The following is a 57,671-nucleotide window of genomic DNA, read 5'->3' on the forward strand; positions in this document are numbered from 1 at the left end:
GGGAAAAGCTGCGAGGACTCCTGGCTGGTGGCCTCGGCGCTGGCGCCGCTGACCCGTCGCCTGCGCTATCTGGTGGCCGTTCGTCCGGGCCTGCAGCCGCCGACGCTGGCGGCGAGGATGGCGACGACGCTCGACCGTCTGTCGGGCGGTCGGCTGCTGATTAACGTCGTCACCGGCGGCGATCCGGTGGAAAACAAAGGCGACGGTATTTTCCTCAGCCACGGCGAACGCTATCAGGTCACCCGCGAATTTCTCGACGTCTACTCGCGCCTGCTGAAAGGTGAAAAGGTGGATTATCACGGCGAGCATATCCACGTGGAAGGCGCGGAAGTGCTGTTTCCGCCGGTACAGGAAAACGGCCCGCCGCTGTTTTTTGGCGGCTCCTCTGAGGAAGCCATCGACGTTGCCGCCGATCAAATCGATACCTACCTGACCTGGGGGGAGCCGCCGGCGCTGGTGGCCGAAAAGCTGGCGGTAGTGCGCGAGCGCGCCGCCGCCCGGGGCCGCACGTTGCAGTACGGGATTCGTCTGCATGTGATTGTTCGCGAAACCGAAGAGGAGGCGTGGGCCGCCGCCGATCGGCTGATTTCTCACCTTGATGACGAGACCATCGCCCAGGCGCAGAAAATTTTTGCCCGTATGGACTCCACCGGCCAGGCGCGCATGAGCTCGCTGCATAAAGGATCGCGCGACAATCTGCGCATTGCGCCGAACCTGTGGGCGGGCGTAGGGCTGGTGCGCGGCGGGGCGGGAACGGCGCTGGTCGGCAATCCGCAGCAGGTGGCAGAACGCATTCGCGAATATCAGGCGCTCGGTATCACCAATTTTATCTTCTCCGGCTATCCGCATCTGGAAGAAGCCCATCGTTTCGCTGACCTGGTCATGCCGCTATTGCCGCTGGCAGGCCACGATCAGCCGAAGGCGCGTAGCGTCAATACCGGCCCGTTCGGCGAAACCATCGGCGGCGATAAGCGTCCGGTGAAACAGGTCAGCGCAAGCTGAGGAGGCGCGTATGTTACACCGGTTTCTGAAGGCGGTGGGCTATGCAAACTGAACCGCACGTGGTGATCGTCGGCGGCGGATTTAGCGGTGCGGCGGTGGCTATTCATCTCCTGCGCCTGGCGCCGACTGGCGTGCGGGTCACGCTGCTGGAGCCGCGCGAGGTGCCCGGTGCGGGCGTGGCCTACTCCACGACCGAACCGAGCCATCGGATTAACGTTCCCGCCGCACGGATGCAGCTTGCCGGGGAAGAGGAGGGCGAATTCGACCGCTGGTACCGCAGCCAGCCTGCTTTTGCTGATGATCCGCAGGCTCTGTTGGAAGACGGCGCGGTCTATCCGCAGCGTGGCCAGTTTGGCCGCTACGTCGCCCAGCGTTTCGCCGAGAAGGCGCGCGCCAGCGGCGGGCGGCTGACGCATCTGCGCGAGCAGGCGCTAAGGTTTGAAGATGGCGAGATTATCACCGATGGCGGGCATCGGCTGCGGGCCGATCTGCTGGTGCTGGCCATCAGCCATCCGCCGCCCTCTCTGCCGTCGCTGGCGACGCCGTTCGCGACCCATCCGGCGCTCATCGCTAACCCCTGGCGAACGGGCGTGCTGGACGCTATCGCGCCGGAGGCGAGCGTCGCGGTCATGGGCACCGGCCTGACGATGGCGGATACCGTCGCGACGCTGACGCGGCTGGGACATCGGGGGCCGATAACGGCATTTTCACGCCGCGGGCTACTCTCCCGCAGCAACCTGAGCGGCAGCGCTGACCCCTGGGAAGGCGAGTATACCTACGGATCGCTGCGCCAGCGGCTGCGGCAAATCCGCCGGGATATCGACCGCGCCGCAGAGCGGGGGCAGGCCTGGCAGGTGGTGCTGGACGCGGTGCGTAATCAGGGGCAGGAGATCTGGCAGGCGCTGTCGGTGGCCGATCGTCAGCGCTTCCTGCGTCATTTACGCAGCTACTGGGACGTTCACCGCTACCGTATCGCTCCCCAGGTCGCCGGGATTCTTGAGCAGCGCCAGCGCGACGGCAGCCTGCGAGTGCTGGCGGCCAGGCTTACTGCGCTGGCAGGCGACGCGCAAAAATTGACGCTCACCCTCTCGCCCCGGGGCGGTGAAGGGCAGCGTGTGAGCGTTGACCATTTTATTTTAACCACCGGCCCGGCGCACGGGGCCCTCACCGACAGCCAGCCGCTGCTGCGCCAACTGAGCCAGGATGGGCTGATTCGCGCCGACGCGTTTGGCCTCGGACTGGACGTTGATCGCCGCTCGCGGGCGATTGGCCGGGAAGGGCGGGTCGCGCCCAATCTGCTGGTCTCCGGGCCCGCCGCGCGGGCCCATTTCGGTGAACTGATGGGGCTACCGCAGGTAGCTGACCATGCCGCCGCCGTAGCTGCCGAAGCATTACTGGCGCTGGGCATTAAGCAATCCGCCCGATGTCCGGCGTTCTGAACGCCTTTTATCCCCTGATTCCTTTAATGATTATGCGCGCGTCCCGACAGCGGGGCACGTCGTGGAGAGCGCTATGTCATCACAACGTGAAATTCGTCTGAACGCTTTTGATATGAACTGCGTCGGCCATCAGTCGCCGGGGCTGTGGGCCCATCCTCGCGACCGCTCCTGGCAGTATAAAGACCTTGAGTATTGGGTCGACCTGGCGCGTTTGCTGGAGCGCGGCAAGTTTGACGGGCTGTTTATCGCCGACGTGCTGGGCGTCTATGACGTGCTGAACGGCAACGGCGATGCGGCGCTCCGCCAGGCGGCGCAGGTGCCGGTCAACGATCCGCTGGCGCTGATTACGCCGATGGCGCTGGTGACGGAGCATCTCGGATTCGGTCTGACCGCTTCGCTCTCTTTTGAGCATCCCTATCCGTTCGCCCGCCGCCTGTCGACGCTCGACCATCTGACGAAGGGGCGAGTGGGCTGGAATATCGTGACCTCCTATCTGGAGAGCGGGGCGCGTAATATTGGCCAGAAAGCGCAGACCGACCACGATGCCCGCTACGACTACGCCGATGAGTATCTGGAGGTGGTCTATAAGCTGCTGGAAGGGAGCTGGGAGGATGGCGCGGTGCTACGCGACAGGGAACGTAAGATCTTCAGCGATCCGCGAAAAATTCATCCGATTAACCATCAGGGCAACTTCTTTTCGGTGCCGGGGATCCACCTCTGCGAGCCATCGCCGCAGCGTACGCCGGTGCTCTATCAGGCGGGCGCTTCCAGCCGCGGCAAGCAGTTCGCCGCCGGCCACGCGGAGTGCGTATTTGTCGGCGCGCCGTCGAAAGTGCTGCTGAAAAAGACGGTGGCGGATATTCGCCGTCGCGCCGAGGAGGCCGGGCGCGATCCGCGCAGCATCCTGATCTTCAATATGCAGACGGTCATTGTCGGCGAAACCGACCGTGAAGCTCAGGCGAAATGGCAGGAGTATAAACCGTACGTTAGCTACGAAGGGGCGCTGGCGCTGCTCTCCGGCTGGACCGGCATCGACCTTGGTCAGTATCAGCCGGATCAGGTGCTGGAGTATCTGCATACCAACGCGATTCAGTCGATGGTAGAGGCGTTTTCCACCGCCGATCCGAATAGCCAGTGGACCGTACAGAAGCTGGCGGACTGGGCGGGGATCGGCGGCTTCGGGCCACTGGTGGTCGGCAGCCCGCAGACGGTCGCCGATGAGCTGCAGTCCTGGGTCGAGGAGACCGACGTCGATGGCTTTAACCTCGCCTATGCAGTGACCCACGAAACCTTCCGCGACGTGGTGGATTTGCTGGTCCCGGAGCTGCAAAAGCGCGGCGTGTTTAAGCAGGAGTATCGCGAGGGAACCCTGCGCGAGAAGCTGTTTGGCGCCGGCCCGCGGCTGGCTGCGCCGCATCCGGGCGCAGGCTATCGCTACGGCGCGCAGGTCGTGGTCGGACGTGAAGAGAAGGTGAGTTAATTTTGCCGGTCCCCCTCTCCCCGAAGGGTGAGGGGCTGAACTGTGGGGCGGAAGGTTTTTCCCGGAGGCGGCGCTTGACAAGCCTGTCCGGGCTAAGGGTCTATCACCATCTGCGGGCCGGTAGCCCGGGTAAGGCGCTGGCGCCGCGACCCGGGAAGGAAGGGAAGGCTTACTGTTTATCCAGCGACCAGGTTGCGCTACGCACATCGACTTTCACCGGCAGCAGGCCGATACGGGTGAAGGTATCCGCCAGCGCCTGCTGTTCGTTATAGACCGCAGGCGTCATACGCTCTGCGCCATAAGGCAGACGCGCCAGCGTCTTCAGCCAGATAGCTTTATCCAGCCCGGTAGAGGTGGAGAGGATCCCGGCGGCATCGTCCTGATGACCGTTGGCCCATTCGCTCAGTTTACCCAGCTCATCCACCACCTGCTTTGCGGTATCCGGATACGTGTCGGCAAATTTGCGGCTGGCCAGGTAGAAAGTGTAGTGCGGCACCAGCCCTTCGGCATTGCGAATCTGCCGCGCTTTGGCGTTCGTTTCCACTTCGGCGAGGAACGGATCCCAGATAACCCAGGCGTCAATGGCGCCGCGCTGGAAGGCGGCGCGGGCGTCAGCAGGCGGCAGATAGACCGGCGTGATATCTTTATAACTCAGCCCGGCTTTCTCCAGCGCGGTCACCAGCAGATAGTTCACGTCGGAGCCTTTGTTGAGCCCCACGCGCTTGCCTTTAAGGTCGGCGACACTCTTAATCGTCGAGTTTTCCGCCACCACGATGGCTTCGGTTTTTGGGTTCGCCGGAGAGTGGGCTAAATAGACCAGATCCGCCTGCGCCGCCTGGGCAAAGGCCGGGGGCGCATCGCCGGTGGCGGCAAGATCGATGCTGCCGACGTTCAGTCCTTCCAGCATCTGCGGCCCGGCGGGAAATTCAATCCAGCGTACGGCGATACCCTGCTTTTTGAAGCTTTCATCGAGGGTGCCGCGATATTTAAGCAGCGCGAAGATATTCGCTTTCTGATAACCGATGTTCACGGTCTCCGGCGCCTTCGCCAGCGCGGAAGTGGATAAGCCTGCAAGCAGGAGTAGCAGCGTCGGGCGGGATAATCTGAGCATGATTTGTTCTCCTTGAGCGGTTTTCCGTAAGGTAACAAATCGTCTTTATAACTAATAAATAACTAAATTATCATTTATATAACATAAATGAAGGGTGAGGGCAGGGAAAAGACAGCCCGGCATACCGCAGCATACCGGGAGAGGGGTTAATCGCAGGCGACAATCTTCATTGCCAGGCCGCCGCGCGAGGTTTCACGATATTTGGCGTTCATATCTTTGCCTGTTTCGTACATGGTCTCGATGACTTTATCGAGGCACACCCGCGGCTCGCTGGTGCGGCGCAGGGCCATACGCGCGGCGTTGACCGCCTTGACCGCCGCGATAGCGTTACGCTCGATGCACGGCACCTGCACCTGGCCGGCAACCGGATCGCAGGTGAGACCGAGGTTGTGTTCCATACCAATTTCCGCAGCGATGCATACCTGACCCGGACTGCCGCCCAGCAGTTCAGCCAGACCGGCCGCCGCCATTGAACAGGCTACGCCGACTTCTCCCTGGCAGCCCACTTCGGCGCCGGAAATTGAGGCGTTCATCTTATAGAGCGAGCCAATGGCGCTGGTGACCAGCATATAGCGCGCCAGCGAGTTGGCGTTCACTTTGCGGATGAACTTGTCATAGTAGGCCAGCACCGCAGGTACGATACCGCAGGCGCCGTTGGTCGGCGCGGTCACCACGCGCCCGCCGGCGGCGTTCTCTTCGTTAACCGCCAGGGCGAACATATTAATCCAGTCAACGACCGCCATCGGGTCGCTGTTGGTATTGTCCTGGCTTACCAGCATCCGGCGCAGCGCGGCGGCGCGACGGGGAACCCGCAGCTTGCCCGGCAAAACCCCCTCGGTGGTAATGCCGCGCTCAATTCCGCTGCTCATCACCTCCCAGACCGCGGCAAAGTGCTGCTCCAGCGCTTCTTTACTGTGCAGCGCCAGCTCGTTTTGCATCATCAGGCCGGAGAGCGATAGCCCGCTTTCGCGGCAGTGGCGCTGCAGGTCGGCGGCGCTTTTATACGGATAAGGGACGGCGACAGGCGCTTCGGCGGTCACGCCGAAATGGTCTTCGTCGACGATAAACCCGCCGCCGATGGAGTAGTACGTCTGGCTGTAGAGAACCTTCTCGCCGCCGAGGGCGGTAATACGCATGCCGTTCTCATGCCGCGACAGGTTGTCGGCGTGGAAATTCATGCACTGATCGACCGGGAACGCCACTTCCTGCTGGCCGTTCGCCAGCATCAGGCGGCCATGGGTGTTGACGTCCTGGATAAAGCCGGGAATCGCGTCGATATCGACGGTATCCGGCAGGTTGCCCGCCAGGCCCATAATAATCGCGATGTCGGTATGGTGGCCTTTACCGGTCAGGGAAAGGGAGCCGTAGACATCGACGACGACTTTGGTTACCTCGGGAAGCAGCCCGCGCTCAATAAGATCGTCCGTGAATTGTTTGCCCGCTTTCATCGGTCCAACGGTGTGGGAGCTGGAAGGGCCAATGCCGATTTTAAAAATATCGAATACGCTGATCATGATGCATCCAGTGCTGTCGGGAGGCGCGCCGCCGTTAAGCGGCGCGGGGGATATTAGCTAAACAGAGAGTAGAAAATCGCGGAGATAGCAATCAGGCCCATAATCACTACGAATACGTTGCTGACGTGGCCGCTGTATTTGCGCATCGCCGGGACTTTCTGAATCGCGTACATCGGCATCAGGAACAGAATCATCGCGATAATCGGGCCGCCCAGAGTTTCGATCATCCCAAGGATGCTGGGGTTCAGCGTCGCCACAATCCAGGTGGTGACCAGCATGAACAGGGCGGTGATTTTGTTCAGTTTGTTGATTTCGATGGACTTGCCTTTACCGCGCAGGGATTTAATCACCATGCCGTTAAAGCCTTCGCGAGCGCCCAGGTAGTGGCCAAGGAAGGATTTGGTGATGGCGATCATCGCAATGATCGGCGCCATCCAGGCGATGATCGGCGCGTTAAAGTGGTTCGCCAGGTAAGACAGAATCGAGATGTTCTGATCTTTCGCCGCCGCCAGATCCGCCGGGGAGAGGCTCAGTACGCAACTGAAGACGAAGAACATCACGGTAAGCACCATCATAATGTGCGCGCGGGCCAGAATGCTGGAACATTTTTTCTCTGCGCCCTGGCCGTACTCTTCGCGTTTCGCCACGGCGAAGGAGGAGATGATCGGCGAGTGGTTAAAGGAGAACACCATGACCGGAATCGCCAGCCATAGGGTCATCCACAGGCCGTTGCCGGTCGCGGTCGCGCTGCTCAGGGAGAGTGTCTCCAGCGCCGCGCCGTTCCACTGCGGGATCAGATAAAAGGCCAGGATCATCAGCGCGACCACGAACGGGAACACCAGCACGCTCATCGCTTTCACAATCATCTGCTCGCCGAAGCGCACGATGGTCATCATGCCGACAATCAGAATCAGGGAAAGAATCGCGCGCGGCGGCGGCGTGATATGCAGCTGGTGCAGCATAAAGCTTTCGACGGTATTGGTGATCGCCACGCTGTAAACCAACAGAATCGGGTAGATGGCGAAGAAGTAGAGCAGGGTAATCAGCTTACCTGCGCCGACGCCGAAATGCTCTTCGACCACTTCGGTGATGTCTTCACCTGGATTCTTACCGGACAGCACGAAACGGGTCATCCCGCGGTGGGCGAAGAAGGTCATCGGGAAGGCCAGAATCGCCATGATGATCAGCGGGATCATACCGCCGACGCCGGCGTTGATCGGCAGGAACAGGACGCCCGCGCCGATAGCCGTGCCGTACAGGCCCAGCATCCACATGGTGTCCGTCTTACGCCAACCGCTACGGGTAGCATCCGAAACGATGGTGCTGGTTTGAGTGGTTTCCATCTGTATCTCCTGGAGGAAGCAACAAAATCTATTGAATAAAAAAGACCAAATAATATGAAATTCGTTTGTTTACGGTTTTTTAGGCATTTTCTCCGTAACAATTGGTGCGGGAAGATACATTTATATGGTGAATGCATCAGTGATCGCGATCTCAAATGCAATAATCCACTTTAAATGTAAGCAATTTTAGTCCAACAGCCTGTTTCTGGTGATCAGCCAGAGATTTGTGGCGCGGAGGCTATCATTTTCAGCATATGAGAGAATAGTGGCGGGACGTAATAACGAGGTTTTTACTGTAAAAATGCGATGTTCTCGACGTTTTTACGTTAAAAGTCATCTTTCCTGGTGATATTTATTGCCATTTTTGGAAACGCAAACGATTGGCTTTTGTGGAAATGGCGCTAAAAATTCATAAAAGGAATGATTTATTTGGAAAGCATTCGGGCGTATTGAGAACTGAAGACGCGGGGAAATATTGCGGCAAGGGCGGGGAGAAATGCCCGGGGGGCGTAAGCCGCCGCCCGGGAGAAGAGCACAAGAGAACTCAGGAACAGATTTCGTAGCAGGGGATGTAGGCGGTGCCGCCCGGCAGCTTCATACGATGCTGCGCCACAAAGCCCTGCAGCAAGTCATCCATGCGGCGCATCATCGCCGGATCGCCGTGAATCTTATACGGGCCGAATTTCTCGATAGCCTGGATACCCACCTCTTTAACGTTACCGGCGACGATACCGGAGAAGGCGCGGCGGAGATCCGCTGCCAGCACTTCCACCGGCTGGTCCGGATAGAGTTTAAGGTTGGCCATATTGTCGTGGGTGGGGTCGAACGGCATCTGCAGGTCCGGCGCAATACGCATCGACCAGTTGAAGCTGTAGGCGTCTCCGGTTTCGCGGCGGTTCTCTTTGACCATCGGCATCGCTTTTTTCATCTGACGGGCAACTTCTGCGGCGTCGTCGATGATGATGCGATAGTGACGACGGGCGGATTCGCCCAGCGTATGGACGATAAACTCATCCAGTACGCGGAAATAATCGGCGCTCTCTTTTGGCCCGGTGAGGATCAGCGGCAGAACCTGCGACTTGTTCGACGGGTGCATCAAAATGCCCAGCAGATAGAGCAGCTCTTCCGCCGTGCCCACGCCGCCCGGGAAGATGATGATGCCGTGGGCGATGCGCACGAACGCCTCCAGACGTTTTTCGATATCCGGCATGATGATCAGTTCGTTCACCAGCGGATTCGGCGGCTCGGCGGCGATAATTGACGGCTCGGTCATCCCGATAAAGCGGCTGTCTCTGTAACGCTGCTGCGCGTGGCCGACGGCGGCGCCTTTCATTGGCGCTTCCATCGCGCCCGGTCCACAGCCGGTGCAGATGTTAAGTTCGCGCAGACCCAACTGGGTGCCTACGCGGCGGGCGTACAGATACTCATTTTCGTTAATCGAGTGGCCGCCCCAGCAGACAATCATATTTGGCGCTTCGCCAACGTGCAGGGCGCGGGCGTTACGCAAAATGGAGAAGACCAGGTTGGTGATATGCACCGAGCTTTCAAGATCGAGGTTCGGGAAGCGGACGGTGTTGTGGATCTGGCCGTAGACGAACAGGATATCGCGCAGTACGGCAAACAGGTTGGCCTGCAGGGAACGGATAATACGCCCGTCAACGAAAGCGTCTTCCGGCGGGTTGATCAGTTCCAGCTTCACGCCGCGTTCGCGACGCAGCACGTTAATATCGAAGTTTTCAAAACGAGACAGAAGCTCCTTGCTGTTATCGGTCAGGCTCCCCGAGTTGAGCACAGCAAGCGAGCAGTTGCGAAAGAGTTGATACAGGTCACTGCTGGCGGTGCGTTTAAGCATATCCACTTCCAGCTGCGACAGCATATCCATTGAACCAAGCGGGCTAACATGTGTAATCAAGTGAACTCCTTACAGGACGATTATCGTCTTCCTGTGATTACAATAGCCCTGCTGATGGCGTTTTCACAACCTTGCGCGCGGGTTAACGCACGCAAATTGTGAAAATGTTGATTATTGACGGGCGAGGCGACCGGTGGCCGGCACAAAATCGGTATTGCTGCGCCACGGGTTGATGTCCAGACCGCCGCGTCGCGTGTAGCGCGCATAAACCGAAAGGGCTTCCGGCTGGCAGAAACGCTGAATATCGTTAAAGATGCGCTCTACGCACTGCTCGTGGAATTCGTTGTGATGGCGGAATGACACCAGATAGCGCAGCAGTTTTTCGCGATCGATTTTCGCCCCGCGATACTGAATCTGCACCGAGCCCCAGTCAGGCTGATGGGTAATCAGGCAGTTGGACTTCAACAGATGGCTGACCAGGGTCTCTTCGACCACTTTGCCGGCAGCGGCGTCCTGCAGGTAATCGGCGCTAAACTGGTAGTTATCGATTTCAATATCCTGGTCGTCGATGCAGGTGCCGTGCAGATGGGCCACCGGCTGGCCTTCGAGCTCATCAAGGCGATACAGCGACACCTTCACTTCCCCTTCGGCGCAGGCGCTGAGATCGCGCGCCAGCGTCGCCTCGACCGCCTGCCAGTCGGCAAAACGCGTCTGGTTAAAGCTGTTGAGATAGAGCTTAAAGCTTTTTGATTCCACCAGATTTACGGTGGTGTCGCTGAGCTCAACGTGGCCCACGGCGACCTGCGGCAGACCTTTGGCGTTCAGCCAGGAGAGCTCGTACAGCGTCCAGATATCGGCGCCGTGAAACGGCAGATTATCGGCGTGCAGATCCAGCGGGTCGCGGTTCAGGCTGCGCGGGACGCCCTGAAGCAGGCTGGCGTCGTAGGTATCGCGGTAATCGGTTGATTTTCCGAGCGTGAGGCCGGCCAGCGCCTGATGATTATCGTAAGAAGACATGTTTCACCATAGTTAAAGCGGTTACACTATATGCCAAGTGTATCCTGTCTAACGTGAAGAGAGAAACCGGTGGATCAGCAAACCGCAGAAGCGCTACAAGCATTTACCCAACGTTACTGTGAGGCGTGGCAGCAGCAGCGCTCCAGCCTGCCGCGTAGCGAAGAGCTTTACGGTATTCCGTCGCCGTGCGTCAACGGCACGGATGATGACGGTGTTTTCTGGCAGCCGCAGCCGTTTTCATTAGAACAAAACATTCACGCAGTTGAACGGGCGCTGGAGATTGTGGTACAACAACCGCTTCATGCTTATTATACCACTCAGTTTGCCGGTGATATGCAGGCGCGTTTCGCCGATGAAACCATGACGCTGCTGCAAACCTGGAGCCCGGATGATTTCCAGCGGGTGCAGGAAAATCTGATCGGTCATCTGCTGGTGCAAAAGCGTTTGAAGCTGTCGCCGACCCTGTTTATCGCCACCCTCGACAGCGAACTGGATGTCATTTCGGTCTGTAATATGAGCGGTGAAGTGATCAAAGAGACCCTTGGCACCCGAAAACGCGCGACCCTTTCCCCCTCGCTTGCGAGTTTCCTCAATTCCCTTAAGCCTGTTCTGTAATCCAGACTACTCAAATTTTTGTGAGAGATCTCTTACAAGACCTGTAAGAGATCGTCATCATTTAAGCCGATCCTTCAGGGACTATATTTTAAGAAATTTAAGATTTTTCAAGTGATTAATGATTTTCTTATTAAGGATACTGACGAATAATCTTAAGATATTGTCTTAACAAGGGTTGTAAGACAGGGCGGAATCAGGGATTCTATACACATCGACAGGGAGTTGATAAACGAAGTGAACATCAGGATGATGACGCTTCTGCAGGACCCGCCAGGACGGCGTTGCAAGGACAGGCTTCAGGATGAAGCACAGGATAACGCAGGATTGCGTAAAAGGACACCTCCAGGAAGGAGAACGAGAGCCGAGCGGGACGTTCGGTGGATCAGGAAGATCAGGATAGACTTAAGGATGAGTTATTTCGCATCGGGGTGGTGTGAAAGCAGGATGCAACTGTTTATGGATGAACATGGTCAGGAGACCTCAGGAAAAGTTTTCAAGGACGAGCAGGGAGCACCAATGTAGCTGGATTGCTGCAAAACGAACCGGGAGCACTGTTTTATACAGTGCTCCCTTTTTTTATTTCTCGTCTGAATTTGCTATTCTGCGCCGGTTTTCAACTCACCGAGGTTTCCCATGACTCTTGACCATCGCGTGCGCGAGCGCCTGCTCGCCATTGAAGCGCTGCTGCGCGAAACGGAACACTGGCAGGATAGTGCCCCCGATAGCCGCGCGTTTGCCAGCGAACAGCCGTTTTGCCTCGACACCATGGAGCCGATTGAATGGCTGCAGTGGGTATTGATTCCGCGTATGCGCCAGCTGCTGGAAAGCGGAATGCCGCTACCGCAGAACTTCGCCGTTGCCCCCTATTATGAGATGGCCCTCGATAACGCTCACCCCGTACGCGAGCGGTTGCTGGCCGAACTGGTCCTGCTGGATGCGCTGTTTGCCGGCGGCGAAGCCTGATGCTGGAAATTTTATATCAGGACCGTTGGCTGGTCGCGGTAAACAAACCTTCGGGCTGGCTGGTGCACCGTAGCTGGCTGGATCGTGATGAAAAAGTGGTGGTAATGCAGACCGTGCGCGACCAGATAGGCCAGCACGTGTTCACCGCCCATCGTCTCGACAGGCCGACGTCCGGCGTGTTGTTGATGGGGCTATCGAGCGAAGCAGGAAGATTGCTGTCGCAGCAGTTCGAGCAGCATCAAATGCAGAAACGCTATCATGCGATCGCCCGCGGCTGGCTCAACGACGAAGCGGTGCTTGATTATCCGCTGGTTGAGGAGCTGGATAAAATCGCCGATAAGTTCGCTCGCGAAAATAAAGACCCGCAACCGGCGGTGACGCATTATCGCGGCCTGGCGACGGTAGAGATGCCGGTGGCGACCGGACGTTACCCCACGACCCGCTATAGCCTGGTGGAACTGGAACCGAAAACCGGACGTAAACATCAGCTGCGTCGCCATCTTGCCCATCTTCGCCATCCGATTATCGGCGATAGCAAACACGGCGATTTGCGGCAGAATCGCAGCGCGGCGGAACATTTTGGCTGCGATCGGCTGATGCTGCACGCCAGCCAGCTCTCGTTAACGCATCCCTTTACCGGCGAACCGCTGGTCATTCGCGCCGGTCTTGACGACGTCTGGATGCGCGCGCTGTCGCAGTTTGGCTGGCGCGGCCTTCTCCCGCTAAATGAAAGGGTTGAGTTTGCCGACGACTGCGGTCAGGATGAAGAGATACAGGTCAATTCAGGGAGTTAGTCATGGCGGAAGTCGGAATTTTTGTCGGTACGATGTATGGAAATTCGCTCCTGGTCGCCGAAGAGGCGCAGGCTATTTTGAGCGGGCTGGGTCATCAGGCGAAAGTCTTTGAAGATCCTGAAGTCAAAGACTGGGAGTCATATACCGGGAAATATGCGCTAGTGGTGACTTCGACCACCGGGCAGGGCGATTTACCGGACAGCATTGTGCCCTTGTACGAAGGCATCAAAGATATGTACCAGCCGCATTTACGCTATGGCATTATCGCCCTGGGCGATAGCACCTACGCCAACTTCTGCGGCGGCGGTTTGAAGTTTGATGCGTTATTGCAGGAGCAGGGCGGCACGCGCGTGGGCGATATGCTGATGATTGACGCCAGCGAAGATCCGGAACCCGAAAGCGTCTCTAACCCATGGGTAACGCAGTGGGCGACGCTGCTTGATTAAAAAGTTTCGCCCTCTCCCTACAATAGAGGGCGCCCCTTTTATTACTGATGTTCAATGCCAGTGCCAGATTAACGGTCAAAAAGATCGTACCAATTCTCCGCGCGGCTGGCTTCGGGCATTTGCCTTAAAACCTGTGTTATGCCAGGGTCTTTACCGGGCTATTTCACGGGGTCAAGAGAGTTGATTCACACTCCTGTCTTTTGTACCGCCCTCTCCACCTCTCAACGGGCGCGGTTTTTCATTTCCGTGAACCATCCCCCATCTCGTTAGGCATACGCCATAAATCAGATTTGCTCAGCCGGTGAAAGCTGTGTATTTGCACGGTGAGCCCGGCAGCCCCTCTTTTTATACTTTCCCTGCCAGTTCCCAATGCAGTGCCAGATATAACGAAAACAATGAAAAACACTAACACGTCATTCTGAGTACCCTACAGGTTGTGCTGTTCAGAATGAACGTAGCTAACGCTATGATTCAGGAGTGCAACAATGAGTTCATTAAGTCAGGCGGCGAGCGGCGCTGAAAAGCGCACCAATGCTCGCTACTGGATAGTGGTGATGCTGTTTATCGTCACATCCTTCAACTACGGCGACCGCGCCACCTTATCCATTGCCGGATCGGAGATGGCCAAAGATATTGGTCTTGACGCCGTTGGCATGGGTTATGTTTTCTCCGCCTTCTCATGGGCCTACGTTATCGGTCAGATCCCAGGCGGCTGGCTGCTTGACCGATTCGGTTCAAAACGCGTCTATTTCTGGTCCATTTTTATCTGGTCCATGTTTACCCTACTGCAGGGCTTCGTCGATATCTTTAGCGGCTTCGGCATTATCGTCGCGTTGTTTACCCTGCGTTTCCTTGTCGGCCTGGCCGAAGCGCCATCTTTCCCCGGAAACAGCCGTATCGTCGCGGCCTGGTTCCCCGCCCAGGAGAGGGGCACGGCGGTGGCTATTTTTAACTCCGCGCAATACTTTGCCACCGTTATTTTTGCGCCAATCATGGGTTGGCTGACCCATGAGGTGGGCTGGTCGCACGTGTTCTTCTTTATGGGCGGCCTCGGGATTATCATCAGCTTTGTCTGGCTGAAGGTGATTCATGAACCGAACCAGCATCCGGGTGTGAACCAAAAAGAGCTGGATTACATTGCCGCAGGCGGCGCGCTGATCAACATGGATCAGGCGGCAGCCAAAGCCAAAGTGCCATTTAGCGTAAAATGGGGGCAAATCAAGCAGCTGCTGGGTTCCCGCATGATGATCGGCGTCTATATCGGTCAATACTGCATCAACGCTTTAACCTATTTCTTCATCACCTGGTTCCCGGTTTATCTGGTGCAGGCGCGCGGCATGTCCATTCTGAAAGCCGGTTTTGTCGCGTCGGTGCCGGCAATTTGCGGCTTCGCGGGCGGCGTGCTCGGCGGGATTATTTCCGACTGGCTGATGCGGCGTACCGGCTCGCTGAACATCGCGCGTAAAACGCCGATCGTGATGGGAATGCTGCTGTCGATGGTGATGGTGTTCTGTAACTACGTCAACGTGGAGTGGATGATCATCGGTTTTATGGCGCTGGCCTTCTTCGGTAAAGGCATCGGCGCGCTGGGCTGGGCGGTGATGGCGGATACGGCGCCGAAAGAGATCAGCGGCCTGAGCGGCGGTCTGTTCAATATGTTCGGCAATATCTCCGGCATCGTGACGCCAATTGCCATCGGCTATATCGTCGGAACCACCGGTTCGTTTAACGGTGCGCTGATTTATGTGGGTGTCCATGCGCTGGTGGCGGTGCTGAGCTATCTGGTGCTGGTCGGTGATATTAAGCGTATTGAACTGAAACCAGTGGCAGGACAATCATCATGACAACGCAATCGAGTCCCGTTATCACGGACATGAAGGTTATCCCGGTGGCCGGGCAGGACAGTATGCTGCTCAACATCGGCGGCGCCCATAACGCGTATTTCACCCGCAATATCGTGGTGCTGACCGACAACGCCGGCAATACAGGCGTCGGCGAAGCGCCAGGCGGCGAGGTGATTTATCAGACGCTGGTTGACGCTATCCCGCAGGTGTTGGGCCAGGAAGTCGCCCGCCTGAATAAAGTGGTTCAGCAGGTGCATAAAGGCAACCAGGCCGCGGATTTTGACACCTTCGGTAAAGGCGCCTGGACGTTCGAACTACGGGTGAACGCGGTGGCGGCGCTGGAAGCAGCGCTGCTGGATCTGCTGGGCAAAGCGCTCAACGTGCCGGTTTGCGAACTGCTCGGGCCGGGCAAGCAGCGTGATGCGGTGACCGTGCTGGGCTATCTGTTCTATGTAGGCGATCGTACGAAAACCGATCTGCCCTACCTGGAAAGCACGCCGGGCAGCCACGCGTGGTATCGCCTGCGCCATCAGGAAGCGCTGAACAGCGAGGCGGTGGTGCGCCTGGCGGAAGCCGCGCAGGATCGCTACGGCTTTAAAGATTTTAAACTGAAAGGCGGCGTGCTGCCCGGCGAGCAGGAGATCGAAACCGCCCGCGCGCTGAAGAAGCGTTTCCCGGATGCGCGCATTACGGTCGACCCTAACGGCGCCTGGCTGCTGGACGAAGCCATCGCTCTGTGTAAAGGGCTGAACGATGTGCTGACCTACGCCGAAGACCCCTGCGGCGCCGAGCAGGGCTTTTCCGGCCGCGAAGTGATGGCGGAATTCCGCCGCGCTACCGGTCTGCCGGTAGCAACTAACATGATCGCCACCAACTGGCGCGAAATGGGCCATGCGGTGATGCTGAACGCCGTGGATATTCCGCTGGCCGATCCGCACTTCTGGACCCTGTCCGGCGCGGTGCGCATGGCGCAGCTGTGCGATGACTGGGGCCTGACCTGGGGCTGCCATTCCAATAACCACTTTGATATTTCACTGGCCATGTTTACCCACGTCGGCGCGGCGGCGCCGGGTAACCCCACGGCCATTGATACCCACTGGATTTGGCAGGAGGGAGATTGCCGCCTGACCAAAAATCCGCTGGAGATTAAGCGCGGAAAAATCGCGGTTCCGGACGCGCCAGGACTTGGCGTTGAGCTGGACTGGGAGCAGGTACAGAAGGCACATGAGGCCTATAAAAGGCTGCCCGGCGGCGCGCGTAATGACGCAGGCCCAATGCAGTACCTGATCCCCGGATGGACTTTTGACCGTAAACGCCCCGTTTTCGGTCGTCACTGATTTGAATAAGGATTGAACTATGAGCGCACAATTTTCGACCCCCGTTGTTTCTTCTATGCAGGTCATTCCGGTCGCGGGCCACGACAGCATGCTGATGAACCTGAGCGGCGCGCACGCCCCGTTCTTCACGCGTAATATTGTGGTAATTAAAGATAATTCCGGCCATACCGGCGTCGGCGAAATCCCCGGTGGAGAGAAAATCCGCAAGACTCTCGAAGATGCGATCCCGCTGGTGGTTGGTAAGACGTTGGGTGAGTATAAAAACGTGCTGACCGCCGTGCGCAATACTTTCGCCGACCGCGACGCCGGTGGGCGCGGTTTGCAGACCTTCGATCTGCGTACCACAATTCACGTAGTGACCGGGATCGAAGCGGCGATGCTGGATCTGCTGGGCCAGCATCTGGGCGTGAACGTGGCGTCTCTTCTGGGCGATGGTCAACAGCGCAACGAAGTGGAAATGCTCGGCTATCTGTTCTTCGTCGGTAACCGTAAAGCCACGCCGCTGCCGTATCAGAGCCAGCCGGATGACAAATGCGACTGGTATCGCCTGCGTCATGATGAAGCGATGACCCCGGATGCGGTGGTGCGCCTGGCGGAAGCGGCGTATGAGAAATATGGCTTTAACGACTTTAAACTGAAAGGCGGCGTGCTGGCCGGGGAAGAGGAGGCGGAATCTATCGTCGCGCTGGCGAAGCGCTTCCCGCAGGCGCGCGTAACTCTGGATCCGAACGGCGCGTGGTCGCTGAATGAAGCGATTAAGATCGGCAAATATCTGAAGGGATCGCTGGCCTACGCGGAAGATCCGTGCGGCGCCGAGCAGGGCTTCTCCGGTCGTGAAGTGATGGCGGAGTTCCGTCGCGCCACTGGTCTGCCGACGGCGACCAATATGATCGCAACCGACTGGCGTCAGATGGGCCATACGCTGTCGCTACAGTCGGTGGATATTCCGCTGGCGGATCCGCACTTCTGGACCATGCAGGGTTCCGTCCGCGTGGCGCAGATGTGCCATGAGTTTGGCCTGACCTGGGGCTCGCACTCTAACAACCACTTTGATATCTCGCTGGCGATGTTCACCCATGTTGCAGCGGCGGCGCCGGGGAAAATTACCGCCATCGATACCCACTGGATCTGGCAGGAAGGCAACCAGCGTCTGACCAAAGAACCGTTTGAAATTAAAGGCGGGATGGTACAGGTACCGGCGAAACCGGGTCTTGGCGTAGAGCTTGATATGGATCAGGTGATGAAAGCCCATGAGCTGTACCAGAAACACGGCCTGGGCGCGCGCGATGACGCTATGGGCATGCAGTATTTAATCCCGAACTGGACGTTTGATAACAAGCGTCCCTGCATGGTGCGCTAAGGAAATATCGGTCCCTTCGGGGGCCGATTGACCGCACGGCATCGGGTCATCGTTCATTTTAAGGACAGCTTATGAAGATAGTGATCGCACCGGATTCATACAAGGAGAGCCTGAGTGCGCTGGATGTTGCTACCGCGATAGAGCAAGGTTTTCGAGAAATTTACGCCGATGCGGAATATGTCAAACTGCCGGTTGCCGACGGCGGCGAAGGGACCGTCGAAGCTATGGTCGCCGCAACCCAGGGATGCCGGATAGCGGTTACCGTCACCGGTCCCCTCGGCGAGCCGGTGGACGCTTTTTACGGCCTGTCGGGCGATAAACAGTGCGCGTTTATCGAAATGGCGGCGGCAAGCGGTCTGGAGAGCGTGCCGCCGGCGCGGCGCAATCCGCTGCTGACCACTTCGTGGGGGACCGGCGAGCTGATTCGCCACGCGCTGGACGCGGGTGTGTCGCAAATTATTATCGGCATCGGCGGCAGCGCGACGAACGACGGCGGTGCCGGAATGGTACAGGCGCTGGGGGCGAAGCTGCTGACTAAAGATAACCAGCAGATTGCCGCCGGCGGACGCGCGCTGGAGAACCTCGCGCGTATCGACGTTAGCGAACTGGATAAGCGCCTGGCCGGCTGTCGTATCGACGTCGCTTGCGATGTCACCAATCCGCTGACGGGGCCCGAGGGCGCGACGGCGGTATTTGGGCCGCAGAAAGGGGCGACGGCGGAGATGATCTCCTGCCTGGATAGCGCGCTGGCCCATTTTGCCGAGATTATCCATCGTGATTTAGAAATGGATGTGCTGCATCTTGAAGGCGGCGGCGCGGCGGGAGGCATGGGCGCGGGCCTGTACGCCTTTTGCGGCGCAAAGCTGCGGCCGGGCATTGAGATCGTGACCGACGCTCTGCACCTTGCTGATATCGTGGCGGATGCGGACCTGGTGATTACCGGCGAAGGGCGTATCGATAGCCAGACGGTGCACGGCAAGGTGCCGGTTGGCGTGGCGAGGGTGGCAAAACGCTATAATCTGCCGGTCATCGGCATTGCCGGGAGCCTGACGCCTGACGTCGGCATCGTGCACCAGCACGGCCTGGATGCGGTATTCAGCGTGATTTATTCAATTTGTACGCTGGATGAGGCGCTGGAAAATGCCGCTAAAAACGTGCGTATGACGGCGAGAAACGTTGCCGCCGTGCTGAAAATGGGGCGGTTATTGTAGATTATCCCCCGGTCGCGAAGCGCGGACCGGGGCATGCGTTTTAAATTCCCAGTAGCTTACAGGCTTCCCGCGCGACGTTGTCCATTTCATCCAGCAGCTCCAGAAACTCTGGTTCCAGCTCCTCGGCGGCGGTGCCCGCGCGCAGCTGGCTCTCAATGGTGTGACACAGTTTCTTCAGACGCGGCACGCCGCTATAGCTACAGCTGCCGTGCAGCTTATGCACTAAATCCAGTACCCCTTCCGGCTGCTCTCCCACCAGTTGTTCTTCCACCTTGTTACGCACTTCAGGCATAAAGGCGAGCAGCATCTGCAGCATTTCCCGCGCCAGGTCCGGTTTCATCGCCGCCTGACGCAGCGCCAGCTGCCAGTCGAGAGTGACATTATGATTGACGGGCGGCTCTGCAGGCTCCGCGGCGACCTGCGGCGGCGCCGCCTTTCCCGGCTGATAGCGCAGCAGCAAGCTGTGGAGCTTATCTTCCTCAATGGGTTTCGCCAGATAGTCGTTCATTCCCGCTTTGAGTAATTTCTCACGCTGCCCCTCGAGGGCGTGGGCCGTCACGGCGATCACCGGCGTTTGCTGCTGGTGGGGGAGCTGGTGAATCAGTTCGCATGCGCGGATACCGTCCATTTCCGGCATTTGAATATCCATCAGAATCAGATCCTGCTGCGTTTCTCTGGCCTGTTCGACGGCGTGCTGGCCGCTGTCGCAGAGGATGACATGCTGGACTAAATCCTCCAACAGCGCGCCGATGAGTTTGAGATTTGCCGGATTGTCATCAACGGCCATGACCGTCATCGGTAGCTTCTTACTATCGGCACGCGGCGGTAGAGTCGTTGGCTGCGCCTGGCAGGAGGCCGTCAGCGCCGGCAGTAAGCGCGTTGAGGTCAGTGGCTTCAGCAAACAGGCGGCAATGCCGTCCTGGCGCAGCGTTTCGGCGCTGACCTGGGCGTGGCACGGCAGGGCCAGCACCAGGTGATCGGCAAGCTTGCAGGCCCTTGCCAGCTTATCGCGATGCTGGCTCAGGTCGCGTATTGATACGGGAATGCCCGCCAGCAGGATATCGTAGTGGGCATCCGGTAGGGCCGTCATCGTCGGACTATAGACCACCTCCAGCGGCGTTGTCGCCAGTAGCTCCATCGTGCTCTGCGCTGCCGCCGCATTGGCTTCGATATAGGCCAGTTTTTTACCCGCCAGGCACTGGGTCGGCACGCTATCGGGAACCGCGTTGGGGTTGAGGTCGAGGCTGATATGGAACCAGAACGTCGAGCCGCGATTAGGCTGGCTGTGGAAGGAGATATCGCCGCCCATCTCCTTCACCAGCCGCTGGGTGATGACCAGCCCGAGGCCGGTTCCGCCGTGGCGACGGGAAATGCTGGCGTCGGCCTGGCGGAACGCCTGGAACAGACGCGACTGATCGCGCTCCGGAATGCCGATACCGGTATCGTGGATCTGGACTTCGATTTGGACTCGCGAATTGCTGATGGCGCGCTGTTCCACCAGCACGTCAATATTGCCGTGTTCGGTGAACTTGATGGCGTTACCCATCAGGTTGGTAATAATTTGCTGCAGGCGCAGCGGGTCGCCAATGACGTTATCCGGGACATCATTTTTGATATTCAGCGTCAGCTCCAGTCCTTTGTCGTGCGCCGAGTGCGCCAGCAGCGTGACCACCTCGTCCAGCGAGGTGCGCAACAGGAACGGGATGCTCTCCAGAATGAGCTTACCGGCTTCAAGCTTAGAGAAGTCCAGAACATCGTTAATAATGGCCAGCAGATTGTTCGCGGAACGCTCAATGGTGGTCAGATGATCGCGCTGGGTGGTATTTAAATCGGTTTTCAGCGTCAGACGCGTAAAGCCAATGACGCCGTTGAGCGGAGTACGCAGCTCGTGGGACATATTGGCGAGGAATTCGGATTTGATGCGCGCTGCTTCCTGCGCGCGTTTTTTCGCCAGGTCCAGCTCGACATTCTGGATTTCCATCTGCTCAAGCGTTTCACGCAGGTCGGAAGTGGCCTGATCGACGTTATGCTGCATCTCTTCGTGGTAGGCCGCCAGCGACATCGCCATGGAGTTGATGCCGTTTTTGAGCATGTCCAGCTCGCCGAGCATAAAACCTTCAACGCGGCTATCAAGCTGGCCGCGGCGGATGCGGTCAACGGTATTCACCATATTGCGGATCGGCCCGGTCACGTCGCGCATAAGTCGCCAGCCGAAGATCAGCGCAATACCGATACAGAACAGCATCATCACGCTGGAGATAAAGATCTCTTTATACTGCTGCAGCCGCACCGATTTGAGATCCAGCTCCAGCGCCACGTAGCCGAGCATATTGCCCGGCATCTTGGCATCGCTTCCCGGTGATTCGTCTGGTGAATAGCTTTCCGAGACGATAGGGGTTCGCAAAATCATCAAATCGCCGTGGCGAAACACGCTTAAACGGCGGGGAAAGGGGATCCCTTTTGGTAGCTGCAGTTCGCCGGGATCGAGCTGAAAGTTAGAGGTGACAAACAGCCTGTTTTGCGAGTCGTAGATGGAAATGGCGCGCACAATATCGGAGTGGCGGCGATGCAGCACGCTGATAAGCTGCCCGATTGACTCGCGGTTTTGCAAATTCATGCCATATTCACTGGAGACCGCCAGCGGTTCGATAATACTGGCCCCGGCATCTTCTAACTGGCGCTGTAGGTCGTTATAGCGGTGTGCGACGAAGAAAATACTGAGCAGCAAACCGATCAGGACGGTAGGCGCCAGAATAAGAATCATCATGCGGGCACGAAGGCTGTAGTTGGTCATGCGGTTCCATTATGGGAGAATATACATATCATCTTTCAGGCGGCTGGTGCGTTGGTTACTCCGGCTGATCCTGACCGGACTCGTATATAGAGTCAGTATATTTAATTGAGACAAATCTCTACGATGGCGCAATTCTACTCTGCAAAACGGCGTGTGACGACGCGCCAGATCATAACCGTTACAGTAAATGACCTTGACCCCTTCGGCCAGGGCGTTGCGCGTCACCAGGGTAAAGCGCTGTTTGTGAGCGGCTTATTGCCGCAGGAGCAGGCTGAAGTTGTGGTGGTCGAAGATAAAAAACAGTACGCCCGCGCCCAGGTTAAACGCCGTCTTAGCGATAGCCCGCAGCGGCAGACGCCGCGCTGCCCGCATTTTGGCGTCTGCGGCGGGTGTCAGCAGCAGCATGCCAGCGTCGCGCTGCAGCAGCAGAGCAAACGCGCCGCGCTCGCAAGGCTAATGAAGCGCGACGTTGATGACATTATAGCCGCTGCGCCGTGGGGCTATCGTCGCCGGGCGCGTCTGAGCTTGAATTATCAGCCAAAGTCCCAACAATTACAGATGGGCTTCCGCAAGGCGGGCGCCAGCGAAATCGTCGATGTGGTGCAGTGCCCCGTTTTGGTGCCCGATCTTGGTGCGCTGCTGCCTGCGGTGCGTGAATGTCTTAACGAATTGCAATCGGTGCGCCAGCTTGGGCACGTGGAGCTGGTGCAGGCGGATAACGGCCCGCTGATGGTGTTGCGCCATACCGCGGCCCTTCCGGCGGCGGATAAAGTAAAGCTGGAACGTTTTTCGCAATCTCACGGTCTTTCCCTGTATCTCGCCCCGCAAAGCGAGATACTGGAACATATTCGCGGGGAGGCCTCCTGGTACACCTCGGACGGTCTACGCTTAGTGTTCAGTCCGCGCGATTTTATCCAGGTGAACGATGGCGTAAACCAGCTGATGGTGCGCACGGCGCTGGAATGGCTGGATATCCAGCCTCAGGATCGCGTTCTGGACCTCTTTTGCGGCATGGGCAACTTTACCCTGCCGCTGGCGAAGCGTGCGGCGCAGGTGGTTGGCGTGGAAGGGGTTCCCGCGCTGGTCGTGAAGGCGAGAGAGAACGCGGCGTTGAACGCGTTACATAATGTGACTTTCTTTCATGAAAACCTGGAAGAGGACGTGACCCGCCAGGCGTGGGCGAAGCACGGTTTTGATAAAGTCCTGCTCGATCCGGCACGCGCCGGCGCGGCGGGCGTGATGTTACATATTATAAAATTAGCGCCGCGTCGGGTGGTGTATGTTTCATGTAACCCGGCGACGCTAGCGCGCGATAGCGACGTTTTATTGCAGGCGGGATATACCATTCAACGCCTGGCGATGCTGGATATGTTCCCGCATACCGGACATCTGGAATCAATGGTGTTGTTTGAGCACAACAATTCTTCAAATCGCATTGAAGCGGCATCCTCAGAAGCAGGTGACTGAGATAAAAAACGAAAGCCAACGTTGACGCGGTTTGAAGGATGAAGTGTAAAAGTTGAGGCTTGCCGACTTCGGCAGGCGGTCCCTTAAGGAGAGGACAATGGTTGCGGTAAGAAGTGCACATTTAAATAAAGCTGGTGAATTTGACCCGAAGAAATGGATCGCGAGTCTGGGAATTTCCAGCCAGCAGTCGTGTGAACGCTTAGCCGAAACCTGGGATTATTGTCGAGAGAAAACGCAGGGGCATCCGCAGGCCGACCTCCTGCTGTGGCGCGGCGTGGAGATGGTGGAAATTCTCTCCATGCTCAGCATGGATATCGATACGCTGCGGGCGGCGATGCTGTTCCCTTTGGCAGATGGCAACGTCGTCAGCGAAGAAATTATGCAGGAGAGCGTCGGGAAATCCGTCGTGACCCTGATCCACGGCGTGCGGGACATGGCCGCGATACGCCAGCTTAAAGCCACCCATACCGATTCGGTCTCCTCTGAACAGGTGGATAACATCCGCCGCATGCTGTTGGCGATGGTCGATGATTTCCGCTGCGTGGTGATTAAGATCGCCGAGCGTATTGCCCATCTGCGCGAGGTGAAAGATGCGCCGGAAGATGAGCGCGTGCTGGCGGCGAAAGAGTGTACCAACATCTACGCGCCGCTGGCCAACCGCCTGGGGATCGGCCAGCTCAAGTGGGAGCTTGAGGATTACTGCTTCCGCTATCTGCACCCGGCGGAATATAAGCGGATTGCTAAACTGCTGCACGAGCGGCGCATCGATCGTGAGCATTACATTGACGAATTCGTAGGGCACTTACGCACGGAGATGAAAACCGAGGGCGTCAAAGCCGAGGTCTACGGGCGTCCCAAGCATATCTACAGCATCTGGCGCAAAATGCAGAAAAAACATCTCGCCTTCGACGAGCTGTTTGACGTGCGGGCGGTGCGTATCGTCGCCGAGCGCCTGCAGGATTGCTACGCCGCGCTGGGGATAGTGCATACTCACTACCGCCACCTGCCGGACGAGTTTGATGATTACGTCGCCAATCCCAAGCCTAATGGCTATCAGTCAATTCATACTGTCGTGTTGGGTCCCGGCGGTAAAACGATTGAAATTCAGATCCGTACCCGCCAGATGCATGAAGATGCCGAGCTGGGCGTGGCCGCGCACTGGAAGTATAAAGAGGGTGCCAGCGCAGCGGCCAGCGGCGGGCGCGGCTATGAAGATCGTATTGCGTGGCTGCGTAAACTGATTGCCTGGCAGGAAGAGATGGCCGATTCCGGCGAGATGCTGGATGAGGTGCGTAGCCAGGTCTTTGACGACCGGGTTTACGTCTTTACGCCGAAGGGCGACGTGGTGGACTTACCTTCCGGTTCGACGCCGCTCGATTTTGCCTACCATATTCACAGCGATGTCGGCCACCGCTGCATCGGGGCGAAAATCAGCGGGCGAATTGTGCCGTTTACCTATCAGCTGCAGATGGGCGACCAGATTGAAATTATCACCCAGAAGCAGCCCAACCCAAGCCGCGACTGGCTGAACCCGAACCTCGGCTACGTTACCACCAGCCGCGGGCGTTCCAAAATACACGCCTGGTTCCGCAAGCAGGATCGCGACAAGAATATTCTTGCCGGGCGGCAGATCCTCGATGACGAGCTTGAACACCTGGGCATTAGCCTGAAGGAGGCGGAAAAGCATCTGCTGCCGCGCTACAACTTCAACGAGCAGGACGAACTGCTGGCAGCGATTGGCGGCGGCGATATTCGCCTCAACCAGATGGTTAACTTCCTGCAGGCGCAGTTTAATAAGCCCAGCGCAGCGGAGCAGGATGCGGCGGCGTTAAAGCAGCTGCAGCAGAAAACCCATGCTCCGCAGAATCGCAGCAAAGACAATGGTCGCGTGGTGGTGGAAGGGGTCGGCAACCTGATGCACCATATTGCGCGCTGCTGCCAGCCGATTCCCGGCGACGAGATCGTGGGCTTTATCACCCAAGGCCGAGGGATCTCGGTGCACCGCGCGGATTGCGATCAGCTCGCCGAACTGCAGTCTCACGCTCCCGAGCGTATCGTTGACGCGGTGTGGGGAGAGAGCTACTCGGCGGGCTACTCGCTGGTGGTGCGCGTGCAGGCCAACGATCGCAGCGGCCTGCTGCGCGATATCACCACCATTCTCGCCAATGAGAAAGTTAACGTGCTCGGCGTGGCCAGCCGCAGCGATACCAAACAGCAACTGGCGACGATCGATATGACCATTGAGATCTACAACCTGCAGGTGCTGGGCCGCGTGCTGGGTAAACTGAATCAGGTACCGGATGTCATCGACGCCCGTCGCCTGCACGGCGGTTAACTTCACTTTCTTTATGTCGGCCGGGGTCGCCCCGGCCTGATTCTTTAATGGAAACGACAATGAGCCAAATCGACCGCCTGCTCGGCATTATACAGCGTCTGCGCGATCCGGAAAACGGCTGCCCGTGGGACAAAGAGCAGACTTTTGCCACCATCGCCCCGTATACCCTCGAAGAAACCTATGAAGTGCTCGACGCGATTGCCCGCGAAGATTTTGACGATCTGCGCGGTGAATTAGGCGACCTGCTGTTCCAGGTCGTCTTCTACGCTCAGATGGCGCAGGAAGAGGGGCGCTTTGATTTTAACGATATCTGCGCCGCGATCGGCGACAAGCTGGAGCGCCGCCATCCGCATATTTTCGGCGATGCGTCCGCCGGGAACAGCAGCGAAGTGCTGGCCCGATGGGAGCAGATCAAAAGCGCAGAGCGAGCGGAAAAGTCCCAGCACTCGGCGCTGGACGATATTCCGCATAGTCTGCCGGCGCTGATGCGCGCGCATAAAATCCAGAAACGCTGCTCGGCGGTAGGCTTTGACTGGACTTCTCTGGGGCCGGTGCTGGACAAAGTGCACGAAGAAATAGACGAAGTCATGCACGAAGCGCAGCAGGCGGTGGTGGATGAAGCTAAACTGGAGGAGGAAGTGGGCGACCTGCTGTTTGCGACGGTCAATTTATCCCGCCATTTAGGGGTAAAAGCCGAAGTTGCCCTGCAAAAAGCCAACCTGAAGTTTGAGCGTCGGTTCCGCGAAGTAGAGCGGATTGTCGCCGCGCGCGGCCTGGAAATGACCGGCGTTGACCTCGATACTATGGAGGAGGTATGGCAGGAAGTAAAACGCCAGGAAACTGATCTCTAAAGAGTTTTCGTGATCAAGCGCTATTTGTGTGATTTTTTAAATAACAAGCGCTTGATTTACGTCAAAAACATTTCGCCAAAAGCGGCTATTTTCTCACTCCCTGCGTTTGTGTGGGCCTGATGAAAAGGAGGGATAATGAAAGTTTGTGGCGTCAGTCATGATCGGGTATACTGCTTTCCCGTCCTGGTTATTCCATCGTCTTTTAAACCTAACTTCTCAGGTTCAGCATGACAACGAACTATATTTTTGTGACCGGCGGGGTCGTATCCTCTCTGGGTAAAGGCATTGCCGCAGCTTCCCTCGCAGCCATTCTCGAAGCCCGCGGGCTTAACGTGACCATGATGAAACTGGATCCGTACATCAACGTCGATCCGGGCACCATGAGCCCAATCCAACACGGGGAAGTGTTCGTTACTGAAGACGGCGCTGAAACCGATCTGGACCTGGGTCACTACGAGCGTTTCATTCGTACCAAGATGACCCGTCGCAACAACTTCACCACGGGCCGTATTTACTCTGACGTCCTGCGCAAAGAGCGTCGTGGCGACTATCTGGGCGCCACCGTTCAGGTTATTCCGCACATCACCAACGCGATCAAAGAGCGCGTGCTGGCGGGCGGCGAAGGCCATGATGTTGTGCTGGTAGAAATCGGCGGCACCGTTGGCGATATTGAGTCGCTGCCGTTCCTTGAAGCGATTCGCCAGCTGGCGGTAGATATCGGTCGTGAAAACGCGCTGTTTATGCACCTGACCCTGGTGCCGTACATGGCCGCCGCGGGTGAAGTCAAAACCAAGCCGACCCAGCACTCCGTTAAAGAACTGCTTTCCATCGGTATTCAGCCTGACATCCTGGTCTGTCGCTCCGATCGCGCCATTCCGGCGAACGAACGTGCCAAAATTGCATTGTTCTGCAATGTGCCAGAAAAAGCCGTTATTTCGATGAAAGATGTCGATTCCATTTATAAAATTCCGGGCCTGTTGAAATCGCAGGGGCTGGACGATTATATTTGTAAACGATTCAGCTTAAACTGTCCGGAAGCAAACCTGGCCGAATGGGAACAGGTTATCTATGAAGAAGCGAACCCGGCAGGTGAAGTCACCATTGGTATGGTCGGTAAGTATATTGAACTGCCGGACGCCTACAAATCGGTGATTGAAGCGCTGAAACACGGCGGTCTGAAAAATCGCGTTACCGTCAACATCAAGCTGATTGATTCGCAGGATGTGGAAACGCGCGGTGTCGAAATTCTGAAGAATTTAGACGCTATCCTGATCCCTGGTGGCTTCGGCTATCGCGGCGTTGAAGGTAAGATTGCCACCGCGCGCTATGCGCGTGAAAACAACATTCCCTATCTGGGCATTTGCCTGGGTATGCAGGTTGCGCTGATTGAGTTCGCGCGCAACGTAGCGGGGATGGAAAACGCCAACTCAACGGAATTTGTGCCAGACTGTAAGTACCCGGTTGTGGCCCTGATTACCGAATGGCGTGATGAAGACGGTAATGTCGAAGTGCGCTCTGATAAGAGCGACCTCGGCGGTACGATGCGCCTTGGCGCGCAGCAGTGCCAGCTGGGTGAGGATAGCCTGGTGCGCCAGCTGTACGGTGAGCCAACCATTACCGAACGCCATCGTCACCGCTACGAAGTCAACAATATGCTGTTGAAGCCGATTGAAAATGCGGGCCTGCGTATTGCGGGCCGTTCCGGGGATGATCAGTTGGTCGAGATCATCGAGGTGCCTAACCATCCGTGGTTTGTCGCCTGTCAGTTCCATCCGGAGTTTACTTCGACGCCGCGCGATGGCCATCCGCTGTTTGCAGGCTTTGTGAAAGCCGCTAGCGAGTACCAGAAGCGTCAGGCGAAGTAAAAGAGTTAGAACGGCAATGCACCCATCCGGGTGCATTGTTTGTCTGGAGTTTTAGTTTAACTTGTACTGAGGAAAACCTAATGTCCAAAATCGTTAAAGTCATCGGTCGTGAAATCATCGACTCCCGTGGTAACCCGACTGTTGAAGCCGAAGTACACCTGGAAGGTGGTTTCGTCGGTATGGCAGCTGCTCCGTCAGGTGCTTCTACTGGCTCCCGCGAAGCGCTGGAACTGCGCGATGGCGACAAATCCCGTTTCATGGGTAAAGGCGTACTGAAAGCCGTTGGCGCTGTTAACGGCCCGATCGCTCAGGCAATCCTTGGCAAAGACGCCAAAGATCAGGCTGGCATCGACAAAATCATGATCGACCTGGACGGTACTGAAAACAAATCTAACTTCGGTGCGAACGCTATCCTGGCCGTATCTCTGGCTAACGCCAAAGCTGCCGCTGCTTCTAAAGGTCAGCCGCTCTATGAGCACATCGCTGAGCTGAACGGCACCCCGGGCAAATACTCCATGCCGGTTCCGATGATGAACATCATCAACGGCGGCGAGCACGCTGACAACAACGTCGACATCCAGGAATTTATGATTCAGCCGGTTGGCGCTAAATCCCTGAAAGAAGCCGTACGTATGGGTTCTGAAGTGTTCCATAACCTGGCTAAAGTTCTGAAAGCTAAAGGTATGAACACCGCTGTTGGCGACGAAGGCGGCTACGCGCCGAACCTGGGTTCCAACGCTGAAGCGCTGGCTGTTATCGCTGAAGCGGTTAAAGCTGCTGGCTACGAGCTGGGCAAAGACATCACTCTGGCGATGGACTGCGCGGCTTCTGAATTCTACAAAGACGGTAAATACGTTCTGGCCGGCGAAGGCAACAAAGCGTTCACCTCTGAAGAATTCACCCACTTCCTGGAAGAGCTGACCAAACAGTACCCGATCGTCTCCATCGAAGATGGCCTGGACGAATCTGACTGGGACGGTTTCGCATACCAGACTAAAGTACTGGGCGACAAAATCCAGCTGGTTGGTGACGATCTGTTCGTAACCAACACCAAGATCCTGAAAGAAGGTATCGAGAAAGGCATCGTTAACTCCATCCTGATCAAATTCAACCAGATCGGTTCTCTGACCGAAACTCTGGCTGCGATCAAAATGGCGAAAGACGCTGGCTACACTGCCGTTATCTCTCACCGTTCAGGCGAAACTGAAGACGCTACCATCGCTGACCTGGCTGTTGGTACCGCTGCAGGCCAGATCAAAACCGGTTCTATGAGCCGTTCTGACCGCGTTGCTAAATACAACCAGCTGATTCGTATCGAAGAAGCGCTGGGCGAAAAAGCACCGTACAACGGTCGTAAAGAGATCAAAGGTCAGGCATAAGCCTGTCTTTCTCTGATATGAAAAAGCCAGCCTTCGGGCTGGCTTTTTTTTGCCCCGAAACCGGTGACTACTTAAAATCTACCGCCATTTGCTGCGGAATAGAAAGCCCGCGCGTGGTCTGTACGCAACGGTCAATGTAATCGGTAAAGCGCGGCGGTTTCGGCATGCCCATGCTGAGCAGCTTATCGTTGCTGAATCGTACGTTAAGCGTGGCGAAGGCGCCGTAAAGGCGCATGGCTTTTAGCATCAGCCGTTCGTTGCAGGGGCCAAAAATAGTCTTCAGCTCACGGCGCATTTTGACCAGCGTTTCATAGCTGACCTGGGCGTATTTATCGCCGACCGGCGCCTGCTCTAGGGCGGAGGCCATAGCGTTATCGATATCCGCAAACCTTACGCTGTTTTCCTCTCCCGCTGAAATATGCACTACCTCTCCGCGCGCCAGCGGGCTGATAAGCAGCATCAGCAGCGCATCGGCGCAGTAATCGACGGGAATCACATCGATGCGATCTTCCATTGAACACATAAATTTTTGCAGCATCAGCCCCATGCTGAACACCCAGAAGATGCTGCTGGAGGGCTGACAGCCGTGATGAGTGTGGCCAACAACAATCGAGGGGCGGGCAATCGCCAGCGGTAGCGTTGGGCACTCCTGCCGCATGAGACGTTCAATTGTTGATTTAGAGTGTGTGTACTCGACCAGATGCTCGGCGCGTTCACGAAACGCCGTGCTTTCCGCTACCAGCGAATCGGGATCTGGCGAGCAGGACATCGCGGTGCCCACGTGCAGAAAGCGCTGAAGGCTGTTGACCTGAGCCATCCGCCGGGCAAACTGCAGCGTACCTTCGACGTTGACTTTCCAGATAAGCGGATTGTTACCAAATGAGGCGACGGCGGCGCAGTTGAGCACGTGAGTAACCTGATTCAAGCGCGGGTCGTCGAGAAAGGGCTGCGGATTGGCCAGATCCCCCAGCAGAATGTTGCCGGGCGTCAGGGCCGTTAATCTCTCTTCGCTAATATTGAATTTTCGCAGGTTTTCCTTAACCCGTTCTACGGCGGCTACACTATTATCAGCACGAACTAACAGTAATAGATTAGGCACATTCATTTTATTAAGAATGCTTTCTAACACTGCTCCACCCAGAAATCCGGTCGCGCCAGTAATTAATAATGTATTCATGAATGCAGTCTCAGTAGTATTGGTTGACTGGATTCTAGGCGCGGAAAATTAAACGGATATTAAATGGAGAATGAACATAACGTGCGGTTTATTAAGGTTATTTTAAGGAAAGATATCGCCGCGGATCGAATTTGACCCCGAGATAATCCTATAAATTCATTATTTCATGTATCCATTTGTACATCGTTGAAATTTATTATTTTTAAGTTGGTTTTTTTATGTTTAGCATTCAGGGTTATACATATTTTGTTACACCAAAAATTTTATCCATACCGTTTAATAGTAGCCTGATGATTATCAAGCTAATAAAAAAACGTCGCTGAATAATATCATCTGTCTGCGGCCGGGGAGTATCATCCTGGCGTATTTTTAATCGATCACTCAGTACAGCGCGGGACAAGATCTGCGCGGGCAAATCTGCGATAATGCGCGTTCACAACCCTAAGCAGAGATGATTATGCAGTACCCGATTAACGAGATGTTCCAGACCTTGCAAGGCGAAGGTTACTTCACCGGCGTTCCCGCCATTTTTATTCGTTTACAGGGATGCCCGGTTGGTTGCGCCTGGTGCGATACCAAACATACCTGGGATAAGCTTGCCGATCGGGAAGTGTCGCTGTTCAGCATTCTGGCGAAAACCAAAGAGAGCGATAAATGGGGCCCGGCGAGCAGCGAAGATCTGCTGGCTATCATCGGGCGTCAGGGCTGGACGGCCCGCCACGTGGTGATTACCGGCGGTGAACCCTGCATTCATGATTTAACGCCGTTAACCTCTTTACTGGAGCAAAACGGATTTAGCTGCCAGATTGAAACCAGCGGCACCCATGAAGTTCGCTGTACGCCTCATACCTGGGTGACGGTGTCGCCAAAGGTGAACATGCGCGGCGGTTATGACGTGCTCTCGCAGGCGCTACAGCGGGCTGATGAAATTAAACATCCGGTTGGACGCGTGCGCGATATCGAAGCGCTGGATGAATTGCTGGCAACGCTGGCCGATGAAAAGCCGCGTATTATCGCGCTTCAGCCGATTAGCCAGAAAGATGACGCGACACGCCTGTGCATCGAAACTTGCATTGCCCGCAACTGGCGCTTATCGATGCAGACGCACAAGTATCTGAATATTGCCTGATCCCTGATTTCTTGCCGGGCAACTGAACACTGCCCGGCAAGAAACAAATTCATAGATGAATTCATCAAATGGCATTGTTTCAACCCTGTGCTTAAGATCCCTCCTCCCTGCGGCAATGATATCATCGGCTCTTAAATCAGCCGCCAGAGCGTGCTGTCCCTATGGTGACTTAAGGATCGAGTTAAACATGCTGCCATTTGTTCCATCCAGTGCTTTTTCCATGGAATTCTTCTCCCTCAAAGGGAAAACTGCCATTGTTACCGGCGGCAATAGCGGTCTGGGGCAGGCTCTCGCTTTTGCCCTGGCGACGGCGGGAGCCAATCTGTTTATCCCAGGCCGACGTGTCGATAACGCTCAAACCCGAGCGCTTATTGAGCAACAGGGGGCAGCGGTGGAATTCATGCCAGCGGATATTACCGATCACGGCATGCCGCAGCGTATTATCACCGAGTGTTGCCAGCATTTCGGTACGGTCGATATCCTGGTGAATAATGCCGGAATTTGTCGCTTAAATAAGGTACTGCGCTTTGGGCGTGCAGACTGGGACCCGATGATTGAGACTAACCTGACGGCAGCTTTCGAACTGAGCCATGAGGCAGCTAAAGTTATGGTCCCGCGTGGTAGTGGTAAAATTATTAATATTTGCTCGGTGTTCTCTTATTTAGGCGGTAGCTGGTCACCGGCCTATGCCGCAACCAAACATGCGCTGGTGGGTTTAACGAAAGCCTATTGTGAAGAACTGGGCCCGTATAATATTCAGGTTAACGGCATTGCCCCCGGCTATTATGAAACCGAAATGACAGCGGTCGTTCGCAACATGCCTAAGGAAAACCGACGGGTTCTGGCGCATATTCCAGCCGGTCGTTGGGGAGAGGCGGAGGATCTCATGGGGGCGGCAGTCTTTCTGGCGAGCCGGGCATCGGATTACGTTAATGGTCATATCCTGGCGGTGGATGGGGGGTATCTGGTGCGTTGAGTTAACATAAAAACTCAGGATATAGCGACATATCGGCAATAGTAGCGCGTTTGTTGACGCCAACGAAAAATGTTGCCGGGTGAGCTTTCACCCGGCGCAAGTAGGCATAGCGTTATGCGTTCGACCAACTTTGAATCGCGTCAACGTTCTCCAGATTTCCGTGCATCACTTGATATGACTTTTTCAAAATGACGTCGGTATACTGCGTCAACTCTCTGAATATGCCTTTATTGAGAGCCTCATAGCGACTGGCGTTTTGTTCAACTGGCATAAACACATCTTTTACCCGGACCATTTTTTCAATTGCTGTTTCGTAAGATGGGTACAAGCCTGACCCAACAGCCGTGTTGATTGTAGCCCCGAGACTTGCACAGCCGTTGATGGCATTGCGTCGGGCCGGAAGGTTGAACACGTCAGCAAAGATTTGCATAAAAAGGTCACTGTTAGAGCCACCGCCGGTGATGATGATATGTTTAGCGAAATGATTCATTTCATTGCACATATTGTCGTAGTTATTTTTCAGTGTCAGCGCAATGCTCTCCAGAATAGAGCGGTAGATCCATGCATAGTCCATACTGGAGTGAACCGCGCACGCAGTAAACTCCATGAATCACCGTTAGGCTGTAGACTGGAGCAGGTTGTTGCGCTGCTGTCAGCCAACAGCACCAGGCTCTCATGGGTAATTCGGCGCTCAAGGGGGGCGGATTGCTCAAAATCAGGGAGGAGTTCGGCAAGGGCGTGACAATGAAGAGGGCCGCCGGAGAGATTTTTACTGCCGGGAAGTTCGCCACGTTCAAGCTGCAGGACCAAAAGCCCTGCTCGTACGCAGCGTGAAGCACAAGCGGTGCCAGCTATCCCTGCACCGATGATAATAATATCAAAATCGTCAGCCATTTTGCGCCCCAGATATCCAGAGCGCTTAAGCTAACATGATGTTATTTAAGGAATATCTACCGCCGACACAAACGCTTTAATCACTCGCCGCGATAGACGCAGCCTGCGGTGCAGGTCTCTTTGATCATCACCGCGCTCAGCAGCGGAACCCGCGGTTTCATCTGCTCCCAGATCCATTTGGCCAGCACTTCGCTGGTCGGATTGGACAGTCCTGGAATATCGTTCAGATAGTAATGGTCGAGGCGATCGTAGATGGGTTTAAACGCGGCCTTCAGCTCGGCAAAATCCATGATCCACCCGGTATGGGGATCGACTTCACCGGTAATCTCCAGGCGCACCATAAATGAATGGCCGTGCAGACGACCGCATTTATGGCCTTCCGGCACGTGCGGCAGGTGGTGAGCGGCTTCGAAGGTGAAATCTTTAAACAGCGTGGTGGACATCTTTTATTCTCAATATGGCAAAAAAACCGCCGTAGGGTACCGGAAAGCACATTTTTTCGCATTAACTAAAACGGCCCTGAACACAAAATAGACGCATTCATCCAGCATATGCAAATTAAGTTCTTATATTTCATGTGCTTATTTAATCGATTTTGTTGTTAATAACTATAACTAAAACAGGTTAGTTCATTTGGTTATTTGTTATTTCCATCCTTTATTTAGTTGTTACTATTTGCACCGTTAACCTACCAACTCGTCATACTTCGAGCCGCATGTGCGTTAGCAATACTCGGCGCATCCTTGGGCCTCGCCCAGCCCGGTCCCTTACTCAGGTAAGCTCCCGGGGGGCGCTGTGTCGCTGCCTGCAACTCGAATTATTTAGAGTAAATACATTTTCTTCTGTTTTATCGCGCTGACAGGGCGTGAATCACAGCTTTGCTTACTGGAACATAACGACGCATGACGACACAGGCCCCACCTTCAAATTTGCTACCGCTGAGTCCGGAGCAAATGGCGCGCCTTCAGGCGGCCACGACCGACTTCACGCCCACCCAGCTGGCCTGGGTTTCCGGTTACTTCTGGGGCGCGCTGAATCAGCAGCCCGGCGCGGCGGCTGTCGCGCCAGCCCAGGCGGCGGAAGTTCCGTCCATCACCCTGATTTCGGCATCGCAAACCGGCAACGCCCGCCGCGTGGCTGAAGCGCTGCGTGATGATCTGCAGGCCGCGCAGCTGAACGTGAAGCTGGTTAACGCAGGCGACTATAAATTCAAACAAATTGCCTCCGAAAAGCTGCTGGTCGTGGTGACGTCAACGCAGGGTGAAGGTGAGCCGCCGGAAGAAGCCGTTGCGCTGCATAAGTTCCTGTTTTCGAAGAAAGCGCCGAAGCTGACCGATACCGCATTTGCCGTGTTTGGCCTCGGCGATACCTCCTATGAATTCTTCTGCCAGTCCGGCAAAGATTTTGATAACAAGCTGGCCGAACTGGGCGGCGAACGCCTGCTCGACCGGGTTGACGCTGATGTCGAGTATCAGGCCGCCGCCGCCGAATGGCGCACTCGGGTGGTTGAGGTGCTGAAAGCGCGCGCCCCTGCCGCCGCGCCGTCTCAGCTGCTCACCAGCGGGTCGGTGAATGAGATCCACACCAGCCCCTATACCAAAGAAGCGCCGCTGACCGCGACGCTGGCGGTGAATCAAAAAATTACCGGCCGCGATTCTGAAAAAGATGTGCGCCATATTGAAATCGACCTCGGCGACTCTGGCCTGCGCTATCAGCCGGGCGATGCGCTGGGCGTCTGGTACCAGAACGATCCGGCTCTGGTGAAAGAGCTGGTGGAACTGCTGTGGCTGACGGGCGCGGAGCCGGTCACGGTTGACGGCAAAACGCTGCCGCTCGCCGAAGCGCTGGAGTGGCACTTCGAGCTGACGGTCAACACCGGTAACATCGTGGAAAATTATGCCACCTTAACCCGCAGCGAATCCCTGCTGCCGCTGGTGGGCGATAAGGCGCAGCTCCAGCATTACGCCGCGACCACGCCGATTGTCGATATGGTGCGCTTCTCCCCGGCGCAGCTGGATGCCCAGGCGCTGGTCGACCTGCTGCGCCCGCTGACGCCGCGCCTGTACTCTATCGCCTCTTCGCAGGCGGAAGTGGAAAGCGAAGTCCACGTCACCGTTGGCGTGGTGCGATATGACATTGAAGGCCGCGCCCGGGCCGGCGGCGCTTCCAGCTTCCTGGCTGACCGCGTCGAAGAAGATGGCGAAGTGCGCATCTTTATCGAGCATAACGATAACTTCCGTCTGCCCGCTAACCCGCAGACGCCGGTGATCATGATTGGCCCCGGCACCGGCATCGCGCCGTTCCGCGCCTTTATGCAGCAGCGCGCGGCGGAAGGCGCGGAAGGTAAGAATTGGCTGTTCTTCGGCAACCCGCATTTTACCGAAGATTTCCTTTATCAGGTGGAGTGGCAGAGCTACGTCAAAGAAGGTGTGCTGAGCCGCATCGACCTGGCCTGGTCCCGCGATCAACAACAAAAAGTCTACGTTCAGGACAAGCTGCGCGAGCAGGGGGCCGAACTGTGGCGCTGGATTAACGACGGCGCCCATATTTATGTCTGCGGCGATGCGAATCGTATGGCAAAAGACGTTGAGCAGACGCTACTGGAAGTGATTGCCGAATACGGCGCGATGGACGCCGAAGCGGCGGACGAATTTTTAAGTGAGCTGCGCGTTGAGCGCCGTTATCAGCGAGATGTCTACTAATGAGCGAAAAACATCCAGGCCCGCTGGTGGTCGAAGGTAAACTGACTGACGCCGAGCGCATGAAGCTCGAAAGCAACTACCTGCGCGGCACCATCGCGGAAGATTTGAACGACGGCCTGACCGGCGGTTTTAAAGGCGATAACTTTCTGCTGATCCGTTTTCACGGTATGTATCAGCAGGATGACCGCGATATCCGCGCCGAGCGCGCGGCGCAGAAGCTGGAGCCGCGTCACGCGATGCTGCTTCGCTGCCGCCTGCCGGGCGGGGTGATCACCACTAAACAGTGGCAGGCGATCGATAAATTCGCCGGCGATAACACCATTTACGGCAGCATCCGTCTGACCAACCGTCAGACCTTCCAGTTCCACGGCATTCTGAAGAAGAACGTCAAGCCGGTGCATCAGATGCTGCATTCGGTGGGGCTGGACGCGCTGGCGACCGCCAACGATATGAACCGTAACGTGCTCTGTACTTCTAACCCGTACGAGTCTCAGCTGCATGCTGAAGCCTACGAGTGGGCGAAGAAGATCTCCGAGCACCTGCTGCCGCGCACGCGCGCTTATGCCGAAATCTGGCTGGATCAGAAGAAAGTCGCCACCACTGATGAAGAACCGATCCTCGGCCAGACCTATCTGCCGCGTAAGTTCAAAACCACCGTGGTGATCCCGCCGCAGAACGATATCGATCTGCATGCGAACGATATGAACTTCGTGGCCATTGCTGAAAACGGCAAACTGGTAGGCTTTAACCTGCTGGTCGGCGGCGGTTTATCGATTGAACACGGCAATAAGAAAACCTACGCCCGTACGGCGAGCGAGTTTGGCTATCTGCCGCTGGAGCACACCCTGGCGGTGGCGGAAGCGGTGGTCACGACCCAGCGCGACTGGGGTAACCGCACCGATCGTAAAAACGCGAAAACCAAATACACCCTCGAACGCGTGGGCGTTGAGACCTTTAAGGCGGAAGTGGAGCGTCGGGCGGGCATCAAGTTTGAGCCGATCCGTCCGTACGAGTTCACCGGCCGCGGCGATCGTATCGGCTGGGTGAAAGGTATCGACAATAACTGGCACCTGACGCTGTTTATTGAAAATGGTCGTATTCTTGATTATCCGGGTCGTCCGCTGAAAACCGGCCTGCTGAAGATTGCGAAGATCCACAAAGGCGAGTTCCGCATTACGGCGAACCAGAACCTGATCGTTGCCAGCGTACCGGAAGATCAGAAGGCGAAGATCGAGAAGCTGGCGCGCGATCATGGTCTGATGAACGCCGTTACGCCGCAGCGCGAAAACTCGATGGCCTGCGTTTCGTTCCCGACCTGTCCGCTGGCGATGGCGGAGGCCGAGCGTTTCCTGCCGTCGTTTACCGATAAAGTCGAGGCGGTGATGAGCAAACATGGCGTTGGCGACGAGCATATCGTTACCCGCGTCACCGGCTGCCCGAACGGCTGCGGCCGTGCGATGCTGGCGGAAGTGGGGCTGGTCGGTAAGGCGCCGGGCCGCTACAACCTGCACCTGGGCGGTAACCGCAGCGGGACGCGTATTCCGCGTATGTATCGGGAAAATATTACCGAGTCGGAAATCCTCGACTCGATCGACGAACTGGTAGGGCGCTGGGCGAAAGAGCGCGAAGCGGGTGAAGGCTTCGGCGATTTTACGGTGCGTGCGGGCATCATTCGCCCGGTGCTCGACCCAGCCCGTGATTTCTGGGAATAAACATCCAGCTGCCCGGTGGCGTTTCGCTTACCGGGCCTGTGGGTTTTGTAGGCCGGGCAAACGCAGTCCCGCCCGGCGAAACAGACAAACGAGGTTCTTATGTCCGTACTCGATCTAAACGCGCTGAACGCATTACCGAAGGTCGATCGTGTTTTGCAGTTGGCGGAAACCAATAGCCAGCTGGAAAAGCTGAGCGCGGAAGCACGCGTCGCGTGGGCGCTGGAAAACCTGCCGGGCGAATACGTGCTCTCTTCAAGCTTTGGTATTCAGGCGGCAGTGAGCCTGCATCTGGTCAATCAGGTGCGCCCGGATATTCCGGTCATTTTGACCGATACCGGCTATCTGTTCCCTGAAACCTACCAGTTTATCGACGAATTAACGGACAAACTCAATCTGAACCTGAAGATCTATCGGGCGAAGGAGAGCGCTGCATGGCAGGAGGCGCGCTACGGTAAGCTGTGGGAGCAGGGCGTTGAGGGCATTGAAAAATATAATGACATCAACAAGGTCGAGCCGATGAACCGAGCGCTGGAAGAGCTGAATGCGCAAACCTGGTTTGCGGGCCTGCGCCGCGAGCAGTCCGGCAGCCGCGCCCACTTACCGGTGCTGGCGATCCAGCGCGGCGTGTTTAAGGTGCTGCCGATCATCGACTGGGATAATCGTACCGTCTATCAGTATCTGCAAAAGCACGGCCTGAAGTATCACCCGCTGTGGGATCAGGGCTATTTGTCGGTAGGGGACACCCACACCACCCGTAAATGGGAGCCGGGGATGGCGGAGGAAGAAACGCGCTTCTTTGGCCTGAAAAGAGAGTGCGGGCTGCACGAAGGTTAAGCGGCGTAAATACTGCGAAGAGCGGTTGTAGATGAATAGAGCAGGGAGACCGCGGTTTGGTCTCCCCCTCAGGAAAATCAGGATTTCCCCGTTTTCACTTTTTCGACTTTCGCCAGCTCTTTCACCAGCGGCAGCATCACTTTCATCACATCGCGTCCGCGATGCTCAATCCGCCCTGGCAGCGCTTTATCAATATACTGCAGGTTATCCAGCTGAATCTTGTGCCAACTGGTGCCGTCCGGGAAGCTGCGAGATTTGCTCCGCTGCTGATAACCGTCTTTCTTACCTAATGACCAATTGGTCGCTTCCACCGACAGTACCGGGATCCCGGCGGTATCAAAAACGCTGGCGTCGTTGCAGCAGCCGGTGCCTTTCGGAAAGTCCCGGTTCAGTCCTGGATTGGTGAAGGCCGCGATGCCGTGGCTATGGGCGATAGCCAGCGCCCGGTCGCGGGTGAGCTTGCGCACCGACGCTGGCGTGCTGCGGCCGCTATTAAAGTACAGCTTATCGCCCACGACAAGGTTATCGAGATTAATCACCAGCAGGGTGTTTTTCTTTTCCGCGTCGCTCATGCGCTTGAGCAGATTCTGCGCCCCAAGCCGGCCCTCTTCTTCGCCGCTGGTGGCAACGAAGCGAATACCGTAACGGGTAGGAACGTTCTTTAACTGTTCAGCAAGTTCCAGCATGACGCCCAGCCCCATCGCGTTATCGTCGATCCCCTGTAGGGTCAGGCCGCCGAGGTTATTTTCAACATCTTTATCGCTCTGCGGCGCGTAGGTATCCAGGTGCGCCATGATAATGATCTGCTGGCGAGATTGGCCTTCATGAGCGGCGATCACCGTACTGCCGGTGACGTTATGCCAGTTTTTACGCTGACTGCTATCGGTATAGACGTAGCGGGTATTGAAGCTGCGTACATCGCTCTGGTAACCCATCTGGGCGAACTGCTGGCGGAGGTAATCGGCTGACAGCATCTCGGCCGGCGTACCGGTCATTCTTCCGGGAAAAAAGGTGGCGATATGACGAGCCTGGGCATTGGCGGTTTCGCCCGGGGCGCTGAATGCCGGGGCGGCGGAGAAGACAAAACCTGCGCCCAACGCCAGGGGAAGCAGGCGACGGCACAATGCGGAAAACATAGGGGGTCCTTTAGCACTTAAAACAATTTCACCCGCGTAGTATGAAACTGTGACCGGGGTTAAACAATTTCAATCGCTCTTAAATGGTGGAAAAACCGCGTGTTAAGCACTTTTTGATATTTGCTTTCCCAGGTCGTTATTCTTTTGAGTAACAACTCATTCCATTTCGTAATTTCATTTGCTCTAAACCGCACCCTATAGTCGCTCTATTGCTGATTGTAAGAGAGTTGTTGCGCAGTGGAATACTTGCCGATATTTGCCGAAGTGAAAGAGAGACCCGTGCTGGTGATCGGCGGCGGCGAGATAGCCGCGCGTAAGATTACGTTTTTGCTGCGCGCTGAAGCGAAGGTGCACATTGTCGCCGAAACGTTGATGCCGGAACTTGCCGAAAAGGTCGAGCGCGAGGAAATTCAGTGGCGGGCAACCGTATTCGAAGAGCAGCAGCTTGATGACGTATTTCTGGTGATTGCCGCTACCGAAGATGACGAGCTGAACCAACGCGTTTATGTCGCGGCGAACGCGCGCTATCGGCTGGTCAACGTCGTGGATAATCAGGCGCTGTGCTCGTTTGTCTTTCCATCCATTGTCGATCGCTCTCCGCTGCTGGTGGCTATCTCTTCCAGCGGCAAAGCGCCGGTGCTGTCGCGGATTTTGCGCGAAAAAATCGAAGCCCTGCTGCCCACCAACCTGGGGCGGCTGGCTGAAACGGCGAGCTACTGGCGTCACCATATTAAAACCCATCTGAAAACCACCGCCGAACGCCGCCGCTTTTGGGAGCGCGTGTTTACCGGTCGTTTTGCCAGCCTGATGCTGGCGGGCAACAAAGCCGAAGCGGAAAAAGCGCTGGAAGATGAACTTCGGCAGCCGGACAAACGCCCCGGTGAAATTATCCTCGTCGGAGCGGGGCCTGGTGATGCCGGATTGCTGACCCTGCGTGGCCTGCAGGCCCTTCAGCAGGCGGACGTGGTGTTCTACGACAACCTGGTCACCCCGGAGGTGCGCGAACTGGTACGCCGAGACGCGGAGACAATCTGCGTCGGTAAAAGCGCTTCCGGCGTATCCGTACCGCAGCAGGAGATCAACCGTTTGCTGGTGGATGCAGCGAAAGAGGGCAAAACGGTGATTCGCCTGAAGGGCGGCGACCCGTTTATTTTTGGCCGCGGCGGCGAAGAGCTGCAGGCCGCGGCCGAAGCGGGCATTCCGTTTCAGGTCGTCCCGGGCGTGACGGCGGCGGCGGGCGCAACGGCCTATGCCGGAATTCCGCTGACGCATCGTGATTATGCCCAGAGCGCCACCTTTATTACCGGACACTTCGGCGCGGAAAACTCGCCGCTCGACTGGGCGCGGCTGGCGCAAAGCGGCCAGACCCTGGCGATTTATATGGGCAGCCTGAAAGCGGCGGAAATCAGCGCGCAGCTGATCGCCAACGGCCTCGATGGCGACACCCCGGTAGCGGTGATCTCGCGCGGTACCCGCGCCGATCAGCAAACGAAGACCGGCACATTACAACAGCTTGAAAACCTGGCGAAAGACGCCCCGATGCCCGCCCTGATCGTGGTAGGAGACGTGGTGCAATTACATCAACAGCTCGCCTGGTATCAACACACCTCATCCTCAGAGGCCTTTAAGGCTTCTGTAGTAAATCTGGCTTAAGGAACGGTTATGGACCAAAAACGACTCACTCACCTGCGGCAACTGGAGGCGGAAAGCATCCATATCATTCGTGAGGTGGCCGCCGAATTCTCTAACCCGGTGATGATGTACTCCATCGGTAAAGACTCCAGCGTAATGCTGCATCTGGCGCGTAAAGCGTTTTATCCGGGCACCCTGCCGTTCCCGCTGCTGCACGTCGATACCGGCTGGAAATTCCGCGAAATGTATGAGTTCCGTGACCGTACCGCTAAAGCCTACGGCTGCGAGCTGCTGGTGCACAAAAACCCGGAAGGGGTGGCGATGGGCATTAACCCGTTTGTCCACGGCAGCGCCAAGCATACCGATATCATGAAAACCGAAGGCCTCAAGCAGGCGCTGAACAAATACGGCTTCGATGCCGCGTTCGGCGGCGCGCGCCGCGATGAAGAGAAATCCCGCGCCAAAGAGCGTATTTACTCCTTCCGCGACCGCTTCCACCGCTGGGACCCGAAAAACCAGCGCCCGGAGCTATGGCACAACTATAACGGCCAGATTAACAAGGGCGAAAGCATCCGCGTCTTCCCGCTCTCCAACTGGACCGAGCTGGATATCTGGCAGTACATCTATCTGGAGAATATTGAAATTGTACCGCTGTACCTGGCGGCAGAACGTCCGGTGCTGGAGCGCGACGGGATGCTGATGATGATCGATGACGATCGCATCAATCTACAGCCCGGCGAGATGATCAAAAAACAGATGGTGCGCTTCCGCACCCTCGGCTGCTGGCCGCTGACCGGCGCGGTGGAGTCCAATGCGCAAACGCTGCCGGAGATCATCGAAGAGATGCTGGTGTCGACCACCAGCGAACGACAGGGGCGCGTGATTGACCGCGACCAGGCAGGCTCCATGGAGCTGAAGAAACGTCAGGGTTATTTCTAAGGAGCCGCCATGAACACCACAATTGCACAACAAATTGCCAATGAAGGCGGCGTAGAAGCCTACCTGCATGCCCAGCAGCACAAAAGCCTACTGCGCTTTCTGACCTGCGGCAGCGTCGATGACGGTAAAAGTACGCTGATTGGCCGGCTTCTGCACGATACCCGTCAGATTTACGAAGATCAGCTCTCCTCTCTGCATAATGACAGCAAACGTCACGGTACGCAGGGCGAAAAACTCGATCTGGCGCTGCTGGTTGACGGTCTGCAGGCCGAGCGCGAGCAGGGGATTACCATCGATGTCGCCTACCGCTACTTCTCTACCGAGAAGCGCAAATTTATTATCGCCGACACCCCGGGGCACGAGCAGTACACCCGTAATATGGCGACCGGCGCGTCAACCTGCGACCTGGCGATTCTGTTGATTGACGCCCGCAAAGGCGTGCTCGATCAGACTCGCCGTCACAGCTTTATCTCGACGCTGCTGGGGATCAAACACCTGGTGGTGGCGGTGAACAAAATGGACCTCGTCGATTTTAGCGAAGAGACCTTTAACACTATTCGTGAAGCGTATCTGACCTTTGCTGAACAGCTGCCGGGCGATCTCGACATTCGCTTTGTCCCGCTTTCCGCGCTTGAAGGGGATAACGTCGCCAGCCAGAGCGATAAAATGCCGTGGTACAGCGGCCCGACGCTGCTGGAAGTGCTGGAAACCGTTGAGATTCAGCGCGTGGTGGAAAGCCAGCCGCTGCGCTTCCCGGTGCAGTACGTCAATCGTCCGAACCTCGACTTCCGCGGGTTTTCCGGGACGGTTGCCGCTGGCCGCGTGAGCGTAGGACAGCGTCTGAAAGTGCTGCCGTCGGGGGTGGAATCCACCGTGGCGCGCATCGTCACCTTTGACGGCGACCTGCCGGAAGCGGCGGCCGGGGAGGCGATCACTCTCGTGCTGAAGGATGAAATTGATATCAGCCGCGGCGACCTGCTGGTGGACGCGGCGGTCTCTCTGCCTGCGGTGCAAAGCGCTAGCGTTGATGTGGTATGGATGGCGGAGCAGGCCCTAACGCCTGGCCAGAGCTATGACATTAAAATCGCCGGTAAGAAAACCCGCGCCCGCGTGGATGGCGTTCGCTACCAGGTTGATATCAACAACCTGACCCAGCGCGAAGTAGAATCGCTGCCGCTCAACGGCATCGGGTTGGTAGATCTGACTTTCGATGAGCCGCTGGTGCTGGATAAATACCAGGATAACCCGGTCACCGGGGGGCTTATCTTTATCGACCGTTTAACCAACGTCACCGTTGGCGCGGGCATGGTACGCGAGCCGAACGAACAGGCGCAGGCGGGCGCTTCCCAGTACAGCGCGTTTGAGCTTGAGCTGAATCAGCTAATTCGCAAGCACTTCCCGCACTGGGACGCTCGCGACCTGCTGGGAGGCAAGTAATGGCCCGGCATGACGAAAACGTCGTCTGGCATGCGCATCCTGTCACCCAGGAGCAGCGCGAGCAGCATCACGGCCATCGCGGCGTGGTGCTGTGGTTCACCGGGCTTTCGGGCTCGGGGAAATCCACCGTTGCCGGCGCGCTGGAAGAGGCGCTACATCGGCTCGGCGTGAGCACCTATTTGCTGGATGGCGATAACGTGCGTCACGGCCTGTGCAGCGATCTTGGCTTCAGCGACGACGACCGCAAAGAGAACATTCAACGCGTAGGTGAAGTGGCGAAGCTGATGGTGGATGCCGGACTTGTTGTATTGACCGCGTTTATATCTCCGCATCGCGCAGAACGGCAGATGGTTCGCGAGCGTTTAGGCGAAGGACGTTTTATCGAAGTCTTTGTCGATACGCCGCTGGCGATCTGCGAAGCGCGGGATCCGAAAGGCCTGTATAAGAAAGCGCGTGCCGGGGAGCTGCGCAACTTTACCGGAATTGATTCAGTGTATGAATCCCCGGAGCGCGCTGAAATTCACCTCGACGGCGAACAATTGGTAACAAATTTGGTGCACCAATTATTAGACCTGCTACGACAGAGCGATATTATCAGATCCTGAAACGGCTGCGGCATCATCACAGGATGCCGATCGCCAGGTCAACAGGATTCGATATGCGCAATACCCAGAACATCAGTATTATTCGTTCAGAACCGCCGCCGGCAGTCAGCGACGAGACCACCTGGTCTCTGTCGGGTGCTGCCGTTGGCTTTATTTCATGACTGCTGGCGCTGGGTATTCCCTTCCTGATCTATGGCAGTAACACGCTATTTGTCCTCCTCTATACCTGGCCGTTCTTTCTGGCATTAATGCCGGTTGCCGTCGTGGTTGGCATCGCGCTGCATTCGCTGATGGACGGTAAACTTCAGTACAGCGTCTGCGCGACGATTTTGACCGTCGGACTGATGTTCGGTCTGCTGTTCCTCTGGCTACTGGGGTAGTCCTTTTTACGAATGAATCTAGCCTGGGTATCAACGGTAAAAATGTGGTACAGTCCCCGCGTTACGCGGCGTCGTCCGCGCGCCAGAGTAGAGAACTCGGGCGAGTTATGGGATGATGATGCCGTTTTTCAGGGGGCAGGATGGGTAAACTAACGCTGCTGTTATTGGCTTTGCTGGTCTGGCTACAGTACTCGCTGTGGTTCGGCAAAAATGGCCTGCACGACTATAGCCGGGTTGATGACGATGTCTCCGCGCAGCAGGCAACTAACGCTAAATTAAAAGCACGCAACGATCAGCTATTCGCCGAAATTGACGACCTCAACGGCGGTCAGGAAGCTATCGAAGAGCGCGCACGCAATGAACTCAGTATGACCCGCCCGGGCGAAACGTTTTATCGTCTGGTGCCGGATGCGTCAAAACGCAACCAGGCTGCGGGGCAACAGCAGAATAATCGATAAACAGGCCCAGGATTACAACATGGCAGCCACTTTTCCGGGCGTTTGCGCCGTGGTGCCGGCAGCCGGTTTTGGCCGCCGCATGCAAACGGAATGCCCTAAACAATATCTCTCAATCGGTAACAAAACGATTCTCGAGCACGCGGTCGCCGCGCTGCTGGCAAACCCGCGTATACGGCGGGTGGTCATCGCCGTCAGCCCGGGTGACGTGCGCTTTAGCCAACTGCCGTTGGCGAACCATCCTCAAATCACCGTCGTTGATGGCGGGACAGAACGCGCGGATTCCGTTCTCGCTGGCCTGAAGGTGCTTGGCGAGGCTGATTGGGTGCTGGTGCACGATGCCGCGCGCCCCTGCCTGCACCAGGATGACCTCAGCCGCCTGCTTCAATTATGCGACACCAGCCGTACGGGCGGCATTCTGGCCGCCCCGGTTCGCGACACGATGAAGCGCGCGGAGCCGGGCAGGGCGGCCATCGCCCATACCGTTGAGCGTAATGATTTATGGCATGCGCTGACGCCGCAATTTTTCCCTCGCGAACTGCTTGTTGATTGCCTGACGCGGGCGCTTAATGAAGGGGCGACTATCACCGACGAAGCCTCGGCGCTGGAGTACTGCGGCTTCCATCCTGAACTGGTCGCCGGACGAGCTGATAATATAAAAGTGACGCGCCCGGAAGACCTGGCGCTGGCCGAATTTTACCTTACCCGTTCCCGACACCAGGAGAAGGCTTAATGCGAATTGGACACGGTTTTGACGTACACGCTTTTGGCGGTGAAGGCCCAATCATCATCGGCGGCGTGCGCGTGCCCTACGAGAAAGGGCTGCTGGCGCACTCCGACGGCGACGTCGCGCTGCACGCGCTGACCGATGCGCTGCTCGGCGCGGCGGCGCTGGGCGACATCGGCAAGCTGTTCCCGGATACCGATCCGGCTTTTAAAGGCGCCGACAGCCGCGAACTGCTGCGCGAAGCGTGGCGGCGGATTCAGGCGAAAGGCTATACCCTTGGCAACGTTGACGTCACTATCATCGCCCAGGCGCCGAAAATGCTGCCGCATATTCCCCAGATGCGCGTCTTTATCGCCGAAGATCTCGGCTGCCATATGGACGATGTGAACGTCAAAGCCACCACCACGGAAAAGCTGGGCTTTACCGGCCGCGGCGAAGGCATTGCCTGTGAAGCGGTGGCGCTGTTGCGTAAGGCGGAGAAATGATCGCTTTTGACGAACTCACCTACCTACATGGAAAACCGCTGAGCCAGGGGCTGCTAAAAGCCAGCCCGGAGGACTTTTTGGTGGTGGAAGATCTCGGTTTTGCCCCCGATGGTGAAGGCGAGCACGTGCTGGTGAGGATTCTGAAAAACGGCTGCAATACCCGTTTTGTTGCTGACTCACTGGCAAAATTCCTTAAAATTCATGCGCGTGAAGTGAGCTTTGCCGGGCAGAAGGACAAACACGCGGTGACTGAACAGTGGCTGTGTGCCAGAGTGCCGGGCAAAGAGATGCCCGACCTGAGCAAATTTCAGCTCGAGGGTTGCCAGGTTCTGGAGTACGCGCGCCATAAGCGCAAGCTGCGCCTCGGGGCGCTGAAGGGGAACCAGTTTACTCTGGTACTGCGCGAAGTCAGCGCCCGCGACGATGTCGAAAAGCGTTTACAGGCGATTGCCGAGCATGGCGTACCCAACTATTTTGGCGCCCAGCGCTTCGGTATCGGCGGCAGTAACCTGCAGGGGGCGCTGCGCTGGGCCGAGAACGGCGCGCCGGTGCGCGATCGCAATAAACGCAGTTTTTGGTTGTCGGCGGCCCGCAGCGCATTGTTTAATCAACAGGTTGGTATTAGATTAAAAAAACCGGAATTTAATCAGGTTGTTGATGGCGATGCGCTACAATTAGCGGGGCGCGGAAGCTGGTTCGTTGCGGCCTCTGAAGAACTGACGGAACTCCAGGCGCGGGTAGATAACCGCGAGCTGATGATTACCGCTGCGCTTGTGGGCAGCGGCGACTGGGGAAGCCAACGGGGCGCGCTGGCCGCTGAACAGGCGGCAGTGGCCGAAGAGACGCAGTTACAGGCGCTGCTGGTGCGTGAGAAAGTAGAGGCCGCCCGCCGGGCGATGCTGCTCTATCCCCAGCAGATGAGCTGGAACTGGTGGGATGACGTTACCGTTGAACTGCGTTTCTGGCTGCCCGCAGGCAGCTTCGCCACCAGCGTAGTAAGGGAGCTTATCAATACAACGGGTGACTATGCGAATATTGCTGAGTAACGATGACGGGATTCATGCGCCGGGCATTCAGACCCTGGCAAAGGCCTTACGAGAATTCGCTGAGGTTCAGATAGTTGCACCCGATCGTAACCGCAGCGGAGCGTCGAATTCCCTGACGCTGGAATCTTCGCTACGTACTTTCACTTTTGATAACGGCGATATCGCCGTACAGATGGGCACCCCGACGGACTGCGTTTACCTCGGCGTGAACGCCCTGATGCGGCCGCGTCCGGATATTGTGGTTTCCGGCATTAACGCCGGTCCCAACCTCGGTGACGACGTCATCTATTCCGGCACCGTTGCCGCCGCGATGGAGGGCCGTCATCTCGGCTTTCCGGCGCTGGCCGTCTCGCTAAATGGCTATCAGCATTATGATACCGCCGCCGCGGTCACCTGTTCGATTCTGCGGGCTTTAAGCCGCGAGCCGCTGCGCACCGGGCGCATTCTGAATATCAACGTGCCGGATCTGCCTCTTGAACAGATTAAAGGTATCCGCGTGACCCGCTGCGGCAGCCGTCATCCTTCCGATCAGGTGATCCCGCAAAAAGATCCGCGCGGCAATACGCTGTACTGGATTGGACCTCCGGGCGAGAAGTACGACGCCGGGCCGGATACCGACTTCGCCGCCGTGGATGAAGGCTATGTGTCGGTCACTCCGCTACATGTCGATTTAACCGCCCACGGCGCACATGAGGTGGTGAGCGGTTGGCTGGATCGCGTTGGGGTTGATACGCAATGGTAAGTAAACGTGTTGAAAGTCTTCTCAATCAGCTCCGCACGCAGGGCATTATTGACGAGCGCGTGCTGAACGCGATCGCGCTGGTGCCGCGAGAAAAGTTCGTTGATGAAGCCTTTGAACATAAGGCGTGGGAAAACACGGCGCTGCCGATTGGCCAGGGGCAAACCATCTCGCAACCCTACATGGTGGCGCGGATGACCGAGCTTCTGACGCTAACGCCGGAGTCAAGGGTGCTGGAAATTGGCACCGGATCTGGCTATCAGACGGCGATCCTGGCGCATCTGGTGCATCACGTATGCTCGGTTGAGCGTATTAAGAGTTTGCAGTGGCACGCGCGGCGTCGCCTTAAACAACTTGATTTACATAATGTTTCAACCCGTCACGGCGATGGATGGCAGGGTTGGCAGGCACGCGCGCCGTTCGACGCGATCATCGTTACCGCCGCGCCGCCGGAAATTCCGGCTGCGCTGCTGGCGCAGCTGGACGATGGCGGCGTACTGGTGCTGCCGGTAGGCGAAGAGCACCAGTTCCTGAAGCGAATCCGTCGGCGCGGCAACGAGTTTGTCATTGATACTGTCGAAGCCGTGCGCTTTGTACCCCTCGTGAAAGGGGAGTTGGCCTGAACCCGGATTATTCCAGGTTTTTTTGCCTGCATTTAGGCATAGGGTGGACGCATTTTTCGTGTCCTGGCCGGGCGCCGTCCGGTGAGCAAGATATTGGTAGTTAACATATTCCTGGGGGATAAATGAGCGCGGGAAGCCCAAAATTTACCTTAAGCCGCATTGCGGCTTTGTCACTGGTGTCACTCTGGCTGGCAGGCTGCAGCAGCTCCAACAATCCGCCTGCGCCGGTCAGCTCGGCTGGCGGGGCTTCGTCTTCCAGTACGAATTCCGGAATGCTGATCACGCCTCCGTCAAATAACGTCCCACAGGCGCGCCCGGTACAAACGCAACCGGTGCAGACGCAGCCCGTTCAGGTTCAGCCGATGGCTCAGGAGCCGGTGCAAACGGTGAACGGTAAAATTGTCTACAACCGTAAGTATGGAGATATTCCGAAAGGTAGCTATACCGGCGGCAGTACCTATACTGTTAAACGCGGCGACACGCTATTCTATATTGCGTGGGTCACCGGGAACGACTTCCGCGACCTGGCGCAGCGTAATAATATCCCGGCGCCGTACGGTTTGAACGTTGGTCAGACGCTGCAGGTTGGCAACGCATCCGGCCAGCCAATCACCGGTGATAACCCTGTCGCCCAGGCCAGCGTGAAGGCCAGCAACGGCGGGATGTTAACCGCAAATTCTGCACAAAAATCCACCGCGGTGGTTGCGTCCCAACCAACTATTACGTATTCTGAATCCTCAGGTGAACAGAGTGCTAATAAGATGTTGCCTAATAACAAGCCTGCGACGACAACAACCGTCGCGCCAGTTACGGCCCCAGCTGTCAGCACAACCCAATCGACTGCAAGCAGTACGTCAACCAGTTCGCCGATCTCTTCATGGCGCTGGCCGACTGATGGCAAGGTTATCGAGAACTTTAGTGGTGCCGAAGGTGGCAATAAAGGTATTGATATCGCAGGCAGTAAAGGACAGGCTATTGTCGCGACCGCAGATGGGCGCGTCGTCTATGCCGGTAACGCACTGCGCGGTTACGGTAATCTTATTATCATCAAACACAACGATGATTACCTGAGCGCCTACGCACATAACGATACGATGCTCGTAAAAGAGCAACAAGATATCAAGGCGGGGCAGAAAATCGCTACCATGGGTAGCACAGGTACTAGCTCTACACGTTTGCATTTTGAAATTCGTTACAAGGGGAAATCCGTCAACCCGCTGCAGTATTTACCGCAGCGATAATTTGGCAAAGTACGGATAAGCTCAATATCGCTAACAAAGGCGCCAGGGCGGCCGCGATGCCTTCTTCACCGGGGCAGAAAAGGTTATCGTCCTGGCGTCTTTTGAGTGATGTTTAGCGAAGGTGCTTTGCTTAGGGATCACGGGTAGGAGCCATCTTTATGAGTCAGAATACGCTGAAAGTTCATGATTTAAATGAAGACGCGGAATTTGATGAGAACGGAGTCGAGGTTTTTGATGAGAAAGCCTTAGTTGAAGAGGAACCCAGTGATAGCGATCTGGCTGAGGAAGAGCTTCTTTCGCAGGGAGCCACCCAACGGGTGCTCGATGCGACGCAGCTTTATCTTGGAGAGATTGGTTATTCCCCGCTGCTGACGGCCGAAGAAGAGGTTTATTTTGCGCGTCGCGCGCTGCGTGGTGATGTTGCGTCACGCCGCCGGATGATCGAAAGCAACCTGCGTCTGGTCGTCAAGATAGCCCGTCGTTACGGCAATCGTGGTCTGGCTCTGCTGGATCTGATTGAAGAAGGTAACCTGGGGCTGATTCGCGCAGTTGAGAAGTTTGATCCGGAACGTGGGTTCCGTTTTTCGACTTACGCGACCTGGTGGATTCGTCAAACGATTGAACGGGCGATCATGAACCAAACCCGTACGATCCGTTTACCGATCCATATCGTCAAAGAGCTGAACGTCTATCTGCGTACCGCACGCGAGTTGTCCCATAAGCTGGACCACGAGCCAAGCGCGGAAGAGATAGCCGAACAGCTGGATAAGCCAGTTGATGACGTGAGCCGGATGCTGCGTCTGAACGAGCGCATTACCTCGGTGGATACTCCACTGGGCGGCGACTCGGAAAAAGCGCTGCTGGATATTCTGGCCGATGAAAAAGACAACGGTCCGGAAGACACCACGCAGGACGATGATATGAAACAAAGCATCGTCAAATGGCTGTTCGAACTGAACGCCAAGCAGCGTGAAGTGCTGGCTCGTCGCTTCGGCCTGCTGGGCTATGAAGCCGCGACGCTTGAGGATGTGGGCCGCGAAATTGGCCTGACCCGCGAACGCGTGCGTCAGATCCAGGTAGAAGGCCTCCGCCGCCTGCGGGAGATCCTGCAAAGCCAGGGGCTGAATATCGAAGCGCTGTTCCGCGAGTAAGACACCTTTCTTAAAAAAGGCTCAATCGTTTGATTGGGCCTTTTTCTTTTTTGGGCCTCCGTCGCTTATGCGAGCGCCGTCTCGTGGAGGTGCAGCCAGTTGATTTTCCCTTCCTGCAGACGGAAAAGAACCGTCGACCAGCGTGCGGTGTCCGCTTTGCCGGGTAAAGCGTGGATTTCCCGATAGAGCACCGCTGCGCCATCGTGCCATTCGGCAAGTATGGCGGCATTGTCGATGACAATCTTCAAGCCCGGGCGGCTGGCGCGAGCCTCGCGAAAAAAAACGCTGACCGACTGATGGTCCATGCGCATACCGTTTATCGGGATCATGCTAAATTCCTGGCTAAAGCGATGCAGCAGCGCTTCGGCGCTCCCTTCCCCCTGATTCAGCCAGTTTTCTATAGCCACGTGGGCCGTAATAACTTCCGCAATATAGCGATTCATTTGTTCTCCATTTTACCGTGCAGGCGTAAGACGAGCGCCCGATTATCGAATTTTAGGCAACCCAGCAGCGGCACCAGGGTCAAAACGGCGGCGGCGATAAATACGCCGCGCCACGCCAGCGGGGTTGGCCAGTAAAGTAAAAAAACGCTCAGTAAAGCCGCCAGTAGCGCAGATCCTATCAGGAAACTGAGCTGGCGATTGAGGTTCCACAGCGCGCTGGCGTCCGGCATATCGGGGTTCGCCACGTTAAGAAACGCGCTGCTCTGGGCCGTACTGCTGCACAGGCTGCCGCCTGCGCCCATCAGGATAAACGCCGCGATCAGCGCGCTGCTGGCGGTATGCGCATTGACGCCAGCCAGGATGATTATTCCGGCTGCCTGGAGAAGGCAGCCCAGCGCAATCAGGGGGCGGGGGCCGAGACGATTAAAATAGCGGCCGGTCGTCGCGATCGCCACAAATGAGGCCAGCGACCACGGAAGCATCAGGGAGCCGATGGTGGAGGGCGCCATCCCCGTCACGCTTTGCAAATAAAACATCCCGACGACATTAATTCCTATAAACGTCCCCGGCACGCAGAGATAGACCAGCATAGAAAAGCGCAGCAGCGGGTCGCGCAGTAACGAAATATGTAAAAAGCCGCCCGGCCGCGCGATGCTCTTCTCATCCCTGAGCCACAGCGCGGCCAGCCCGAACGTCAGCAGCGCTATCGGCAGGCTGGCAAAGAAAACCCAGCGCCAGCTCAACGACTGCACCAGTACTCCGCCGAGCGCCGGAGAGCACGCCGGCGCCAGCAGCCCAACCAGCATCACCGCGGCGGAAAGTTTCGCCCGTTCGTGAGGCTTGAACTGTTGCCAGGTTAACGCCTGTCCTAGCGGAATCAGCAGCCCGCCGCCCATCCCCTGCAGGGCGCGCCACATGACGAGGCTTATCAACGAGTCGGCCATCCCGGCAGCCAACGCTCCGAGGCTAAACAAGGTAAGCGAAAGCAGGAATACCCGCCGGGCCCCAAACTGCTGGCTGAGCCAGGCGCTAAACGGCAGCACCAGGGTGAGCCCGGCAATATAGCTATTGCTGACCCACGCCAGCTCGCCCACCGACGCGTGTAGCGTCCGGCCCATCGCCGGAAAGGCGACGCTGGCGATAAACATATTGATTAAGTCGAGAAAGAAACCCAGCAGAAAAACGGTTGCGACCTTGCTGCGATACGTCATAGATGAAATCCCCCGTGAAGGCCGCTACTGTAAACCTCAGTATCAGGGCGAATAAACACGACATTCGGAGATATACTGTCGTAAATATTTTGACAATGGGCGGCGCGATGCTGAATCTGCAGCGAATGAACATGTTTGTGGCGGTAGTCGATAGCGGGAGTTTTACCGCGGCGGCGGCGGCTCTGGGGCAGACCAAGGCGGTGGTGAGTTTCAACGTCCGCCAGCTGGAGAGCGAGCTGGGGGTCACGCTGCTGTTGCGATCGACCCGGCGGCTGACGCTTACCGAAGCCGGTTCGCTGTTCTATCATCGCGGGGTCGCGCTGCTGAAAGCGGCGGAAAACCTGCAGGACGACGTCCGGGGCAGCCACGTGGGGTTGAGCGGCGAGCTGCGGATCACGACGACGCCTGAATATGGCGCGCAGGTGATTATTCCGGCGCTGGCAGAGTTCAGCCTGCGGCATCCTGCGCTCCACGTACGCCATGTTTCCTCGTCTCATCACGCGGATTTAATCTCAGAACGGTTTGACGTGGCGATTCGCCTCGGCACGCTGGCGGATTCGCGCTACCGCGCGGCGCTGATCTCGCGCTTTGCCATCGTCCCGGTTGCAGCCCCGTCATGGCTGGCGCAGCATCCTGTAAAGACGCTTGATGATCTGGCGAAATCGGCGTGGATTATTCATGAACGTCTGACCGCACCGCTCCGCTGGCAGCTTAGCGGGCCCCATGACGAGAGCATTGCCTTCGAGATTAAACCGGCGCCGCGGCTGTCGGCGGATAGCGCCAGCGCGCTGATGGCTTTTGCGCTGGCAGGGAGCGGCATCGCGCTGCTACCCGAATGGCTGGTGGCCGCTGCGCTGGCGGACGGCGCACTGGCGAAGGTAATGCCGGCGTTTAGCTTTCCGCCCCAGGGGGTATACGCGGTTTACCCGGACGCGCAGCATATTCCTGCCAGGGTGCGGGCGTTTATTGATTTTTTACGCGAACGCCTGGGTTAACGCTGTTGTTCTTGCGCCATCAGCTTGTGGATGATGTGCGAAAACTGTTGGCGCTCCTCATCGCTCAGCCGACCTAAAAACTCTTCGTCGACGGCGTGACCCAGCGGCATTGAGCTTGCCAGTAACGCTTCGCCTTCCGCGGTTAAATAGACAAACCGACGGCGTTTGTCCGCCGGGTCGTGTTCGCGGCGAACCAGATCGCGGCTCTCCATTCGGCTCAGCATCTCCGCCAGTGTCGCTTTGGTGCTGACCGCCGCTTCCGTTAACGTCACCTGTTCAATGCCGGGATGCTCGGCAATAGAACGCATCACCGCATACTGCGGTTTGGTGAGGTCCGGCAGTTCAAGCTGCCAGCGGGCGGTGTGCTGCTGAAAAAGCTGGCGCAGCAGGTGGAACGCCTCGTTTTTTAACTCCATGACCACTCCCTAAAAAAACCGTCGGTTCTATGATAGCCGTTCGAAGGGCGTTTGAGCATTTTTCCTGTTTTGATGAAAAATGCGGCCGTGTACGAACGAACTTGCAAGAAAAGCTTATCAAGCGTAGCTTTAATAAAAATGTTCGTATACGAACAAAATGTGAGGCGATGATGAAGCTAATAGTAGGGATGACCGGAGCGACGGGCGCTCCGCTGGGCGTTGCGCTGCTGAAAGCGCTTCGTGAGATGCCGGAAGTGGAAACGCATCTGGTGATGTCAAAGTGGGCCAAAACCACCATTGAACTGGAAACACCGTACAGCGCCCGTGAAGTGGCGGCGCTGGCCGATTTCTCGCATAGCCCGGCGGATCAGGCCGCCATCATCTCATCAGGTTCATTTCGTACCGACGGCATGATCGTTATCCCCTGCAGTATGAAAACGCTGGCCGGTATCCGTGCCGGTTATGCCGAGGGGCTGGTTGGGAGGGCCGCGGACGTGGTGCTGAAAGAGGGGCGTAAGCTGGTGCTGGTACCGCGCGAAATGCCGTTGAGCACTATCCATCTGGAAAACATGCTGGCTCTGTCGCGCATGGGCGTGGCGATGGTGCCGCCCATGCCCGCCTATTACAACCATCCCAAAACCATTGAGGACGTCACTGACCACGTTGTCACGCGGGTGCTGGATCAGTTCGGTCTGCAATATCACAAAGCGCGCCGTTGGAACGGGTTACGGGCGGTAGAGAATATTTCACAGGAGAATGAATAATGGCTTTTGATGATTTGCGCAGCTTTTTGCAGGCGCTGGACGAGCAGGGGCAACTGCTGAAAATTAGCGAAGAAGTGAACGCGGAGCCGGATCTGGCCGCGGCGGCAAACGCCACCGGGCGCATCGGCGATGGCGCTCCCGCGCTGTGGTTTGACAATATTCGCGGTTTTACCGATGCGCATGTGGCAATGAACACCATCGGCTCCTGGCAGAACCACGCTATCTCGCTAGGTCTGCCGCCGAATACGCCGGTGAAAAATCAGATCGACGAATTTATTCGTCGCTGGGATAAATTCCCGGTGACGCCGGAGCGGCGGGCAAACCCGGCGTGGGCGGAAAATACCGTCGACGGCGAGGCGATTAATCTGTTCGATATTCTGCCCCTGTTCCGTCTCAACGACGGCGACGGCGGCTTTTATCTCGACAAAGCCTGCGTGGTTTCTCGCGATCCTCTCGACCCGGACAATTTTGGCAAGCAAAACGTCGGCATTTACCGTATGGAGGTGAAGGGCAAACGTAAACTGGGCCTGCAGCCGGTACCGATGCACGATATCGCTCTGCATCTGCACAAAGCGGAAGAGCGCGGTGAAGACCTGCCGATTGCCATTACCCTGGGAAACGATCCGATTATTACCCTCATGGGCGCTACGCCGCTGAAATACGATCAGTCGGAATATGAGATGGCCGGCGCGCTGCGCGAAAGTCCTTATCCTATCGCGACCGCTCCGCTGACCGGCTTTGACGTGCCGTGGGGCTCAGAGGTGATCCTCGAAGGGGTGATTGAAAGCCGCAAGCGTGAAATCGAAGGCCCGTTCGGCGAATTTACCGGCCACTACTCCGGCGGCCGTAATATGACGGTGGTACGAATTGATAAAGTCTCTTACCGCAGCAAACCGATCTTCGAGTCCCTCTATCTCGGCATGCCGTGGACCGAGATCGACTATCTGATGGGCCCGGCCACCTGTGTGCCGCTGTATCAGCAGCTGAAGGCTGAGTTCCCCGAGGTACAGGCCGTCAACGCGATGTACACCCACGGCCTGCTGGCGATTATCTCCACCAAAAAACGCTATGGCGGCTTTGCCCGCGCGGTAGGCCTGCGGGCGATGACCACGCCGCATGGTTTGGGCTACGTGAAGATGGTGATCATGGTTGATGAGGACGTCGACCCGTTCAACCTGCCGCAGGTGATGTGGGCGCTGTCGTCGAAGGTCAACCCGGCCGGGGACCTGGTGCAGTTGCCTAATATGTCGGTACTGGAGCTCGATCCAGGCTCCAGCCCGGCGGGGATCACCGACAAACTGATTATCGACGCCACCACGCCGGTTGCGCCCGATCTGCGCGGCCACTACAGCCAGCCGGTACAGGATCTTCCTGAAACCAAAGCCTGGGCTGAAAAACTGACCGCCATGCTGGCCAACCGTAAATAAGGAGAAAAAGATGATTTGTCCACGCTGCGCCGATGAACATATTGAAGTGCTGGCAACGTCGCCGGTAAAAGATGTCTGGACGGTATTCCAGTGCCAGCACTGTTTCTATACCTGGCGTGATACGGAACCGCTACGCCGTACCAGCCGCGAACATTATCCGGAAGCGTTCCGCATGACCCAGAAGGATATTGATGACGCGCCGATGGTGCCGCATATTCCGCCGCTGCTGGCGGAAGATAAACGCTAAAATCAACGGGGTCCGCTTAGTCGGGCCTTTTTTATATTGAGTTAATCAATGCAAAATATTTATTAATTAATTTTCAAATTACATAAAAGGTTAATAAAGCAGATATATTTGCGAGTTATCTCCAGTTTA

The 57,671-nt window shown here is 56.8% G+C and carries 49 protein-coding genes and 3 pseudogenes (1 of these 52 only partly in view); 38 read left to right on the forward strand and 14 right to left on the reverse strand.

Annotated features, from left to right (window positions below; genetic code table 11):
- The 3 genes from ssuD to EGY08_RS20970 form a co-directional block, all read left to right on the forward strand.
- Positions 1 to 1,002 carry the 3' portion of an FMNH2-dependent alkanesulfonate monooxygenase gene (gene ssuD / locus EGY08_RS20960; RefSeq protein WP_049088640.1) on the forward strand. The gene continues 171 nt to the left of window position 1, outside the view, so 1,002 of the gene's 1,173 nt are visible here — the last part of the coding sequence; the start codon falls outside the window, past its left edge; the stop codon is at positions 1,000 to 1,002.
- Between the two features lie 41 nt (positions 1,003 to 1,043).
- Entirely contained in the window at positions 1,044 to 2,441 is a 1,398-nt protein-coding gene (locus tag EGY08_RS20965) for an FAD/NAD(P)-binding protein (protein ID WP_004124388.1), read from the forward strand.
- Between the two features lie 73 nt (positions 2,442 to 2,514).
- The gene (locus EGY08_RS20970) at positions 2,515 to 3,921 is read left to right on the forward strand and encodes an LLM class flavin-dependent oxidoreductase (RefSeq protein WP_004124386.1); all 1,407 of its coding nucleotides are present in this window, start codon (positions 2,515 to 2,517) and stop codon (positions 3,919 to 3,921) included.
- Between the two features lie 169 nt (positions 3,922 to 4,090).
- Here EGY08_RS20970 and EGY08_RS20975 read toward each other — a convergent pair whose 3' ends face one another.
- The 5 genes from EGY08_RS20975 to queF form a co-directional block, all read right to left on the reverse strand.
- Positions 4,091 to 5,032: an aliphatic sulfonate ABC transporter substrate-binding protein gene (locus tag EGY08_RS20975; protein WP_004124383.1), complete on the reverse strand. Its 942-nt coding sequence runs from the start codon at positions 5,030 to 5,032 to the stop codon at positions 4,091 to 4,093.
- Between the two features lie 146 nt (positions 5,033 to 5,178).
- Positions 5,179 to 6,546, reverse strand: coding sequence for an L-serine ammonia-lyase (locus tag EGY08_RS20980; protein WP_004124379.1), 1,368 nt, complete (start codon positions 6,544 to 6,546; stop codon positions 5,179 to 5,181).
- A 53-nt stretch (positions 6,547 to 6,599) separates the two neighbouring features.
- Entirely contained in the window at positions 6,600 to 7,889 is a 1,290-nt protein-coding gene (locus EGY08_RS20985) for an HAAAP family serine/threonine permease (RefSeq protein ID WP_004124376.1), read from the reverse strand.
- Positions 7,890 to 8,433: 544 nt separating this feature from the next.
- The gene (gene ppnN / locus EGY08_RS20990) at positions 8,434 to 9,801 is read right to left on the reverse strand and encodes a nucleotide 5'-monophosphate nucleosidase PpnN (RefSeq protein ID WP_004124374.1); all 1,368 of its coding nucleotides are present in this window, start codon (positions 9,799 to 9,801) and stop codon (positions 8,434 to 8,436) included.
- 111 nt (positions 9,802 to 9,912) lie between these two features.
- Complete coding sequence (gene queF / locus EGY08_RS20995; RefSeq protein ID WP_004124372.1) at positions 9,913 to 10,758, reverse strand: NADPH-dependent 7-cyano-7-deazaguanine reductase QueF; 846 nt, start codon at positions 10,756 to 10,758, stop codon at positions 9,913 to 9,915.
- A gap of 69 nt (positions 10,759 to 10,827) precedes the next feature.
- On the opposite strand from queF, the gene syd reads away from it, so the two are divergent.
- From syd to EGY08_RS21040, 8 genes are all read left to right on the forward strand, one after another.
- Positions 10,828 to 11,373: a SecY-interacting protein gene (gene syd, locus EGY08_RS21000; protein WP_004124370.1), complete on the forward strand. Its 546-nt coding sequence runs from the start codon at positions 10,828 to 10,830 to the stop codon at positions 11,371 to 11,373.
- A 633-nt stretch (positions 11,374 to 12,006) separates the two neighbouring features.
- Entirely contained in the window at positions 12,007 to 12,336 is a 330-nt protein-coding gene (locus EGY08_RS21005; RefSeq protein WP_004124369.1) for a YqcC family protein, read from the forward strand.
- Positions 12,336 to 13,130 (forward strand): tRNA pseudouridine(65) synthase TruC, encoded by a 795-nt coding sequence (truC, locus tag EGY08_RS21010; RefSeq protein ID WP_004853649.1) that lies wholly within the window; start codon positions 12,336 to 12,338, stop codon positions 13,128 to 13,130. The genes EGY08_RS21005 and truC overlap by 1 nt, the downstream gene beginning before the upstream one ends.
- 2 nt (positions 13,131 to 13,132) lie before the next feature.
- A complete protein-coding gene (locus EGY08_RS21015) occupies positions 13,133 to 13,576 on the forward strand; it encodes a flavodoxin (protein ID WP_004124364.1) in 444 nt (147 codons plus the stop codon).
- A gap of 485 nt (positions 13,577 to 14,061) precedes the next feature.
- Entirely contained in the window at positions 14,062 to 15,420 is a 1,359-nt protein-coding gene (gene gudP / locus EGY08_RS21025; RefSeq protein ID WP_004124361.1) for a galactarate/glucarate/glycerate transporter GudP, read from the forward strand.
- A complete protein-coding gene (locus EGY08_RS21030) occupies positions 15,417 to 16,757 on the forward strand; it encodes an enolase C-terminal domain-like protein (RefSeq protein ID WP_123828866.1) in 1,341 nt (446 codons plus the stop codon). The genes gudP and EGY08_RS21030 overlap by 4 nt, the downstream gene beginning before the upstream one ends.
- A 19-nt stretch (positions 16,758 to 16,776) precedes the next feature.
- A complete protein-coding gene (gene gudD, locus EGY08_RS21035; RefSeq protein WP_004124355.1) occupies positions 16,777 to 18,117 on the forward strand; it encodes a glucarate dehydratase in 1,341 nt (446 codons plus the stop codon).
- Positions 18,118 to 18,188: 71 nt separating this feature from the next.
- On the forward strand, positions 18,189 to 19,328 hold the full coding sequence (locus tag EGY08_RS21040) for a glycerate kinase (protein WP_004124348.1): 1,140 nt from the start codon (positions 18,189 to 18,191) through the stop codon (positions 19,326 to 19,328).
- Between the two features lie 40 nt (positions 19,329 to 19,368).
- Here EGY08_RS21040 and barA read toward each other — a convergent pair whose 3' ends face one another.
- Positions 19,369 to 22,122 (reverse strand): two-component sensor histidine kinase BarA, encoded by a 2,754-nt coding sequence (gene barA / locus EGY08_RS21045; RefSeq protein ID WP_004124345.1) that lies wholly within the window; start codon positions 22,120 to 22,122, stop codon positions 19,369 to 19,371.
- 123 nt (positions 22,123 to 22,245) lie between these two features.
- Between barA and rlmD the strand changes: the two genes are divergently transcribed.
- The 5 genes from rlmD to eno all read left to right on the forward strand — a co-directional run bounded on the left by rlmD (position 22,246) and on the right by eno (position 30,019).
- Entirely contained in the window at positions 22,246 to 23,589 is a 1,344-nt protein-coding gene (rlmD, locus tag EGY08_RS21050; RefSeq protein ID WP_123828867.1) for a 23S rRNA (uracil(1939)-C(5))-methyltransferase RlmD, read from the forward strand.
- A gap of 97 nt (positions 23,590 to 23,686) precedes the next feature.
- Positions 23,687 to 25,924 (forward strand): GTP diphosphokinase, encoded by a 2,238-nt coding sequence (gene relA / locus EGY08_RS21055; protein ID WP_004124338.1) that lies wholly within the window; start codon positions 23,687 to 23,689, stop codon positions 25,922 to 25,924.
- A 59-nt stretch (positions 25,925 to 25,983) separates the two neighbouring features.
- On the forward strand, positions 25,984 to 26,775 hold the full coding sequence (gene mazG, locus EGY08_RS21060; RefSeq protein ID WP_123828868.1) for a nucleoside triphosphate pyrophosphohydrolase: 792 nt from the start codon (positions 25,984 to 25,986) through the stop codon (positions 26,773 to 26,775).
- A gap of 227 nt (positions 26,776 to 27,002) precedes the next feature.
- Positions 27,003 to 28,640, forward strand: a complete 1,638-nt coding sequence (pyrG, locus tag EGY08_RS21065) for a glutamine hydrolyzing CTP synthase (RefSeq protein ID WP_004124328.1) — start codon at positions 27,003 to 27,005, stop codon at positions 28,638 to 28,640.
- An 80-nt stretch (positions 28,641 to 28,720) separates the two neighbouring features.
- Positions 28,721 to 30,019, forward strand: coding sequence for a phosphopyruvate hydratase (gene eno / locus EGY08_RS21070; RefSeq protein WP_004124327.1), 1,299 nt, complete (start codon positions 28,721 to 28,723; stop codon positions 30,017 to 30,019).
- Positions 30,020 to 30,086: 67 nt separating this feature from the next.
- On the opposite strand, the gene EGY08_RS21075 is transcribed toward eno, so the two are convergent.
- On the reverse strand, positions 30,087 to 31,196 hold the full coding sequence (locus EGY08_RS21075) for an SDR family oxidoreductase (protein ID WP_004124324.1): 1,110 nt from the start codon (positions 31,194 to 31,196) through the stop codon (positions 30,087 to 30,089).
- 457 nt (positions 31,197 to 31,653) lie between these two features.
- Between EGY08_RS21075 and queE the strand changes: the two genes are divergently transcribed.
- Together queE and EGY08_RS21085 are read left to right on the forward strand one after the other, a co-directional pair.
- Complete coding sequence (gene queE / locus EGY08_RS21080; RefSeq protein WP_004124321.1) at positions 31,654 to 32,325, forward strand: 7-carboxy-7-deazaguanine synthase QueE; 672 nt, start codon at positions 31,654 to 31,656, stop codon at positions 32,323 to 32,325.
- A 220-nt stretch (positions 32,326 to 32,545) separates the two neighbouring features.
- Entirely contained in the window at positions 32,546 to 33,301 is a 756-nt protein-coding gene (locus EGY08_RS21085; RefSeq protein WP_032742195.1) for an SDR family oxidoreductase, read from the forward strand.
- Positions 33,302 to 33,413: 112 nt separating this feature from the next.
- Here the strand turns inward: EGY08_RS21085 and EGY08_RS21090 are convergent.
- The 3 genes and pseudogenes from EGY08_RS21090 to queD all read right to left on the reverse strand — a co-directional run.
- Positions 33,414 to 33,881, reverse strand: a pseudogene (locus tag EGY08_RS21090) (FGGY-family carbohydrate kinase); the annotation flags it as partial.
- Positions 33,878 to 34,195: pseudogene (locus tag EGY08_RS21095) on the reverse strand (FAD-dependent oxidoreductase); the annotation flags it as partial. The pseudogenes EGY08_RS21095 and EGY08_RS21090, both read right to left, overlap by 4 nt.
- Positions 34,196 to 34,275: 80 nt before the next feature.
- Positions 34,276 to 34,638, reverse strand: coding sequence for a 6-carboxytetrahydropterin synthase QueD (gene queD, locus EGY08_RS21100; RefSeq protein WP_004853637.1), 363 nt, complete (start codon positions 34,636 to 34,638; stop codon positions 34,276 to 34,278).
- 459 nt (positions 34,639 to 35,097) lie between these two features.
- Between queD and cysJ the strand changes: the two genes are divergently transcribed.
- From cysJ to cysH, 3 genes are all read left to right on the forward strand, one after another.
- Positions 35,098 to 36,897, forward strand: a complete 1,800-nt coding sequence (gene cysJ, locus EGY08_RS21105) for an NADPH-dependent assimilatory sulfite reductase flavoprotein subunit (protein ID WP_004124310.1) — start codon at positions 35,098 to 35,100, stop codon at positions 36,895 to 36,897.
- Positions 36,897 to 38,609: an assimilatory sulfite reductase (NADPH) hemoprotein subunit gene (gene cysI / locus EGY08_RS21110; protein ID WP_004124307.1), complete on the forward strand. Its 1,713-nt coding sequence runs from the start codon at positions 36,897 to 36,899 to the stop codon at positions 38,607 to 38,609. Before cysJ ends, cysI begins: the two co-directional genes overlap by 1 nt.
- Positions 38,610 to 38,708: 99 nt before the next feature.
- Positions 38,709 to 39,443, forward strand: coding sequence for a phosphoadenosine phosphosulfate reductase (gene cysH, locus EGY08_RS21115; protein ID WP_014226592.1), 735 nt, complete (start codon positions 38,709 to 38,711; stop codon positions 39,441 to 39,443).
- A gap of 77 nt (positions 39,444 to 39,520) precedes the next feature.
- On the opposite strand, the gene EGY08_RS21120 is transcribed toward cysH, so the two are convergent.
- Positions 39,521 to 40,579 carry an aminopeptidase gene (locus EGY08_RS21120; RefSeq protein WP_087829860.1) on the reverse strand — a complete coding sequence of 353 codons (1,059 nt, stop codon included), beginning with the start codon at positions 40,577 to 40,579 and terminating at the stop codon, positions 39,521 to 39,523.
- Between the two features lie 246 nt (positions 40,580 to 40,825).
- On the opposite strand from EGY08_RS21120, the gene cysG reads away from it, so the two are divergent.
- From cysG to rpoS, 13 genes and pseudogenes are all read left to right on the forward strand, one after another.
- Complete coding sequence (gene cysG / locus EGY08_RS21125) at positions 40,826 to 42,232, forward strand: siroheme synthase CysG (protein ID WP_162626076.1); 1,407 nt, start codon at positions 40,826 to 40,828, stop codon at positions 42,230 to 42,232.
- Positions 42,233 to 42,241: 9 nt separating this feature from the next.
- Positions 42,242 to 43,150 carry a sulfate adenylyltransferase subunit CysD gene (gene cysD, locus EGY08_RS21130; protein WP_004104981.1) on the forward strand — a complete coding sequence of 303 codons (909 nt, stop codon included), beginning with the start codon at positions 42,242 to 42,244 and terminating at the stop codon, positions 43,148 to 43,150.
- Between the two features lie 9 nt (positions 43,151 to 43,159).
- Complete coding sequence (cysN, locus tag EGY08_RS21135) at positions 43,160 to 44,587, forward strand: sulfate adenylyltransferase subunit CysN (RefSeq protein WP_004124293.1); 1,428 nt, start codon at positions 43,160 to 43,162, stop codon at positions 44,585 to 44,587.
- The gene (gene cysC / locus EGY08_RS21140; protein ID WP_123828870.1) at positions 44,587 to 45,192 is read left to right on the forward strand and encodes an adenylyl-sulfate kinase; all 606 of its coding nucleotides are present in this window, start codon (positions 44,587 to 44,589) and stop codon (positions 45,190 to 45,192) included. The genes cysN and cysC overlap by 1 nt, the downstream gene beginning before the upstream one ends.
- A 53-nt stretch (positions 45,193 to 45,245) precedes the next feature.
- Positions 45,246 to 45,572, forward strand: a pseudogene (locus tag EGY08_RS21145) (DUF3561 family protein).
- 140 nt (positions 45,573 to 45,712) lie between these two features.
- Positions 45,713 to 46,030: a cell division protein FtsB gene (gene ftsB, locus EGY08_RS21150; RefSeq protein WP_004124270.1), complete on the forward strand. Its 318-nt coding sequence runs from the start codon at positions 45,713 to 45,715 to the stop codon at positions 46,028 to 46,030.
- Positions 46,031 to 46,049: 19 nt separating this feature from the next.
- Complete coding sequence (gene ispD, locus EGY08_RS21155) at positions 46,050 to 46,760, forward strand: 2-C-methyl-D-erythritol 4-phosphate cytidylyltransferase (RefSeq protein ID WP_004124269.1); 711 nt, start codon at positions 46,050 to 46,052, stop codon at positions 46,758 to 46,760.
- Entirely contained in the window at positions 46,760 to 47,239 is a 480-nt protein-coding gene (gene ispF, locus EGY08_RS21160; protein ID WP_004124268.1) for a 2-C-methyl-D-erythritol 2,4-cyclodiphosphate synthase, read from the forward strand. The genes ispD and ispF overlap by 1 nt, the downstream gene beginning before the upstream one ends.
- The gene (gene truD / locus EGY08_RS21165; RefSeq protein WP_087829858.1) at positions 47,236 to 48,285 is read left to right on the forward strand and encodes a tRNA pseudouridine(13) synthase TruD; all 1,050 of its coding nucleotides are present in this window, start codon (positions 47,236 to 47,238) and stop codon (positions 48,283 to 48,285) included. Before ispF ends, truD begins: the two co-directional genes overlap by 4 nt.
- On the forward strand, positions 48,266 to 49,027 hold the full coding sequence (surE, locus tag EGY08_RS21170; protein ID WP_004124266.1) for a 5'/3'-nucleotidase SurE: 762 nt from the start codon (positions 48,266 to 48,268) through the stop codon (positions 49,025 to 49,027). Before truD ends, surE begins: the two co-directional genes overlap by 20 nt.
- On the forward strand, positions 49,021 to 49,647 hold the full coding sequence (locus EGY08_RS21175; RefSeq protein WP_004124265.1) for a protein-L-isoaspartate(D-aspartate) O-methyltransferase: 627 nt from the start codon (positions 49,021 to 49,023) through the stop codon (positions 49,645 to 49,647). The genes surE and EGY08_RS21175 overlap by 7 nt, the downstream gene beginning before the upstream one ends.
- A gap of 122 nt (positions 49,648 to 49,769) precedes the next feature.
- Positions 49,770 to 50,888 carry a murein hydrolase activator NlpD gene (nlpD, locus tag EGY08_RS21180; protein ID WP_004124262.1) on the forward strand — a complete coding sequence of 373 codons (1,119 nt, stop codon included), beginning with the start codon at positions 49,770 to 49,772 and terminating at the stop codon, positions 50,886 to 50,888.
- 158 nt (positions 50,889 to 51,046) lie between these two features.
- A complete protein-coding gene (gene rpoS, locus EGY08_RS21185; RefSeq protein WP_004104962.1) occupies positions 51,047 to 52,039 on the forward strand; it encodes an RNA polymerase sigma factor RpoS in 993 nt (330 codons plus the stop codon).
- Positions 52,040 to 52,104: 65 nt separating this feature from the next.
- On the opposite strand, the gene EGY08_RS21190 is transcribed toward rpoS, so the two are convergent.
- Both EGY08_RS21190 and EGY08_RS21195 read right to left on the reverse strand, forming a co-directional pair.
- Entirely contained in the window at positions 52,105 to 52,482 is a 378-nt protein-coding gene (locus EGY08_RS21190; protein WP_004124261.1) for a hypothetical protein, read from the reverse strand.
- Positions 52,479 to 53,693: an MFS transporter gene (locus EGY08_RS21195; protein ID WP_123828871.1), complete on the reverse strand. Its 1,215-nt coding sequence runs from the start codon at positions 53,691 to 53,693 to the stop codon at positions 52,479 to 52,481. Before EGY08_RS21195 ends, EGY08_RS21190 begins: the two co-directional genes overlap by 4 nt.
- Before the next feature lie 107 nt (positions 53,694 to 53,800).
- On the opposite strand from EGY08_RS21195, the gene EGY08_RS21200 reads away from it, so the two are divergent.
- A complete protein-coding gene (locus EGY08_RS21200; protein ID WP_004124258.1) occupies positions 53,801 to 54,688 on the forward strand; it encodes a LysR family transcriptional regulator in 888 nt (295 codons plus the stop codon).
- Here the strand turns inward: EGY08_RS21200 and EGY08_RS21205 are convergent.
- Positions 54,685 to 55,104: a MarR family winged helix-turn-helix transcriptional regulator gene (locus EGY08_RS21205; RefSeq protein ID WP_123828872.1), complete on the reverse strand. Its 420-nt coding sequence runs from the start codon at positions 55,102 to 55,104 to the stop codon at positions 54,685 to 54,687. The two genes, EGY08_RS21200 and EGY08_RS21205, sit on opposite strands and share 4 nt — an antisense overlap.
- A gap of 170 nt (positions 55,105 to 55,274) precedes the next feature.
- Between EGY08_RS21205 and EGY08_RS21210 the strand changes: the two genes are divergently transcribed.
- From EGY08_RS21210 to EGY08_RS21220, 3 genes are read left to right on the forward strand one after another with little or no spacing between them, the layout of a single operon-like run.
- Positions 55,275 to 55,868, forward strand: coding sequence for a non-oxidative hydroxyarylic acid decarboxylases subunit B (locus tag EGY08_RS21210; protein ID WP_004124253.1), 594 nt, complete (start codon positions 55,275 to 55,277; stop codon positions 55,866 to 55,868).
- Positions 55,868 to 57,295: a non-oxidative hydroxyarylic acid decarboxylases subunit C gene (locus tag EGY08_RS21215; RefSeq protein ID WP_123828873.1), complete on the forward strand. Its 1,428-nt coding sequence runs from the start codon at positions 55,868 to 55,870 to the stop codon at positions 57,293 to 57,295. The genes EGY08_RS21210 and EGY08_RS21215 overlap by 1 nt, the downstream gene beginning before the upstream one ends.
- Positions 57,296 to 57,305: 10 nt before the next feature.
- Positions 57,306 to 57,542, forward strand: a complete 237-nt coding sequence (locus EGY08_RS21220; RefSeq protein WP_004124248.1) for a non-oxidative hydroxyarylic acid decarboxylases subunit D — start codon at positions 57,306 to 57,308, stop codon at positions 57,540 to 57,542.
- The last annotated feature ends 129 nt before the right edge of the window (positions 57,543 to 57,671 follow it).

The sequence above is a fragment of the Klebsiella sp. FDAARGOS_511 genome (genome assembly GCF_003812845.1).
In the GTDB taxonomy this organism is placed as follows: domain Bacteria; phylum Pseudomonadota; class Gammaproteobacteria; order Enterobacterales; family Enterobacteriaceae; genus Klebsiella; species Klebsiella grimontii.

What these genes read in the sequence shown, in the direction of transcription:
- EGY08_RS21205 (WP_123828872.1), bottom strand. Translation starts at nt 55,104, where the DNA reads ATGGAGTTAAAAAACGAGGCGTTCCACCTGCTGCGCCAGCTTTTTCAG.
- EGY08_RS21085 (WP_032742195.1), top strand. Translation starts at nt 32,546, where the DNA reads ATGGAATTCTTCTCCCTCAAAGGGAAAACTGCCATTGTTACCGGCGGC.
- EGY08_RS20965 (WP_004124388.1), top strand. Translation starts at nt 1,044, where the DNA reads ATGCAAACTGAACCGCACGTGGTGATCGTCGGCGGCGGATTTAGCGGT.
- cysJ (WP_004124310.1), top strand. Translation starts at nt 35,098, where the DNA reads ATGACGACACAGGCCCCACCTTCAAATTTGCTACCGCTGAGTCCGGAG.
- queD (WP_004853637.1), bottom strand. Translation starts at nt 34,638, where the DNA reads ATGTCCACCACGCTGTTTAAAGATTTCACCTTCGAAGCCGCTCACCAC.
- barA (WP_004124345.1), bottom strand. Translation starts at nt 22,122, where the DNA reads ATGACCAACTACAGCCTTCGTGCCCGCATGATGATTCTTATTCTGGCG.
- cysD (WP_004104981.1), top strand. Translation starts at nt 42,242, where the DNA reads ATGGACCAAAAACGACTCACTCACCTGCGGCAACTGGAGGCGGAAAGC.
- EGY08_RS21040 (WP_004124348.1), top strand. Translation starts at nt 18,189, where the DNA reads ATGAAGATAGTGATCGCACCGGATTCATACAAGGAGAGCCTGAGTGCG.
- eno (WP_004124327.1), top strand. Translation starts at nt 28,721, where the DNA reads ATGTCCAAAATCGTTAAAGTCATCGGTCGTGAAATCATCGACTCCCGT.
- EGY08_RS21075 (WP_004124324.1), bottom strand. Translation starts at nt 31,196, where the DNA reads ATGAATACATTATTAATTACTGGCGCGACCGGATTTCTGGGTGGAGCA.
- rlmD (WP_123828867.1), top strand. Translation starts at nt 22,246, where the DNA reads ATGGCGCAATTCTACTCTGCAAAACGGCGTGTGACGACGCGCCAGATC.
- EGY08_RS21220 (WP_004124248.1), top strand. Translation starts at nt 57,306, where the DNA reads ATGATTTGTCCACGCTGCGCCGATGAACATATTGAAGTGCTGGCAACG.
- mazG (WP_123828868.1), top strand. Translation starts at nt 25,984, where the DNA reads ATGAGCCAAATCGACCGCCTGCTCGGCATTATACAGCGTCTGCGCGAT.
- EGY08_RS20980 (WP_004124379.1), bottom strand. Translation starts at nt 6,546, where the DNA reads ATGATCAGCGTATTCGATATTTTTAAAATCGGCATTGGCCCTTCCAGC.
- pyrG (WP_004124328.1), top strand. Translation starts at nt 27,003, where the DNA reads ATGACAACGAACTATATTTTTGTGACCGGCGGGGTCGTATCCTCTCTG.
- EGY08_RS21005 (WP_004124369.1), top strand. Translation starts at nt 12,007, where the DNA reads ATGACTCTTGACCATCGCGTGCGCGAGCGCCTGCTCGCCATTGAAGCG.
- EGY08_RS21215 (WP_123828873.1), top strand. Translation starts at nt 55,868, where the DNA reads ATGGCTTTTGATGATTTGCGCAGCTTTTTGCAGGCGCTGGACGAGCAG.
- truC (WP_004853649.1), top strand. Translation starts at nt 12,336, where the DNA reads ATGCTGGAAATTTTATATCAGGACCGTTGGCTGGTCGCGGTAAACAAA.
- EGY08_RS20970 (WP_004124386.1), top strand. Translation starts at nt 2,515, where the DNA reads ATGTCATCACAACGTGAAATTCGTCTGAACGCTTTTGATATGAACTGC.
- nlpD (WP_004124262.1), top strand. Translation starts at nt 49,770, where the DNA reads ATGAGCGCGGGAAGCCCAAAATTTACCTTAAGCCGCATTGCGGCTTTG.
- relA (WP_004124338.1), top strand. Translation starts at nt 23,687, where the DNA reads ATGGTTGCGGTAAGAAGTGCACATTTAAATAAAGCTGGTGAATTTGAC.
- rpoS (WP_004104962.1), top strand. Translation starts at nt 51,047, where the DNA reads ATGAGTCAGAATACGCTGAAAGTTCATGATTTAAATGAAGACGCGGAA.
- cysN (WP_004124293.1), top strand. Translation starts at nt 43,160, where the DNA reads ATGAACACCACAATTGCACAACAAATTGCCAATGAAGGCGGCGTAGAA.
- cysH (WP_014226592.1), top strand. Translation starts at nt 38,709, where the DNA reads ATGTCCGTACTCGATCTAAACGCGCTGAACGCATTACCGAAGGTCGAT.
- gudD (WP_004124355.1), top strand. Translation starts at nt 16,777, where the DNA reads ATGAGCGCACAATTTTCGACCCCCGTTGTTTCTTCTATGCAGGTCATT.
- cysI (WP_004124307.1), top strand. Translation starts at nt 36,897, where the DNA reads ATGAGCGAAAAACATCCAGGCCCGCTGGTGGTCGAAGGTAAACTGACT.
- EGY08_RS20985 (WP_004124376.1), bottom strand. Translation starts at nt 7,889, where the DNA reads ATGGAAACCACTCAAACCAGCACCATCGTTTCGGATGCTACCCGTAGC.
- EGY08_RS21195 (WP_123828871.1), bottom strand. Translation starts at nt 53,693, where the DNA reads ATGACGTATCGCAGCAAGGTCGCAACCGTTTTTCTGCTGGGTTTCTTT.
- truD (WP_087829858.1), top strand. Translation starts at nt 47,236, where the DNA reads ATGATCGCTTTTGACGAACTCACCTACCTACATGGAAAACCGCTGAGC.
- gudP (WP_004124361.1), top strand. Translation starts at nt 14,062, where the DNA reads ATGAGTTCATTAAGTCAGGCGGCGAGCGGCGCTGAAAAGCGCACCAAT.
- EGY08_RS21120 (WP_087829860.1), bottom strand. Translation starts at nt 40,579, where the DNA reads ATGTTTTCCGCATTGTGCCGTCGCCTGCTTCCCCTGGCGTTGGGCGCA.
- EGY08_RS21210 (WP_004124253.1), top strand. Translation starts at nt 55,275, where the DNA reads ATGAAGCTAATAGTAGGGATGACCGGAGCGACGGGCGCTCCGCTGGGC.
- cysC (WP_123828870.1), top strand. Translation starts at nt 44,587, where the DNA reads ATGGCCCGGCATGACGAAAACGTCGTCTGGCATGCGCATCCTGTCACC.
- EGY08_RS21190 (WP_004124261.1), bottom strand. Translation starts at nt 52,482, where the DNA reads ATGAATCGCTATATTGCGGAAGTTATTACGGCCCACGTGGCTATAGAA.
- EGY08_RS20975 (WP_004124383.1), bottom strand. Translation starts at nt 5,032, where the DNA reads ATGCTCAGATTATCCCGCCCGACGCTGCTACTCCTGCTTGCAGGCTTA.
- EGY08_RS21200 (WP_004124258.1), top strand. Translation starts at nt 53,801, where the DNA reads ATGCTGAATCTGCAGCGAATGAACATGTTTGTGGCGGTAGTCGATAGC.
- queF (WP_004124372.1), bottom strand. Translation starts at nt 10,758, where the DNA reads ATGTCTTCTTACGATAATCATCAGGCGCTGGCCGGCCTCACGCTCGGA.
- surE (WP_004124266.1), top strand. Translation starts at nt 48,266, where the DNA reads ATGCGAATATTGCTGAGTAACGATGACGGGATTCATGCGCCGGGCATT.
- ispF (WP_004124268.1), top strand. Translation starts at nt 46,760, where the DNA reads ATGCGAATTGGACACGGTTTTGACGTACACGCTTTTGGCGGTGAAGGC.
- ispD (WP_004124269.1), top strand. Translation starts at nt 46,050, where the DNA reads ATGGCAGCCACTTTTCCGGGCGTTTGCGCCGTGGTGCCGGCAGCCGGT.
- ftsB (WP_004124270.1), top strand. Translation starts at nt 45,713, where the DNA reads ATGGGTAAACTAACGCTGCTGTTATTGGCTTTGCTGGTCTGGCTACAG.
- EGY08_RS21175 (WP_004124265.1), top strand. Translation starts at nt 49,021, where the DNA reads ATGGTAAGTAAACGTGTTGAAAGTCTTCTCAATCAGCTCCGCACGCAG.
- queE (WP_004124321.1), top strand. Translation starts at nt 31,654, where the DNA reads ATGCAGTACCCGATTAACGAGATGTTCCAGACCTTGCAAGGCGAAGGT.
- EGY08_RS21030 (WP_123828866.1), top strand. Translation starts at nt 15,417, where the DNA reads ATGACAACGCAATCGAGTCCCGTTATCACGGACATGAAGGTTATCCCG.
- EGY08_RS21015 (WP_004124364.1), top strand. Translation starts at nt 13,133, where the DNA reads ATGGCGGAAGTCGGAATTTTTGTCGGTACGATGTATGGAAATTCGCTC.